This is a genomic window from Conexibacter arvalis, assembly GCF_014199525.1.
GTDB classification, from domain to species: domain Bacteria; phylum Actinomycetota; class Thermoleophilia; order Solirubrobacterales; family Solirubrobacteraceae; genus Conexibacter; species Conexibacter arvalis.
Window position 1 is genome coordinate 389,935 of the sequence record NZ_JACHNU010000001.1, and the last position, 57,004, is coordinate 446,938.

Here is a 57,004-nt window from a genome sequence, read left to right on the forward strand (position 1 = left end):
CCTGATCCTCGCCACGAACGCCTACGGCATCGGCGACGTCTACGACGAGCTGCGGCAGATCGCCCCGGTCGTCACGTTCGAGACCGGCGAGGGCGAGGACAGCTGGCAGCAGTCGACCGAGCGGATCGGCCGAGCGCTCGGCAGAGCGCAGGAGGCGGCCGACCTGATCGCCGAGACCGAGCGGCAGGTCGCCGACGCCCGCAGAGCGAATCCCGACTTCGAGGGCAAGGAGATCGCCTTCTTCAACGCCGTCGACAGAACGGCGTGGGCGATCAACCGGCACGAGGACTTCTCGATCAAGTTCCTCGCCGACCTCGGCTTCGTCCTCTCCCCGCAGATCGCGAGACTGAGAGGAACGGAGGGCCGCGCGCAGATCAGCGCCGAGCGCTACGAGCTGCTCGACGCCGACGTCGTGATCGGCACCTCGCCGTCGCCGGCCGAGCTGAGAGCGCTCGCCGCCAACCCGCTGTTCGAGCGGCTGCCGGCCGTCAGAGCGGGCCGCTACGTCGAGCTGCCGCTGTCGCCGGCGACGTCGATGGCCTTCCCGTCGGCGTTGAGCGTCCAGTACGGCCTGCGGGAGATCGTGCCGCTGCTCGAGCAAGCGGCGCGGTAGCGCCGGCGGCGCCCGCCCCGGCTCAGCCGCCGGGCCGGGCGCCCCGCCTCCTATCCTGAGGGGGTGTCCTCGCAGTCCCTCCCGGAGGCGCCGCTCGCCGACCTGCGCGCCCGCCTGCCCGAGCTGACGATCCGCGACGAGCACCGCATCAAGCGGCGCTTCGACCGCCTGCGCGGGATCCACGGCGACGAGGCGCGCGGCGAGGAGCTGCTGAAGATCGCCACCGAGATCGAGCGGGCGGAGGCGAAGGTCGCCGCGAGGCGGCTGCTCGTCCCCCAGGTCTCCTACCCGCCGCAGCTGCCGGTCAGCGCGCGCAAGGACGAGCTGGCGGAGGCGATCCGCGACAACCAGGTCGTCGTCGTCGCCGGCGAGACCGGTTCGGGCAAGACGACCCAGCTGCCGAAGATCTGCCTCGAGCTGGGGCGCGGGGTGCGCGGCGCGATCGCCCACACGCAGCCGCGCCGGCTGGCCGCGCGGACGGTCGCGGAGCGGATCGCCGAGGAGCTGAACGTGCCGCTCGGCGACGCCGTCGGCTACTCGGTCCGCTTCAACGACCGCTCCAGCGAGGAGACGCTCGTGCGGCTGGTCACCGACGGCCTGCTGCTGGCGCAGATCCAGCGCGACCCGCTGCTGCGCCGCTACGACACGATCATCGTCGACGAGGCGCACGAGCGCAGCCTCAACATCGACTTCCTGCTCGGCTGCATCAAGCGGATCCTGCCGAAGCGGCCGGAGCTGAAGCTGATCGTCACCTCCGCGACGATCGACCCGCAGCGCTTCTCGGCCCACTTCGACGACGCGCCGATCGTCGAGGTCTCCGGCCGCACCTACCCGGTCGAGGTCCGCTACCGGCCGCTGGCGGTCGAGCCGCCCGAGGGCGAGGACGGAGACGGCGACGCGCCCGAGCCCGACGACCGCGACCAGGTCGACGCGATCGGCGACGCCGTCCGCGAGCTGCAGCGCGAAGGCCGCGGCGACGTGCTCGTCTTCCTCTCCGGCGAGCGCGAGATCCGCGACACGGCCGACGCGCTCAGCTCCCGCTTCGGGCAGAGAATGGACATCCTGCCGCTCTACGCGCGGCTGGCGACCGCCGAGCAGCAGAAGGTCTTCAGAGCCCATTCGAGACCGCGCGTCGTGCTGGCGACCAACGTCGCCGAGACGTCGCTGACCGTCCCGGGGATCAGATACGTCGTCGACCCCGGCAGCGCCCGCATCTCCCGCTACAGCGCGCGGCTGAAGGTCCAGCGGCTGCCGATCGAGCCGGTCTCGCAGGCCTCCGCCGACCAGCGCAAGGGCCGCTGCGGCCGCACCTCCGACGGCATCTGCATCCGCCTCTACTCCGAGGAGCAGTTCGAGGCCCGCCCGCGCTTCACCGACCCGGAGATCCTGCGCACGAATCTCGCCTCGGTGATCCTGCAGATGGCGGCGCTCGGACTCGGCTCGATCGAGGAGTTCCCGTTCCTGGAGCCGCCCGACAGACGCCAGGTGCGCGACGGCGTGCTGCTGCTGCAGGAGCTGGGGGCGTTGGCGCCGCCGCGGCGCTCCGACGGCGACGGCCGCAGCCGCGAGCTGGGGGCGCTCGACGGCGGCACGCTGACCCCGCTCGGCCGCAAGCTCGCGCAGCTGCCGGTCGACCCGCGGCTGGGCCGGATGGTGCTGGAGGCCGACCGGCTCGGCTGCGCCAGCGAGGTGATCGTGATCGCGGCGGCGCTGTCGATCCAGGACCCGCGCGAGCGGCCGACCGAGCACCAGGCGCAGGCCGACCAGTCGCATGCGCGCTTCAAGGACGACCACTCCGACTTCGCCGCCTACCTCAACCTGTGGAGATACGTGCGCGAGCAGCAGCGCGCACTGTCGAACTCGCAGTTCCGCAAGCGGCTGAAGAGAGAGTTCCTCCACTACCTGCGCGTGCGCGAGTGGCAGGACCTCGCCGGGCAGCTGCGCGAGGCGGCCAGGAGCGTCGGCGTGAAGCTCAACCAGCAGCACGCCGAGCTGCCGGAGGTCCACAGAGCGATCCTCGCCGGCCTCCTCTCCCACCTCGGCGTGAAGGAGGCGAGCGCGAGAAGACGGGGCGAGTACCTTGGCGCGCGCGGGGCGAGATTCGCGATCTTCCCGGGCTCGGGCCAGGCGCGCAGACAGCCGCCATGGGTGATGGCGGCCGAGCTGGTCGAGACCTCGCGGCTGTGGGGCCGGGTCGTCGCGCGGATCGAGCCCGAGTGGGTCGAGCCGCTCGCCGAGCACCTCGTCAGACGGACCCACTCGGAGCCGCGCTGGGAGAAGAAGCGGGCCGAGGTCGTCGCGACCGAGCGGGTGACGCTGTACGGGCTGCCGATCGTCGCGGCGCGGACGGTCTCCTACGCCAGGATCGACCCGGCGCTCGCGCGCGAGCTGTTCATCCGCCGCGCGCTGGTCGAGGAGGAGTGGCAGACGCGCCACCGCTTCTTCCACGACAACCGCGAGCTGATCGAGCGGATCGAGGAACTCGAGCACAGAGCCCGCCGCCGCGACATCCTCGTCGGCGACGACGTCCTGTTCGACTTCTACGACGAGCGGATCCCGGCCGAGGTCGTCTCCGGCGCCCACTTCGACAGCTGGTGGAAGCGCGCCCGCCAGCGGGATCCGAGACTGCTGACCTTCACGAGAGAGCTGCTCGTCGACCGCGACAAGGCCGCCGGCGCGCTCGACGAGCGGGCGCGGCCCGACAGCTGGAGCCAGGGGACGCTGGAGCTGCCGCTCACCTACCACTTCGAGCCGGGCGCCGACCACGACGGCGTCACCGCGCACGTGCCGCTGTCGGCGCTCGCGGGCCTGAGAGAGCAGGGCTTCGAGTGGCTCGTGCCGGCCTTCCGGCTGGAGCTGGTGACGGCACTGATCCGCTCGCTGCCGAAGGAGCTGCGGCGGCCGCTCGTGCCGGTCCCCGACGTCGCGGCGCAGATCGTCGGCGCGCTGACGCCCGAGGACGTCGCCAGAGGCGCGCTGCTCGACACGATCGCGCGGTTGATCGGCAGAGTGCGCGGCGTGCGCGTCGCGCCCGGCGACTTCGACCGCTCGCGGCTGCCGGCGTGGCTGCGGATGCGCTTCTCGATCGAGGACGAGCGAGGGAGAGTGCTCGCCGAGGGCGACGACCTCGAGGCGCTGCGGGCGCGCGTGCGGCCGCGGCTGCAGGCGCAGCTGACGAGACGGGCCGGCTCGTCGCTGGAGAGAACCGGCCTGAGCGCGTGGACGATCGGGACGCTGCCCAGAACGGTCGAGCTGCCCGGCAGCGGCGGGATCGCGAAGGCCTACCCAGCGCTCGTCGACGAGGGCTCGACGGTCGGCGTGAAGGTGCTCGACACGCCGGCGCAGCAGTGGGCGGCGATGCACGCCGGCACGCGGCGCCTGCTGCTGCTCTCGGTCCCGCCGGCGACCGTCAGACAGGTGCAGAAGCAGCTCGGGATGGGCGACGCGCTGGCGCTCGCGGCGGCGCCCCACGGCGGCGCCGGCCCGGCGCTCGACGACGCGCTGCTGGCCGCCGTCGACGGTCTGATGGCCGAGGCCGGCGGTCCGGCGTGGGATGCCGCCGGCTTCCAGCGGCTGCGCGACCACGTCGCCGGCGAGCTGTTCGAGCGGACGCTCCAGCTCGCCCGCCAGGTCGCGCGGATCCTCGCGCTGCGCGGCGAGATCATGGAGCGGATCGCGCAGCTGTCGGCGGCCCAGTTCGAGCCGGTGCGGCTCGACGTCGCCCGCCAGCTCGGCCGGCTCGTCTACCCCGGCTTCGTCGCCGCGACCGGCGCCGCACGGCTGCCCGACGTCGAGCGCTACCTGCGCGGCGCGCTCCATCGCCTCGAGCGCGTCCCCGACCACCGCGCCGCCGACGCCGACCGCATGAAGGCCGTCCACGAGCTGGAGGAGGCCGTCCGCGAGCGGCGCGACAGCTGGCCGCCCGGCCGACCCATGCCGCCGGTGATGTTCGAGCTGCAGTGGCAGCTGGAGGAGTTGCGCATGAGCCACTTCGCGCAGGGGCTCGGCGTCAGAGGCCAGGTCTCCTCCAAGCGGATCCGCAGACTGCTCGCGGAGGCGTGGGCGGCGGGGTAGGCGGTCAGCTCGCCGTCAGCGCCAGAGCCCGCTCAACGGCACCGCCCACAGGCGCTCGCCGAGCGGCACCGTCGCGCGTCCCGTGCAGAGCACCACTCCACAGACGAAGCGGTCGCCGAGGCGGTCGCGCAGATATCGAAGCCCACGGGTGTCCGACGTGGCGACGGTGGCGGCGGCCTTGACCTCCACCGCTGCGATCCGACCGTCGGCCGCCTCTACGACGACGTCGACCTCCCGCCCGTCGCGGTCGCGGAAGAAGTAGAGGTCGCTGAGCAGCTCCTCGCACCATCCCGCCTGACGCACGAGCTCGTTGACCGCGAAGGTCTCGAGCGCCCGACCGCCCAGCGAGCCGTCCGCCACGAGCCGTTCGGCCGACGTCCCGAGCAGAGAGCAGAGCAGCCCGCTGTCCGTGACGAACAGCTTCGGCGTCTTCACCTCGCGTTGACTGAAGTTCCCCGACCACGGCCGCAGCAGGTGCACGAGGAACAGTTGCTGGAGCAGCGCGACGTGCGCACGCGCGGTGTTGGGACTGACGCGCATGTCCCGGCCGAGGCTGTCGAAGTTCGCCAACTCCCCGGAGCGCGTCGCCACCGTCCGCAGGAGCCGCGGCATCGAGCTCGGATCGGTCTGCGGCGCAACGTCCCGGAGATCCCGGCCGAGCAGCGTCTCGACGTACGCGCGGAAGTACCCCTGGCGGCGCAGGTCGTTGCGGCCGTAGGCGTCCGGGAAGCCCCCGCGCGCGATCGTCTCGGCGTGCGACGCGAGGCCGGGCGACTGCTCGTAGAGCTGCGGCGGACGCCCCGCGAACAACTGGTCGATCAGCGTTTGCTCGGTGCCATGCAGCTCGCTCTGAGCGAACGGCCAGAGGCGCAGGTACTCCGCTCGACCGGGCAGCGCGTCCGCGACGCCGCGCTGGGTGAGCAGATCGGCCGAGCCGGTGATCACGAACTGGCCTGGCGTCGGATCGGCGTCCACCACGATCTTCAGCGCCAGCATCAGGTTCGGCGCTCGCTGTATCTCGTCGATGATCGCCGGGCGAGTGACACCCGCCAGGAAACCGTCGGGGTCGCGCAGCGCCTGTTCACGGACGGTCTGGTCATCGAGTGTCACGTAGGCCCGAAAGCCCCGCCCGTCGAGCAGCGTTCTCGCGAGCGTGCTCTTGCCCGACTGACGCGGGCCAAGGATGGCGGCGACCCGCGTGTCGGCGAGGATCTCGTCGAGCCGAGGTGTCAGGGCACGCCGGATCAACGCCATGCCGGCAGCATAATACCTCGGCTGATCTTCAGGCGTCGACCTCGCTGATCTGCAGAACTAAGCCTCGCTGATCTTCAGGTGCGCGGGTCGCTGATCTGCAACTCGCGACCTCGCCGCTCCGCGAGCGCGAAGCGGAGCCGCGGATCGCGCGGTGGACCGGGTCAGCTCGTGTGCAGCGTCTCGACCTGCGTCGCGATCACGTTCGGCAGGACGGCGACGCCGGCGCCGCCGTTGCACTCGACGTAGAGCGTCGTCGGCTCTCTGCTCGTGAAGGCGTCGGCGACGGGGAGCGTGTACTGGCCACCGGCCGCGTAGCCGAACGAGATCCGCCCGGAGGCGCCGCCGCCGGAGGTGTGCCAGACGGTGCACTGGGGCGCGGTCGTTCTGCCGAAGTAGACGGTGCCGCCGACCGTGTAGCTGCCGGCCGGCAGCAGGGCGCCTCTGTCTCTGCCGAGCGCGGTGACCGTCCACGCGTCGCTGGGGCCGCGCGGGCCGGTCGCGCCGGCGGGGCCGGTGGCGCCGGCGGCGCCGGTCGCGCCGGTCGCGCCGACCGGTCCTGGCGCGCCGCGCGGGCCGGCAGGGCCGGTGCGGCCGCGCAGCGATCTGCGCGCGCTTCTGCTCAGGTCGGAGGCCGCGAGCGCGCCGGGTCTGACCTGTCTGGATGAGGTGATGAGGTATCTCGAGGCGGCGAGGCCGGTGCCCGTGGTGGCCATCACGAGCGCCACGGTCGCCACGACGAGAGCGGGCGATGGTTTGCGCATCGGTCCACTTCAGCGCCGGGGTTCCCCGATGTCCACCTTCCCGGTGCGCCGCCACCCGGATTCCTACGAACGAGGTCGCGCGGCAGCCGATGCAGCGGGCCACCGCCGCGCAGAGGGCGGCGCGCGCCGAGGCGACGGCACCCGCCGGGGAGCGGGACTCTCGTCCCGTCCCCGGCGGTGCGCTCGCCGCCACGCGTGAGCACGCGCGCCCCGCGTGAGCGCGGCGCGCGCTCAGGCGCTCAGCGCCCTCCCGCGATCGCCCGCGCGGACGCTCGGGCCTGCGCCTTCGCCTTGGCCTTCGCCTTGGCGGACGCATTCGCCGTCGCCTTGGCGGCCTGCGCGCCGCAGCCCCGCGTCGAGAGCCGCTGGAAGACGCGCGTCAGCCCGCGCGCCTGGGAGCGGAACCCGATCCGCGCCGCCGCGGTGCGCGACTGCTTCGCGCAGAGGTTCTGCGCGGTGCCCAGCAGCGCCCCTCTGCCGGCGCGGAACGTCATCCGGAACCGCGTGAGTGGGACGTCCGGGATCGTGTTGAATCTCGTCCCGAGCTGGAACGTCCCGGCGGCGACGCGGACGATGCCGGTGACGTCGATCGCCACCTGGCCGCGCAGCGCCACCATGATGTCGGGCAGTCTCCGCGCCGGGTTTCTGACGAGGTAGACGTTGCCCCGCAGCGGCTCTCTCAGCACCGGCGTGATCGCGCTGGCATCGCCGATCAGGCCGGTTCTCCCGCACCGCTCGGCGCGGTAGTCCTCGAGCTCGCACGGGTTGCGCAGCGCCTCGAGGCGGGCGTTGATCGATCTCGGCAGCAGGACGCTGATCGACTTGCTGTTGGTCTGCCCGACCGGCTGGGTCAGCAGCGCGGTCAGCGGCGTCGTCCGGTTCAGCTTGGTCTTGCCGCGTGCGCCGACGGTCAGCTTCAGTCTCGCCGTGTAGGGCAGTCTGTCGTAGCCCTTCGCCTGGTAGGGATGGCTCGGCGTCGCGGTGCCGCCGCCCGTGCCGGTCAGGTTCGTGCCGACGACCTGCCGCTGGCAGCTCGTCGCGTTGAACATGAACTGCGGGCGGTCGACCCGGACGTCGATCGCGCGCATGTGCAGCGGCACGCCGCCGACGATCGCCGGCAGCGGGTCGCTGGCGATCGTGATCTGCGCCGTCGCGCGGTCGACGTGGATCGCCCCGCGGACGACGACCGTGCCGAGGTCGAACGGCCCGGCGATCGCCGGCACGACGATCGAGATCCCGAAGGCCCCGCCGCCGTACGCGTCGGTGAGGTAGAGCCGGCCGGGCAACTGCAGCGGCGCGCCGCCGGTCCCGGTCGCGACCGTGAGCGAGCCGATCCGGCTCTCCTCGCCGCAGGTGCCGGCGTTCGCCGCCGCCTCGCCGCAGAGCGGGACGTTGCTGATCATGCCGACGACGCCGAGCGGGAAGGCGAACGTCAGCCGGTCGAGATCCTGCTCCCCGTCGGCGCGGCCGATTGAGATCGCGAACGGCGAGTAGGCGCCGGCCGCCGGGTCGAGCGTGCCGGCGGTGAAGCTCGGCGCGAACAGCCCGGTCGGGCAGCCCTGGTCGATCGCGAACGACGAGCTGACGTCGCGGACCGCGCCCGACCACGCGGTCAGCTTGGCGGTGGCGGTCTTCTCGCCGCAGCTGTGCGGGTTGACGAGCGGCGCCCGGTCGCCGCCCTTGAACGTCAGCGACAGGCGCGAGAACGGCAGCTGCGGGTTGTCGACGAAGGTCGTCGTCAGCTGACCGGTCGCCGGGTTCACCGAGATGTTGCCGCGCAGCTTGATCCGCACGCCGCTGCCGGCGGCGGTCAGGAAGAGGCGGTACATCTCGCCCGAGGCCGGATCGCTCGACTGCTGCGTGCCCTGGTAGATCCCGCCCGTGAGCGGCTCCTCGAGCAGCGGCGTGTCGAGCGTCACCGTGCCGATCTTCGAAGCGAACGGGCAGGCCTCTCTGTCACGCGAGTCGAGCCCGAGCTGCGCGTCGGTGCAGGTCTGCAGGCCGTCGGCGACGGGCGGCGAGATCGCCGTCCCCTCCGGCAGCACGACCGTCGCGTCCTTCAGATGCGCGGTCGACAGCGTGTCGGCGTCGTCGCTCTGCGGCACGACGATGTCGACCTCGTAGCCCGACGGCGCCCCGGCGACCGAAGACGCCGGTCTGACCTCGATCGACGGCTCGAACGGGACGGCGTCGCAGCCGGTGACGGCGGGGGTCTGGACCGTCTCTGAGTAGAGCTGCGAACGGACCCACGGCTGCACCATGAGATCGAACGACAGCGGATTCCCTGTGCATGACGACGGGTTCGACATGAACGCCTTCCGCGGCGCCCCCGCGAGCGGACCGCCGAAGTACATGTAGTCCTTCGCACCTCTCGAGCTCAGGATGCCGTCCCAGAGATCGCCGGGACCCTGGTGGTCGGCCGGCACGCCCCAGAAGGTCGCCTCGAAGCGATTGAGGTAGACCGACTCAGGCAGTCGCGGCGCGATCACGGTCAGCCCGTAGTCGCCGTCGGAGCGGCCCTCCGCGACCATCTTGACCGGATAGCCGAGCACGGTCGTGCCGAAGGCCGCCGGCTCGTCCGCCTGCGTCGGAAGGCGGTACAGCCGCCGTGTCCACTGTGGCAGGGCTACTCTCACCCCGGGATAGGCGACGTCGAGCTTGATCGACCCGACCGCCGCCTCCCGCGGGCACGGATCCGTGTCGGCTCGGCCGCTGATGATCCGGTTGATCGCATCGAACGAGCAGGTCGCGGCGATCGTCGGGTTGCCGACCAGTCCCGGCGGCAGCGCCGCCCCGGTCTGCTTCGTCCCCAGCAGGGCGACGTTTCTCGCGTCCCGGTTGAGGTCGAGCGTGACCACGACATCCGGGTGGGCGCCCGCTTGGGTGGTCGACAGCGAGGCCGACTGTCTGCCCGGCTGCAAGCCGTACTCCTCAGCCGCTGCCGGGGCAGCGGCGACAGCGCCGAGTGCGGCGACCGCTCCGACCGCAAGCGCCATGCGTCTCACGTTGCCACGCATTCGCATCCTCCTCATCGCGCGCGCTTGATCGTCGTCTTCACCGTCGCCGAGACGGCCTTGCCGGAGCGAGGCGCGAACCGCACCCGCACCCGAACCGCCACCTTGCCGTGGCGTGCCAGCAGCTTCCGCACCGGTCTGCGCAACCGCAGCTTGACGGTGTAGGACCGCCTCGTGGCGGCCGAACGCCGCATCGCGACCGTTCGTGACCCGCTGACGCGCACCGTCCCAGCCGCGCTCGTCGAGATCCGGATCGTCGCCCCGGTCCTGTCACGACGGACCCGCCGGACGGCCACCCGCGCCGGTGCCGGCTGGAGGTCACTGGGCCCTGAAACGACCTCAGCGGGCCGGTCGCTGCGCGGCGTGCTCGCCGGTCTCCGCGGCTCGACCGGCGGCTGACAGCCGTCTCCTGCACACGACGGCTCAGGCGTCGTCGCGTAGCCGCCGCCGACCCGAACGTCGTAGACGTCGTAGCTCTGGTTGCGGTCGGCCTGATCGAGCCCAGCGGCAGTCACGATGAAGACGTCGTCGCCCGATTCGCTCGCATCATGGAACCACGACGGCTTCGGCGTTCTGCCGTCGCTCAGCAGCACCACGCCACGGCCGGCCTCCCACATGTAGACGTCGCGCAGGCCGTTCTGATCCTCGGGGACGAGCGCCGTTCTCGTGTCGAAGAAGACGCGTCGCCCGTCGGCCGACATCGACCGCTGAGTGACCGTGTGGTTGATCACCGGCTTGGTCGATTCGCCGTCACCGTTCTCGGTCGTTCCTGCCGAGAACGAGGTCAGGTTCGCATGGGAGGTGTAGGTGACCGCGGCCAGGCACGAGAGGCATCTCGGCGTGCTCGGGATTCCGCCGTCGACCGTGAAGCGGTAGACCTGCCCGGTTCCGTTCGTGTCCGGGAAGGCCGGGTCGAGCGGAATCCGCGAGCCGAGCGTCCACACCGCCCCGTCGGCCGTCGTGCCGACCCACGGTATCTCCTGGGGCACCGTCGGGCGGCTGGGCGCCACCATATGGCTCGTTCCCTGCCCCGAACCGTCGAACGTGGAGAGCATCAATCTCCGCGCACTCGAACCGTCGACGTCCATCCACAGCACCTGCGCTCCGGCGTCGTCGATGGCGACGATCGGCCCTCTCAGCCCCGGCAGATAGGTCAACGTGCCGGTCGCGGCGTCCGCCCGGTAATAGTTCGTCTCGCCGGCCGGGGCAGCCGCAGCACCCGCCGCCAGCGCGTCGTTGCTGGCGAAGAAGACGCGGCTGCCGTCCGGCGTCGCGACCGCATAGCCATGCGCCAGCCGGCCGACACCAAGGTCCGGTTCATCAAACGGATCAACGATGCCACCTGCTGCCGGCGTCGTCGGCGCGCCGAGCGCATGCGACAGCAGCCGCGTCCGAGCGCCGTCCTCACGCACGTACAGCTGACGCACCCCGCCGACCGCAGCCGTGAAGAAGAGCCGGCGACCGTCGCGCGACACGGCGTTGCGCTGCGCCAGCTGGTTTCCGATATCCGATCTGGTCGAGTAGCCCGCCGGGAGTACGCCCGACGTGGGCACCGTCCCGTCGGGCAGCACGCCGGCCGGGCGGACGACGCCCTCGCGATACTGATAGAGCCCGTCGCCGCTCCGCGTCTGGTCCTGCTGGGTCAGACGCGCCGCAGAGAGGAAGTAGACCGTCGAGAAATCAGGCGTCCCTCCGAGCACCGCGCCCGGCGACGTGGTCGGGGTCATTCCCGGATCGGGCGCGCTGATCCATCGCTCGCTCCCGACCCCGGATGAGATGTACTGCGAGATCCCTCTCACAGGATTGGGCGGTCCCAACGTGACGCCGTTGGTCGAGAACCCGAGCGTCGACAGGTCCTGCGACGGCCTCGCGTTCGCCTGGGCGCTCGACAGCGCGTCTGTAACGGCATCGTCCGACGTCATCGACAGCGCCGGGCGGACCGCCCAGCCCTTCGCGGACCGCTCGCCGAAGTGGTACAGCATCGCGATCCCGCGCTCGTCCTTCGGGCCCATCTGCGCGCTGGCGACGAAGACCAGCTTCTCGCCGTCGGCGCGTGCGATCACCGGGGCCGGCCGCAGATTCGGATCGACCCCCGCAAACTGCCCACCCGGGTTCTGCCACGAGATCCACTCGTACGCCCGGCAGTCGGGCAGGTGGGTCGAGCCCTGGGCGGCGCGGATGGCGGCGTTGGGGCAGTCGTCGTCGGCGGCCGCGGCGGGTGCGGCGCTCGCGAGCAGCGCGAGGGCGGCCGTCCCGCAGAGGGCCGCGGCGCCGCGCAGGCGCAGCGCGCGACCGGCGGCGCGCGCGCTCACCGCGCCACGCGAATTCACGTCGAACGAACCCATCGCTCAGCGCCCCGCGTGAGACGGACGGACGGACGACGGGTGAAGCGGCAGGTCAGCGCCTGACCTGCGAAGGGCGCGGAAGCCGGCACGGCCGGACCCCGCAGCACCGGCCACGCGGGCACGGAGCGTTGGCATGCATCTCTCCTCAGAGAAGGGTTTGAGACGAACGAAGGACTGAGCGCTGACGCTCACCCCGTACTGCGACCTCTGCTCTACCTCCGGCCCTTCACCGGGAGCTGCCGCGACCCACACGCGGCACGACCCGTCAATTGTACGAAGCTGTTTCGTCGCACGCAACCGGCAACCCGGCGCAACGCCTGGCGCGCGCGCAGCGCCGCGAGCAGCGGCGTCGCCGCGGGCCGCAGCGCGTCGAGCGCCGGCGCGATCGCCGCCGCGACGCGCACGTCCCGCGCGGCGGGCACCGTTGAGTAGAAGGCGGCGATCCCGGCCGTGATCGCCGCGTGCGCGCCACCGCGCCGCAGCGCCGTCGTCGTCGCGACCGACCGCCGCGCCGCCCGCTCGACCCGTCTCGCCGGCACGGCGCCGCCGCAGCAGTCGACGAGATACGAGCGGCCTGTCACCTCGATGTCGGAGGCCGCGTCGACCACGCCGTCGAGCAGCGTGCTGAGCACGCAGACGTCCGGCCAGTAGGCGTCCGCGACCGCCGCCGCGTCGGCGGTGGTCGCAGCGGGATCGGCCGCGGTGCCCAGCAGCGCGAGGACCGCCAGGTCCGAGACGCCGCCGGCGAGGATCTCCCACCACTCGTAGTCGTCCGCGCCGGGCTGCTGGAGCGCCCATGCCCGCGCCGGGCCGTAGCCGCCGCTGCGCAGCGCGGCGTGGACATGGCTCTGCGCATGCGCGCACCGGTCGGCGGCGGCCAGGGCGGCCGGTGCGACGGCCGCGGCCGACGGCAGCGCCGCGAGCCGCTCGCGGCAGGCCGTCGCCAGCTCCCGCAGGTAGCCGCCGTCGCGGGCGGGGAGATCGGCGAGGCGCTCCCCGCCCCGGTCGGGGGCGCCGAGCGCGACTGCGAGCGCGCGGTGGAGGCGCAGGCCGTCGCGGCGCGGGTCGGTCGACGGCCGCTCGCCGAGCGTGTCGAGGTAGTCGTACAGCAGCTGCCAGGCGACGAGCAGCTCGATCGTCGTGCGCTGGTGGACCCGCGGCGCGAGCGTCGCGAACGCGGCCGCCGCCTCCGCGTTCGCCGCCTCGCCGGCGATCGTCGCGAGCGCGAGCGCGCGCAGCTCGCAGTCGGGGATCGCCGCCGCGCGCCGCGTCCAGCGGGCGATCTCCTCCGCCGCGACGGGGACGACCACCGCCTCGTAGCGCACGACCATCGCGAGCGCGGCCGGCAGCGGCGAGCGGAGGGAGCCGAGCCGCGGCACGAGCGCCCTCACCGCTTCCCGAGCGCCAGCCGCGGCGGCGGGTTCGAGCCGAGGTAGCCGGGGATCGCGGTCGTCGCGATCGCCACCAGCGCGATCGTCGCGCACGCGACGGCCGTCTGCCCCGGCGACCACGACCACGGCGCCGGGTACCCCGTCGTCTCCTGCAGCCAGCGGCCGAGCAGCAGGTGGCCGAGCGTGCCCGTCACCAGGCCGGCGGCGCAGCCGGCGAGCAGGATCAGCCCGGTCTCCAGCAGCAGCGCCCGCCAGATCGCGAACCGGCTCCACCCCGCGATCGCGACGGCGGCAAGCTGGGGCCGGCGCTCGCGGATCGCGGCCGCCATCGCGATCGCGATCGCGATCGCCGCGGCGAGCAGCAGCATCGCCGCGATCTGGCGCAGCCGGGCGAGCCCCGCGCCGGCGACGGCGTTGGCGTGGTCGAGCCGCTCGGCGGCCGTCTGGGCCTGCAGCCCGCTGACCGGGCCGAGCAGGCGCGCGACGCGGTCGCGGACGACGGCCGCCGGCACGCCCGGCTCGACGTCGACCTCGAGCGCGCTCGGCGCGGAGGTCGCCCACGCGCGGGCGTAGTCGTCGGCGTTCATCACGATCGCGCCCGGGCCCCAGCCAAGGTTGGTCGTCGTCGCCGCAACGCGATACCGGCGCGTCCCCGTCGGCGTCGGCAGCTCGATCACCGCGCCGAGGCCGGCGCCCTGCTGGCGCGCGATCGCCGCGGAGACGGTGACCCACCCGCCGAGCCGCAGCCGCGCGGTCGCGCTCGCCGCGTCGCCGTCGATCAGCTGCGACGGCGGGACCATCACCCGATCCCGCGCCGGCCGGCCGATCACCCACGCCCGCCGCTCGCCGACGTCGAGCAGCCCGCCGTAGTACTCGCGCACCTCCGCGACGCCCGGCAGGCCGGCGATCTCCTGCGCCCGCGAGCGGAACGGCTGCAGCGCGAGGTCGTCGCCGTCGTGCGCCACCCACACGTCGGCCGTCGAGACGTACTCGGCGTAGTCCTCGGAGAGCCCGTCGAGCAGGTTCGTGCGCGCGCCGCCGATCGCGAGCGTCCCGCAGACCGCGACCGCGCACGTCGCCGCCAGCGCGAGCGACCGGACGTTGGCGGCGCGGACCGCGCCGAGCGCGACCGCCAGCACGGTCGGCCGGTCGAGGCGCTCGACCTGCTCGGCGACCTTCAGCACGACCGCGAGCGCCGCCGGCACGGCGAGCACCGTCGCGACGACGAGCAGCCCGACCGCGATCATCGTCGCCGCCGACCACACCAGCGCGAGCCCCCACGCGAGCGCCGTGAGCGCGACCGCCGCGACGGCCATCCACCGCCGCGTCGCCGGCTCGATCCGCTGGCCGACCTGCGCGCCGGCGCGGTGGACCGCGTTGACCGGCCGGCCGCGCCGGAGGTCGAACAGCGGCTGGGCCGCGGCGAGGCAGGCGACGACCGTCCCGCCGGCGATCGCCGCGGCGAACGCCCACCACGCGAAGCGCATCGTCGTGCCGATCGGGAACGCGAACGCGAGGTAGGCGGGCGGCTCCAGCGACGCCGACCGCGTCAGCGCGTAGCCCGCCGCGACCCCCGCCAGGGAGGCGACGAGTCCGAGCGCGGCGGCCTGCGACAGCGCGACCAGCGCCGCCTGCCCGTCGCCGTAGCCGTGGATGCGCAGGTGCGCCAGCTCGCGGCGGCGGGACGGGACCGTCAGCAGCATCGCGGTCGCCGTCAGCAGCAGCCCGACGACCGCGGCCACCGCCGCGAACATCACCGTCGCCTGATCGTTGGGCGCGGTCGCGAGCGCCAGCGCGCGCAGCTCCTCGTCGACCGCGCCGACGGCGAGCCGGTCGCCGACCAGCCGCTCGATCGCCGCGCGGCTCTCCGGCGCCCGCCCCGGCAGGCTCTTGACGAGGATCTGCGTCACGCGGCCGTCGAGCCCGCTCAACGCCTGCACCCGCTCCAGCGAGCCGGCGGCGATCCGCCCGTTCGCGAGCGAGCCGATCTCTCTCTCGCCGAGCACGCCGTTGACGCGCGTCGCGCGCGCGTGGCCGCGGACCGCGACGGCGACGTCGCGCGCCGCGCCCTCGCCGGCCGGCAGCCCGAGCGCCTCCCCGGCCGCGTTCGCGAGGTAGACGCCCGGCAGCACGAGCAGCCCCCGCAGCGCGAGCGTCGACCCGATCCCGCCGACCTCGGCGAACGACTCGTCGATGCCGACGAGGTCGACCGCGGTCGTCCGCGTCCCGTTGCGCAGGACGGCGTGCTGGGCGAGCATCGGCGCCGCCGCGTCGACCGCGTCGATCGCGCGGATCCGCTCGACGAGCGCGGCCGAGAAGCCGCCGCTGTCGCGCGCGGAGATCTGCACGTCGGCCTTCCCCGCGATCCCGCGGACCATCTCCTTGGCGCTCGCGGTGATGCTCGCGTTCGCGACGAGCACCGCGAAGACGAGCGCGACGCCGGTCGCGATCCCCGCGGCGGCGAGCAGCTCCTGCAGCCAATGGCGCTGCAGCCGGGCGCGATAGAGGTTCGCGAGGACGCTCGCCCGCACCACGGCCGACCTCACCCCGCCTGTCGCGTCGCGTCGCGCGGCGCCGGGCGCACGACGCCGTCCTCGAGCGTCAGCGCGCGGTCGGCGAGCGCGATCATCCGCTGGTCGTGGGTCGCCACGAGCACGGCCCGCCGCCGCTCGTGCGCGACGCGCCGCAGCAGCTCGACGAGCGCGCGACCGGCCTGCGAGTCGAGGCTGCCGGTCGGCTCGTCGGCGAGCACGAGCTGCGGATCGGTGCTGAGCGCTCTGGCGAGCGCGGCGCGCTGACGCTGCCCGGTCGACAGCTGCTCCGGACGATGGGTGAGACGATCGCCGAGGCCGAGCTCGCGCAGCAGCCGCGTGCCGCGCCGCTGCGCCTCGCTCGGCGCGACGCCCGCCGCCTCCAGCCGCAGGCCGACGCTGCGGTGAATCGACATCCCCTCGACCAGCTGCGGCTCCTGCGCGACGATCCCGAGCGTGTCGCGGCGCCAGCGCGACGCCCCGGCGCCGGCGCGCGGGACCGGCTCGCCGTCCCAGGTGACGACGCCGTCGTCGGGCGCCTCGAACCCGGCCGCGACCGACAGCAGCGTCGACTTGCCGGACCCGCTCGGCCCCACCAGCGCGACGAGCTCGCCGCGCTCGACCGCGAGCGTGACGTCGGCGAGCGCCCGCACCGTCTCCCCGCCGGCCCGGAAGCTGCGGGCGACGCCCTCCATCCGCAGCGCCATCAGGCCGTTCCGGGCCCCGCCCGCCGGGCGTCGAGCGAGACGACCGGGGCCGGCGGCCGCGTCGGCTCGCCGCGCAGCGCGCCGCGCTGGAGCGTCAGCGCCCGCGCGCCGGCGAAGGCGTGGCCGTCGTGGTCGGTGGCGAGGACGGCGAGCCCCTCCTCGCGCACGAGCGCCCGCAGCAGCTCCCACAGCCGCTCGCGCTCCGGCTTGGGGCTGCCTGCCGCCGGCTCGTCGAGCAGCACGAGGCGGGGGCGGTTGACGAGCGCCCGGGCGAGCAGCACGCGGACCCGCTCGGCGTGCGACAGCTGCCACGGCTCGGCGTCGGCGAGCCCGTCGACGCCGCAGCGCATCAGCAGCTCGTCGGCGCGGTCGCGGGCGCGCCAGCGCGAGGTCAGCCGCAGCGCCGGCCAGGCGACCTGGTCGATCACGCGCTCGCCGGCCGCGGCGATGAACGCCTCGGGGCCGTCGACCGCCCACGCGATCCCGGCCTCGCGCCCGAGCGCGACCCGCGGCGGCCCGCCGTCGAAGCGCACGGCGCCCTCGTCGGGGTCGAGCAGCCCCGCGGCGACCTCCAGCAGCGTCGTGCGGCCGGATCTCGGCGGGCCCCAGACGGCGACGAAGCCGCCGGCGTCGAGCTGCAGCGACGCGTCGTCGAGCCCGATCGCCTTCGCCGAGTAGCGGTGCGTGACCCGCTCGATGCTCAGGAGCGCGCTCATCCGACCTGCTCCGCGATCCCGTCGCGGGCGTCCTGGCACCACTGGAGCTCGGCGACGATCCGCGTCCGCAGGGCGTCGCGCGCGAGCCGCTGCACGAGGTCCGCTCCCGGCTGCGGGCCGCGCAGGCCCTCGGCCGCGGCGCACAGCCGCTCCTCGCACAGGTCGACGATCCGCAGCATCGTCGCGTGGTCTCCCGCCCGGGTCGAGTGCAGCCGCGTGAGCGCGTCTCTGACGGGCAGGCGCTGCTCGATCGGGCTCACCAGCCACGCGCGCCACGCCGCGACGCCCGCGGCGGTCGCGCGATAGCGCGCCGGCTTGCCGGCGTCGGCCGGCATCACGAGCTCGGCGCGGCGCAGCGCCGCGACATGCTCGTAGGCATGCTGGCGCTGCCACGAGCTGAACACGACGGCGTAGCGCGTGGCGACGGACATCCCGATTGCGTTGCGTGTCATCGGCAACTCGCTCAGCACGATCTGCGCCAGCACGGCGTTGCGCACCAGCGACTCTCCATGTCCCATCCGCGTGCTCGCACCAGCGTTTTCGACTGTGCGATCGACCTGCACGGCGCGAGCCTAGTCAAACGCTCGTGTTCGCTTCAAGCGACGGTCAATAATCCGCAGTTTAGTGGAACAACGCCAGCGGACGGTTGAATCGCCGACATCTGCGGCCCCACGGGCGAAGTGGCCGATCGATCAACGACTGTCCAAGTTGGACGTTCACCGAGGACGGTCCAATTTGGACGTTCACCGTGGACGTTCCACGCTGGACTTCCACCGTGGACTGTGCACGCGCAGATCGAGGTGACAGCCTGAATGCCCGTGGGCATCGGACGATGCGTCGGACGTCACGCCCTTCGACCCGAGTGCAAACCCACTCGTTCGCGGCCCACCCCAAAGCACTCGGCCGGACGGTTTTCTTCCTCTCCCGTCCGGCCGAGTGCATCAATTGCGGCTACGCTTGGCCCTTCTCGACGGAGGAGGAGCCCCCTTGCCGGATCACTCTCGCCGGCGCCGGATCGTGCGGCCGGTGCTCAGTGCGCTGATCGCGTTCGCGGCCGCGGCCGCGTTCGCCGCCGCCCCCGCACAGGCGAAGACGATCAAGGTCGTCGAGCGCGCTCGGCTCGGCCTGGTGAGACAGCACGGCTCGACGATCGACCTGCGCGGCAAGGTGCGCGGAACGTTGAGCGGTCCCGTGCTCGCGCGCTTCAACGTGCGCCTGCTGTCGGTCACGGGATTGGTGACGATCTTCCCCAAGGGCGGCGGCTCGCTGTCGTTCTCGGTCGCCGGCCGCGCCCGCTCCGCCGCCGTCCGCGCCCGCTTCTCCGGCTCGGTGACCGTCACCGGCGGGACGGGGCGGTGGGCGGGTGCGCGAGGGCGCGGCAGCTTCGACGGCGTCGTCAACCGGCGGACGTGGGCCGCGACCGCGACCGTCCGCGCGCGCATCTCGACGTGAGGGGCCGCTCGCTGCGCGGACCGACGGTCGCGCTGGCGGCGGCGCTCGCCGTCGCGGCGGTCTTCGCGGCGGCGCCGGCCGACGCCGCGCGCCTCACGGCCGGCCTCGGCCCGTCAGCCCGGCTGGGGCAGCCGAGCCCGATCCGGCTCGGCCTCGAGATCGACGACCGCCCGGCCACGCTGAAGCGGATCGAGCTGAAGTTCCCGGACGGCTTCGGGATCTCGACCAGCGGCCTCGGCATCGCCGCCTGCCGTCCACCCGCGGCCGTGATCAGGGCGATCGTCCTGCCCAACACCGGGGGCCTTGGCGGCTGCTCGCCGAATGCCGTGATCGGCTTCGGCTCGGCGCTGGCCGACGTGCGCATCGACACGATGACGATCCCGGAGCTGGCGGACGTGACGGTCCTCACCGGCTCGGTCAGCGGGGCGCGGAAGCTGAGGCTGATCTACTACATCGACGGCCGCCACCCGTTCGGAGCGCGGCTGGTCTTCGCCGGCACGCTCGCGCAGGCGCGGCCGCCGTGGGGCGGATCGATCTCGCTCGTGGTGCCGAGCATCCCGACCCTGCCGTCTGGGGCGACGTTGGCGCTGCGCCGCATCCGCGTCTCGATCGGCGAGAACGTGACCTATCGCGAGCGCCGGGGCAGACGGCGCGTCGCGTACCGACCCAGAGCGGTCGCGGTCCCGGCCACGTGCCCGCGCCGGGGCTTCCGCTTCCAGGCGCGCCTCGTCTTCGCCGACGGCTACCGGACGTCGAGCGACGCGGTCGTCCCCTGCCCACGGCGGGCGATGGCGCCCCGGACCCGCGGGTAGCGTGGGGAGAGCCCGAGCGCAGCGGGCCTGACGGGCGCGGCGCGCCCGGCTGGTGATCGCTCCCGGCGGCGCGGGTAAGTCAGGGGAGACCCCCTCCCCGGCGAAGACGAGGGCTCCGTGACCGATCCCAGCAGCCTCAACCCTCAACAGCGCGACGCCGCCCTCGAACGGATGGCGCGCGAGACGTTCGAGATCCTCGTGATCGGCGGCGGCGTCGTCGGCGCGAGCGCCGCGCTCGACGCGGCGACGCGCGGGCTGTCGGTCGCGCTCGTCGAGGCGCGCGACTTCGCGTCGGGCACCTCGAGCCGCTCGAGCAAGCTGATCCACGGCGGGCTGCGCTACCTGGAGCAGTTCGAGTTCGGGCTCGTGCGCGAGGCGCTGAGGGAGCGCAGCCTGCTGCTCAACCGGATCGCACCGCATCTGGTCAAGCCGGTCCCGTTCCTCTATCCGCTGGGCGAGCATGTGTGGGAGCGGGCCTACGTCGGCGCCGGCATGGTGCTCTACGACGAGATGGCCGGCCACGACGGCGTCCCCAGACACCGCCATCTGACGAAGAGACAGGCGCTGCGGATCGCGCCGGGCCTCAAGCCCGACGCGCTGATCGGCGGCATCCAGTACTACGACGGCAGAGTCGACGACGCCCGCCACACGCTGACGGTCGTGCGCACCGCCGCCCACTACGGCGCGGCCGTCGCCAACAACGCGCCGGTCGTCGGCTTCCTGCGCGAGGGCGAGCGCGTCACCGGCGTGAGCGTGCGCGACGTCGCGAGCGACCGGGTGATCGAGGTCCGCGCCCAGCAGGTCGTCAACGCGACCGGCGTCTGGACCGACGACCTCCAGCACCTCGTCGGCGAGCGCGGCAAGTTCCGCGTGCGCGCCTCCAAGGGCGTCCACCTCGTCGTGCCGAGAGACCGGATCCAGCTCGACACCGGCCTGATCCTCAGAACGGAGAAGAGCGTCCTGTTCGTGATCCCGTGGGGCCGCCACTGGATCGTCGGCACGACCGACACCGACTGGGAGCTGCACAAGGCCCACCCGGCCGCCAGCCGCACCGACATCGACTACGTGCTCGAGCATGCCAACAAGGTGCTGTCGCAGCCGCTCACGCACGAGGACGTCGAGGGCGTCTACGCCGGCCTGCGGCCGCTGCTGGCGGGCGAGTCGGAGTCGACCAGCACGCTCAGCCGCGAGCACAGCGTCGCGGTCCCGGTGCCGGGCCTCGTCGCCGTCGCCGGCGGCAAGTACACGACCTCGCGCGTGATGGGCAAGGACGCGATCGACGCCGCCGCGCGCGGCATCGACCGCCAGGTGCCGCCGTCGGCGACCCACACGACCGAGCTGCTCGGCGCCGACGGCTACCACGCGCTGTGGAACGGCCGCCACCGGCTCGCGCAGGAGAGCGGCCTCCACGTCGCGCGGATCGAGCACCTGCTCAACCGCTACGGCTCGCGGATCGACGAGCTGCTCGACGTCGTGAGAGAGCGGCCGGAACTGGCCGAGCCGCTGCCCGGCGCCGACGACTACCTCCAGGTCGAGGTCGTCCACGCCGCCTCCCACGAGGGCGCCCGCCACCTCGACGACGTGCTCGCCCGCCGCACGCGGATCTCGATCGAGACCTTCCACCGCGGCGTCGAGACGGCGCAGCGGGCCGCCGAGCTGATGGGCGAGGCGCTCGGCTGGAGCAGAGCGCAGGTCAGAAGAGAGGTCGAGACCTACCGTGCCCGCGTCGACGCCGAGCGCCGCTCCCAGCAGGAGCCGGACGACGAGGCCGCCGACGAGGTCCGCACCGCCGCGCCCGACCTGCTGGCCGGCGTCACCGCCGACGTGTGAGGGGCGGGCGGTGAGCGTTCCCCGGCACCGAGGGGGAGTCCGGTGCCGGGGATTGCCCGTGCGGTGATGCGCGGATCACCTGTCGTGAGGTGCGGCGATCCGCGCGGCCGCCGGTCCGATCCCGGTTGCCCGCAAGGGGAGATCGGGCTCCGGGACCTGGTCGCGAGCGTGTGCGCTCCGGGCTCGCGGTCGCCGGCGATCACCTGTCCGCAGCCGCACGTCCACCCGTCGGGGGTTCGAGGCGGGCGCGCGATCTGCATGACGGAGCGCACCTTGCCGATCCCCTCGCCACCTCGCCATATCGAAAATCCAACGTTCGATTTTCGAGTACTTCGCGTGCTGGTAGTCGGTTGCGCGGCTCGGAGGCGGTGGGTAGGGTCGGCGCCTGACCGTAACGGGGTCGTGTTCGGGGGTCGGACCTCTCTGGGGAGTGGAATGGGTCAAGCGCAAGCGAAGCGTGATTGGAACCGGGGGGCGCCGTGGAGGGGTGCAGTGCTCGGAACGCTGGTGGAGCGACAGAGCTACCCGTACGAGATCGCCAACCGGCTGAAGCACCTGCTCGGTCCGGACGCGGGGCTGGAGCCGCCTGATCTCTACCCGATCGTCGCGCGGCTGGAGAGAGACGGACTGATCGAGGTCGTCGAGCGGGTGCGCGAGCCGGGACAGCGGCAGGCGCGCATCGTCTACCGGGCGACGCCGGCGGGCGCGCGCGCGTTCGACGACTGGATCCGCACGGGGTCGCGGCCTTCTCCGCGGCGGGGGGAGCTGCTGACGAAGCTCGCGGTCGCGCGGCCCGGCGACATCCCGGCGCTGTTGGAGCAGCTCGCGGAGGCCGAGGAGCATCTGCTCGCGCTGCTCGAGAGCGCCGACGACCTCGAGCTGGCCTTTCCGGACGGGTCGTGGCAGCAGCTGATAGTCGACGCCCAGCGCGATCACGCGCTGGCGCACTGGCAGGCGGAGCTGCGCGCGATCGGCAGCATCCGTCGACGGCTGGAGACGTTCGAGGGCCGGGAGCGCGCCCGGTCGCGATGAACGCGCTGCTGTCGCTGGAGGGCGTCACCGTCCGCTACGCGCCGGAGCTGCGCAATGCGCTCACCGTGCTGTCGTCGGTCGACCTTCAGATCGGCCCGCGCGAGACGGTCGGCGTGCTGGGACTCGAGCGCAGCGGCAAGTCGACGTTGCTGCGCGTTCTGGCAGGCGCGCTGCCACCCGACGCGGGCGTCGTCAGGTGCGAGGGTCGCGACCTCTACGCGGTTCCCGAGCGTGAGCGGGCCGAGCTGGTGCGGTCGACGATCGGCTTCGCGGATCCGGCTTCGCTCGCGGCGTCGGGGCGCTACGAGCGGGTCGTCGACCTGGTCGCGCTCGGTTTGCTCAGCGGCGGCCGGAGCATGCGCGAGGCCGAGATCGCCGCGCGGCGTGCGCTGTCGGCCGCCGGGGCGTCGAGCTGCGCGGAGCACCACCCGGTCGAGCTGACGCGTGCCGAGCGGGTCCGCGTCGCGGTCGCCCGGGCGTTGGCGCGCCAGCCGCGGGTGCTGCTCGTCGACGAGCCGGCCGCGCTGCCGCAGCCCGAGGAGGTCGATGCGATCACCCGTCTGCTGCGCAGACTGGCGAGAGAGCGGCAGATCGCGCTCGTCGTCGCCTCCCAGGATCCCGCCGTCGTGCGCGGCGCCGATCGGGTGGTGCACGTGACCGACGGCGCGTTGAGGACCACGACCCGCCCAGGCGTCGTCGTGCAGCTGCGGCCCGCCAGCGGCGCGTGACCGCCGCCGCGGCCCCGGTCGGCTCCGCGGGACTGGAGCTGCGAGACGTCGTCAAGCACTACCGCGCCGGAACCGAGCTGGTGCGTGCCGTCGACGGCGTCTCGCTCGCGCTCGCGCCCGGCGAGGTCGTCGCGCTCTACGGACCGAGCGGCGCCGGGAAGACGACGCTGCTGCAGCTCGCTGCCGGTCTGCTGGCTCCTGACGCCGGCGAGGTGCTGTTCGACGGTCGCCCGGTGCCGACGAGCGGCGAGCGGCACGATCGCCTCCGCCACGAGGTCAGCGTGATCCTGCAGGCCACGCACCTCGCGCCGCGCGAGAGCGCGCTGGACAACGCGTCCGTGCGGTTGCTCGCCACCGGGCGCAGCTTCCGGGAGGCGCGGCGGCTGGCGCGCCCGTGGCTGGAGCGCGTCGGGCTGGAGGAGCGTGCCGACCAGCCGGCAGGGCAGCTGTCGATGGGGGAGCGGCAGCGGGTCGCGATCGCGCGAGCGCTGGCGAGCGACCCGCGGCTGCTGCTCGCCGACGAGCCGACCGCGGCGCTCGACTCGGCGCGCAGCCGCGAGATCCTCCAGCTGCTGGTCGACGTCGGCCACCACCATCGCATCCCCGTGCTGCTGGTCACGCATGACCCCGCCGCGGTCGACGTCGTCGACCGCGCGCACACGCTGCGCGACGGTTCGCTGCTCGACGGCGTCGACGCGACGCTCCTGGGGCTCGCATGAGATCTCCGACGATCCTCGGCGTCCGGCCGACCGTGCTGCTCGGCCTCTATCGGTGGCGGGTGCGCGCGCATCCCGGCAAGGAGCTGCTCGCCGCGGCCGGGGTCGCGGTCGGCGTGGCGCTGATCTTCGGGGTGCTCGTCGCCAACACGAGCATGACCCGCTCGGCCGGCGATCTCGTGCGCAGCATCGTCGGCTCCGCGCAGCTGCAGCTCGCCGCCCGCTCGACCGACGGCATGCCCGCTGGCGTCGCCGACCAGGTCGCCGCGGTGCCGGGGGTGCGCAACGCCGTGCCGGTGCTGCGCGTGCAGGCGACGCTCGTCGGGCCCGGCGGCCGCCGGCCCGTGCAAGTGATGGGCGTGACGCCCGCGCTCGCCGAGCTCGACGGCACGCGCACCCAGGGGTGGGGCAGAGGCGGCCTGCCGCTCGCGCAGGGCTTGACGTTGCCGGCGACCGTCGGCCGTGCCGTCGGTGCCGAACCGGGCGAGCACGTCCGGCTGCTGATCGGCGGCGAGGAGCGCGCGGTCGTGGTCGGGACGCTGTTGGGCTCCGACACGATCGGCACGCTCGACGGGATGCCGATCGCGGTCGCTCCGCTCGCGCTGTTGCAGGTGCTGGCCGGCATGTCGGATCGGATCTCGCAGGTGCTCGTCCAGACCGACCCCGACCGGCTCGCCGAGGCCCGCCGCGGGCTCGAGCGGGTCGCCGGCGACCGGCTCGACGTGACCGCTGCCGATCACGAGCTGCGGCTGCTCGAGACGACCGCGCGACCGAACGACCTCTCGACCGGATTGTTCGCCGCGATCAGCGCGATGGTCGGCTTCCTGCTGGCGTTCAACGCGATCCTGCTGACCGTGCCCGAGCGGCGCCGGTGGATCGCCGAGCTGCGCATGCAGGGGTGGGCCGCGCGTCAGATCGTGCTCACGCTGCTGTTCGACGCGCTCGTGCTCGGCCTGCTCGCCTCCGGCCTCGGCGTCCTGCTCGGCATCGTGCTCTCCCGCACCCTGTTCGATGCGGTGCCGGCCTACCTCGCGTTCGCGTTCCCGCTCGGCACCCAGCAGATGCTGACCGCAGGGGCGGTGCTGGTCGCGATCGCCGGTGGCGTGCTCGCGACGGTGATCGCGTCGCTGCTCCCCACGCTCGACCTCCGCTCCCCGCGGCCCGACCTCGTGCTCGCCCAGCCCGGCGAGGCGGGTGAGGCGCTCCGGCCCGCCGTCACGAAGACGCTCGCGCTCGCCGGCTTGGCGACGATCGCGCTCGCCACGCTCCTCGCGATGCTCGCCCCGCCGCTGACCGTCGCCTCCGGCGTGCTGCTCGCGGCGGCGACGCTGCTGCTGATCCCAGCCGCCTTCGACATCTCGACCCGACTGCTGGCCCGCGCGCTCGCTGGAGTGCGCCGCTCGGTCCTGCCGCTCGCCGTCGTCGAGCTGCGGGCCGCGGCGACGCGATCGATCGCCGTCGCGTGCGTCGCAGCGCTCGCCGTCTACGGCTGCGTCGCGATCCAAGGCGCCCGCTCGGATCTGATCCGCGGACTCGATCGCAACTTCGGCGACTACCTCGAGACCGCCGATCTGTGGGTCACGACCGGCGGCGACGACCTCACGACCAACAGCTTCCGGCTGCCCGCCGGAGCCCTCGCGACGATCGAGCGGCTGCCGCAGGTGAGATCGGTGCGGCGCTACCAGGGCGGGCTGCTCGACGTCGAGGACCGGCGCCTGTGGGTGATCGCCCGGCCGGCCGAGGACCGCGCGATGGTCCCCGCCTCGCAGCTGCTCGCGGGCGACCTCACCGCCGCCACCGACCAGCTGCGTGCCGGCGGCGCGGTCGCGATCTCGCAGGCGATCGCCGACGACCGCCAGCTCGCGCTCGGCGACACCCTCGAGCTGCCCACCCCGGCCGGCATCGCCCACCTGCGGGTCGCGGCGGTCACGACCAACCTGGGCTGGCCACCCGGCGCCGTGATCCTCAACGCGACCGACTACCGGCATTGGTGGCGCAGCCACGCCCCGACGGCGCTGCAGATCGACCTCCAGCCCCGTGCCGACCGAGCGCTCGCGGCCCGTGCGGTCCACGCAGCGCTCGGCGACACCCCGGCGCTGCGGGTCCAGACCGCCGCCGAGCGCACCGCGCAGTACGCGTCGCTGTCGCGCCAGGGGCTGCGGAGCCTCCAGCAGATCGCGACGCTGCTGCTGATCGCCGCCGGGCTCGCGGTCGCGCTCGCGCTGGCCGCCGCCTTGAGCCAACGCCGACCGCGGCTCGCCTGGCTCAAGGTCGACGGCTTCAGCAGCGGCCAGCTGTGGCGGTCCGTGCTCGCCGAGAGCACGCTCGTGCTGCTGCTCGGCGGGGTCGCCGGCGGGCTCACCGGCCTCTACGGCCATCTGCTCGCGAGCCGTTGGCTCCAGATCGCGACCGGCTTCCCGGCGCCCTTCAGCCTCGGCGGGCTCGAAGTAGCCGCCACCGTCGGTCTGCTCGCCGCCATCGCGCTGACGACGATCGCGATTCCCGGCTGGCTCGCGGCGCGCGTCCCGCCCCGCGCCACCTTCCAGGGCTAGCGTGCACGGGCGCCATGCTGCGCCCATGCACACAGAAACGCAGCCCATCGCCGCCGCGGCGGCCTTCGCGCTCGCCGCTGCCCGCTATTGGAGCGCCGTCTGGCCGCTCGCTGCCTGCGAGATCCGCCGCTGCCACCAGCTCGCCGCCGCCATCCCCGACCCGCGGCTGCGCGCCGCCGCCCAGGAGAACCTCCGCGACGAGCGCGGCAACCTCGAGGGCGCGGCCGCGTACGCCGTGCTCGCGGGCCGCGGTCACCGCCGGCCGCTGCTCGAGGCGCTCGTCGGCTTCCAGGCGATCTACGACTACGTCGATACGCTCGTCGAGCACCCCGATCACGCCGAGCCCACGAGAGCCCGCCGCCTCCACCAGGCGCTCGCCGACGCGGTCAGCCCCGCCACGCCGCCGACGCGCGACTACTACGGCACCGTCCACGCCCCCGACGGCGGGTACCTGACCGCGCTCGTCAGCCGCTGCCGCAGCGCCGTCGCCCTGCTTCCCGGACACCGGGCCGCCGAGCCGGTCGCCGGCGAGCGCGTCGCGCGCATGATCGCCTACCAGGTCCACAACCACACCGAGCAGACCGACCGGACGGCGCTCGCCGCCTGGGGCGCCGCGATCGCACCGCCCGGCAGCGACCTGCGCTGGTGGGAGAGCGCCGCGGCCGCCGCCAGCAGCCTGGCGGTCTTCGCACTGCTCGCCCACGCCGCCCGCAAGGACCTGACCGGGGCGGCCGCCTCGGAGATCGCCGAGGCGTACGTCCCCGCCGGGGCGCTGCACGTCCTGCTCGACAGCCTCGCTGACCGCACCGCGGATGAGCGCACCGGCGATCACAGCCTCGTCAGCCACTACCGCGATCAAGCCGAGACGACCGCCCGCCTCACCGAGCTTGCGACGACTGCGCGCGAGCGCGCGCTCCAGCTCCCCGCCGGCGCCACGCACGCGACGATCATCGCCGCGATGGGCTGCTACTACCTCGCCGCCGTCGACGACGCGCCGCGGGCCGCTCCAGCGATCGCGGCCGCGCTCGGCCCTACGGCAAGGCCGTCGCTGCTGATCCTCCGCGTCCGACGCGCACTCGCCCACCGCTCCGCGCCCGCCCGCTGACCGCGGGCGTGCGCCGGCTCATGGACCCGCGCCTACCGCCGGCGCGCGGTGCTCGAGGTCGCCATCGCCCGCGCGAGCTGCTCGGCGTCGAGCGGGGGGACGGGCAGCGGGGTGACCTCGTCGCGGCGGGCGCGCAGGCCGTCGAGCACGATCGCGAGGAAGCGGCGCCACAGCTCGGGCTCGACCTCGCGCGCGAAATCGAGGACCGTGCCGAGCATCAGCTGGAGCACCGGCGCGTCGACGCCGCGGACGTCGTGGCGCAGCTGGCCGCTGGCGCGCGCCCGGTCGAACAGCGCGATCACGACCGGCGCCATGCGGTCGCGCGCGTGGTCGACGCGGCAGGGGTCGGGCGAGGCGGCGAACAGCAGCTCCTTGAGGCCCCTGTCGCTCGCCTGCTCGACCAGCGCCTGCTCGAGGAACCAGACGAGCCCCTCCCACGGGTCGTCGTGCGCGAGCCCCTGCTCGGCGATCGCCGCCAGCGCCTCCATCCGGTCGACGAAGAGGGCGTCGATCAGCTCCGCCTTGTCGGAGAAGCGGCGATAGACGGTGCCGACGCCGACGCCGGCGTGCTGGGCGATGTCGTCCATCGTCACGCCGAGGCCGCGCTCGGCGAAGACCGCGGCGGCCGCGTCGAGGATGCGGCGGCGGTTGCGCTCGGCGTCGCGCCGCAGCGGGCGCTCCGCCTCGGCCGCCCCGCCGGGGGCGGGGGTGCTCGGTTCGGCCCCGGTGCTCACCCGATCAAACCTACCAAAGCGGAGACATGGCCTCCGCTTCGTGCTACATTGCTGCGCCGAAGTCGAGACGGTCGCCCATTTCGATGACCGTCCACTTCTCCTCTCTCCTCTCCACCGGCACGCGGAAAGGCCCATGCCCTCCCCCTCCTCTCCTGTCTCAACCAATCCCCACCACGCGCGCCGCTGGTGGATCCTCGCGCTGATCGGCGTCGCGCAGCTGATGGTCGTGCTCGACGCGACGATCGTGAACATCGCGCTTCCGTCGGCCCAGAGAGCGCTCGAGTTCTCCGACGCGAACCGGCAGTGGATCGTCACCGCCTACGCGCTCGCGTTCGGCTCGCTGCTGTTGATCGGCGGCCGCATCGGCGACCTCTTCGGCCGCAAGCAGGTGTTCGTCGTCGGCCTGATCGGCTTCGCCGTCGCCTCGGCGATCGGCGGCGCGGCGGGCAGCTTCGGCCTGCTCGTCTTCGCCCGCGCGCTGCAGGGCGTCTTCGGCGCGCTGCTCGCGCCGGCCGCGCTGTCGCTGCTGACGACCACCTTCACCGACCCCGCCGAGCGCGGCAGAGCGTTCGGCATATTCGGCGCGATCGCCGGCTCCGGCGCCGCGATCGGCCTGCTGCTCGGCGGCATCCTGACCGAGTGGCTGTCGTGGCGCTGGTGCCTCTACGTCAACCTCCTCTTCGCGCTCCCGGCCGCCGCCGCGGCGCTGTCGCTGCTGCACGCCCAGCGCCACCCCGACAAGCCGCGCGTCGACGTGATCGGCACGCTCGTCTCCGCCGTCGGCCTGTTCGCGCTCGTCTACGGCTTCGCCGAGGCCGAGCAGGACGGCTGGGGCGCCGGCACGACGATCGCGTTCATCGCCGCCGGCGTCGTGCTGCTGATCGTCTTCGCCTTCCTGCAGACGTGCAGCCGCAGCCCGCTGCTGCCGCCGCGCGTCGTGCTCGACCGCGACCGCGGCGGGGCGTACCTGCTGCTCGGCGTGATGGGCGTCGGCATGTTCGGCGTCTTCCTCTTCCTCACGTACTACCTGCAGGCGACGCTCGGCTTCTCGCCGATCGAGAGCGGCCTCGCCTTCCTCCCCGTCAGCGCCGCGATCTCGATCGCGGCCGGCCTCGCGACCGCGAAGCTGATGGGCCGCTTCGGCCACAAGCCGCTGATGGTCATCGGCATGGTGCTGTCGGCGGTCGGGCTCGCGATGCTGGCGCAGGTCAGCGTCGACTCCAGCTACGCGACCGGCGTGCTGCCCGGCCTGCTCGTGCAGGGCGTCGGCTTCGGCCTCGTGATCGCGCCGGCGATGGCGATCGCCGTCATCGGCGTCGTCCCGCACGAGGCCGGCGTCGCCTCGGCGATGGCCAACACCGCCCAGCAGGTCGGCGGCTCGATCGGCATCGCGCTGCTGAGCACGCTCGCCGCCAGCGCGACGACCGGCTACGTCGAGGACAACGGCCCGCAGGCGATCGCCGAGGCCGCCGTCCACGGCTACACGACCGCGTTCTGGTGGTCGGCGGGGATCTTCGCCGTCGGCGCGGTGCTCGCCGCCCTGATGCTGAAGCCCGGCGTCAAGGAGGCCGACCCCGACGCCGCGCCCGCGATGGCGCACTGAGCGCGAGCCCGGCCGCCCGGCGACCTCTGTCGTCTGGCCGTCGCTCAGCGACGGCTGGATGACAGAGGTCCGCGCGCGGCCGGGGGCCGGCTGGGCTACGGCTCCTCGGCGAGGCGCTTGATCGCGGCGAGGCGGCGGTCCCATGCCGCGGCGACCTCGGACATCCGCCGCGCCGTCGCGTCGAGCCGCTCGGGCCGGACCCGGTAGCGGACCTCGCGGCCCCGCCGCTCGCGCGCGACGAGGCCGGCCCGGTCGAGCACCACGAGGTGCTTGACGACCGCCGGGCGGCTGACCGGCAGCCGCGCGGCGAGCGTCGTCGCCGTCCCCTCGCCCTGCTCGGCGAGCGTCCCGAGCAGCCGCCAGCGGGTCGGGTCGGCGAGCGCGGCGAAGACCGCCGGCGCGGGATCGCCCCCGCCCGCGTCCGGCGCGAGCGGCGCCGCGGGCGCGCTCATCGCGCCGCCGGCTGCCGCGCGTAGGCGACCAGCTCGTCGAGCTCCATGCGCCAGCCTTCGACGTTGCCGGCGTGGTGGCGGACGCGCTCCTCCTCGGGGATCGCGAGCGTCGCGAAGCCGCGCTCGACGACCTTCAGCAGCGTCTCGTCGCCGTCGGCGCGGAGCGAGAACTCGACGAGCGTCGAGTTGCCCTCCGTCGGCGCCCCTTCGCCGCCGGCCAGCATCCAGCGGTAGGAGAAGCGATGGGGCGGCTCGACCCGCTCGACGACGCACCGGGTCGTGCCGTGCTCGGCCCACGTCAGCGTCATCGCGCCGCCGGGGTGCAGGTCGATCTCGGCCCCGGCGTCGCCGAACCACCTGCCGACGTGCTCGGGCTCGGTGACGAGCGCCCACACGCGCTCGACCGGCGCGGCGATCCGCACCTCGCGTTCGATCTGATCGGCAGCCATCGGAGAACCTCCGTTCGGAGCGTGAAGTGAAACCACAGGGTTACAGATCGGCCGGACGTCGTGCAACCCTCCGGTTACTCCTCAGACTCCGGCGCCCGCGCCGCGGCGCGCGGGATCTCCCCGATGCGAGCCCGTCCGGCCCCTCCTAGCGTGCGGGGGATGCACCGTCTCAGGCTCGCCGTCGCCGCGCTCGCGGCGACCTCCCTCACGCTCCCCGCCGGCGCGCACGCCGCGACGACGATCGGCACCGACCCCGACGCCGTGCTCGCCTCGCAGCTGTTCGGCTGCGCACCCGACCCGAGCTGCACGCTCGCGCAGGAGCGGCTCTCCAACGCCGCCCAGCGCGTGCCCGCCGTCGCCGGCAGCGCGCGCGGCGTCGTCGTCGCCTGGCAGCTGCGCGGCCAGGGCGGCGAGGCGCGGCTGCGCCGCGTCGGCGGCGCAGCGACCGCGCCGGTCCAGCTGCCCGCCGCGGCGGGCACGGTGCAGGTGCCGGCCCAGCTGCCGGTCCAGGAGGGCGACCTGCTCGCGCTCGACCTGCTCGGCGGCGCGGTCGTCGCCGGCGAGCCGGCCCCCACCGACGGCGACCTCGTCGCGCGCTGGACGCCTGCGCTCGGCGACGGCGAGGCGCGCGCCGCGACCGCGACCAGCCAGGCGTGGCTGCTGTTCCAGGCCGTGATCGAGCCCGACCGCGACGGCGACGGTCTCGGCGACGAGTCGCAGGACGCATGCGTCCTCTGCGACGGCGGCGGCGGCGGTGGCGGCGGCGGTGGCGGCGGTGGCGGCGGCGGTGGGACCGGCGGTGGCGGTGGCGGTGGCGGCGGCACCAGTGGCGGCGGAACGGGCGAGGACCCGCCGGCCGACCGCTACGCGAGCGTCCGCAAGAGCGGCCCGCGCGTCGCGATCGCCGCGAAGGCGACCGCCACGCGCAAGGGCGTCGCCTCGATCACGCTCACCAACCCCTACGACTTCAAGCTGACCGGCAGGCTCGCCGCCAAGCACGGCCGGCGCGCCGCCGGCAGCGCCCGCGTCTCGCTCGCCGCGGGCGCGAAGCGGACCGTCGCGGTGCGGCTGTCGAAGGCCGCCGCGCGGACGCTGACGCGCAAGCGCGCGCTGAAGCTCGGGGTCGCGGTCACCGTCAGAGCGCCGGTCGGCAGAGCCCGCACGACCAGACGGACGGTCGCGGTCAAGCTCGCCGCCGCGAGGAGAGCGCCGAGAAGGACGCCCTCGAGAGGCGGCGGGAAGGGCGGCTCGTTCGACGGCACCTACCGCGGCTCCAACGGCTACACGCTCGTCGTCAGCGGCGGCCTCGTGACCAGCTTCAACGGCGACATCACGCTCTGGTGCACGAAGTCCAAGCGCCAGAAGAGAGTCGCCTTCTCGATGCTCGGCGACGACCCCGACCCGAAGGTCGAGGGCAACGGCAGCTTCGCCTGGGAGGCGACGAGAGGGTACGGGATGGTGAAGCTCAGATTCGACGGCCGCATCAGCGGCAGCACGGCGAAGGGCAGACTGATGGTCGAGGACACCTCGCCGCTGCTCGGCACCGGCCGCTTCGAGTTCGACTACTGCTTCGCCGGCGACGACTGGGAGCTGAAGCGCTAGCCGCGACCGGCCGTTCGCGCGGGCGCGCCGCCGTCGCGGCGCGCCCGCGCCGCCGCGGCCCGCGGCTGTTCACCGCGGTGAACGATTCGCGCGGGAAACCCTCACGACGCCGCTAGCCGGGCGCCGCCGACGCGGTCAAGATGCGACGCGTCAGATGCGGTGGCGGCGTCCGCGACTTCGCCGGCACCGCACTCGCTTCGGCCGACCCGATCACGGTCGCACCCCCGACCGCGACGCGGCGATCTCCCCCAATCGCCGCGTCCTGCTGATCTCGGCGAAACCGAAGCGGCAAGGCGCACGCTGCCGGTCCCGGCGAACCCCCAGAACGCCGGGACCGGCAGCTCGCCGTCTCCCTCCGCCGCGCCGCACCCGGTTGCGTCACCGTGAAATTCTCCGATACGGTGAACGCGGTCGTATACAAGGTCGCCGACTTACAGACATTGGGGGACGGGCTTGCGGGCTCAGCATGCGCGCGGAGGAAGACAAGGACTGTCGTCGCCGCCGCCGGTTCAACTGGCGGTGCTCGCGCTGCTGATCGAGCGGCCGACGTACGTCTACGAACTGAGCCAACGCTTCGACGACCGCTTCGGCGAGCTGCTGCCGGTCGCGACCGGCACCGTCTACAAGGCGGTCGACGGCCTGCTCAAGCGCGGACTGGTCGAGCGGATGGCGGTCGAGGGCGAGGAGGACCGCCGTCAGCCCAAGCCGCACTACCGCGCGACCGCCGACGGCGCGCGGACGCTGCGGCAGTCGCTCGCCGACGACATGCGCGGCGATCCCTTCCAGGCCGAGATGCTGCAGCGGCTGATGTCGGTCAGCGTCCAGGACGCGCGCGCGATGCTCGACCTCGTCGACCGCTACGAGCGCGTCTGCCTGGAGCAGCTCGGGATGCTGCCGCCCGTGCCGGTCGCCGTCGGCGAGACGCGCACGTCGTTCGCCGCGCTGCGCGGCGAGCTGGTCGCCGAGGAGCGTCGGCTGACGCTGGAGGCGCAGATGAAGTGGGTCGCCTACGCCCGCCGGCGCATCGGGGCGGTGAACGGCGGAACCGGGGAGATGTGATGACGCTGCTGGAGCTGCGCGACGTCACCAAGCGCTACGCGCTCGGCCGGCTCGAACGGGTCGCGCTGCGCGCGGTCTCACTCGACGTCCACCCCGGCGAGCTGGTCGCCGTCTGGGGGCTGCGCCGCTCCGGCCGCTCGACGCTCCTGCGGGTCGCCGCCGGGATCGAGCAGCCCGACGAGGGCGTCGTCCGCTTCGACGGCCGCGACCTCGGCGGGCGCGGCCCCGGTCCGCTCGGCAGCGCGCTCGGCTTCTGCTCGACGCGCTTCGACCAGGCGCACGGCACGACCGTGCTCGACCACGTCGCGATCGGCCGGATCGCGCGCGGCGCCGGCCGCAACGCCGCCCGCTCGGCGGCGAGCGGCGTGCTGGAGCGGGTCGGCGCCGGCCACTGCATGGGCTTCGACCCGCGCGAGCTGGAGCCGGCCGAGGCGATCCGCGCCGGGATCGCGCGGGCGCTCGTGACCGAGCCGCGCCTGCTCGTGCTCGACGAGCCGACCAGCGGCGTCGACCTGCTCGAGCGCGACGCGCTGCTCGAGCTGCTGCGCTCGCTCGCCGACGACGGGATCGCAGTGCTGGCGGCCGTCGGCGAGGCGGTCGGCGGCGCCGACCGGATGCTGGCGATCGGCGACGGGCAGCTGCGCGGGGAGACGGTGCCCGAGCATGCTCCCGTCGTGCCGCTGCGCCCGCGTCGCGCGGAGCCCTCGGCGTGACCGCCGCCCGCCTCGAGCTGCGCGACGCGGTCAAGCACTACCGGAGCGGAGACGAGGTCGTCCGCGCCGTCGACGGCGTCTCGATGACGGCCGACCCCGGCGAGATGGTCGCGCTGTACGGGCCGAGCGGATCGGGCAAGAGCACGCTGCTGCTGCTCGCGGCCGGGCTGCTGAGACCGGACGCCGGCACGATCCGCTTCGGCACGCGTGACGTGACGGCGATGAGCGACGCCGAGGCGGCCGACTACCAGCGGCGCGAGGTCGGCTTCGTGTCGCAGTCGTTCCACCTGCTGCCGGGCGTCCCCGCGGTCGAGAACGCGGCCGTCAAGCTGATCGCCGACCGCGTGCCGCTGCGCGCCGCCCGCAGAGCGGCGACCGAGTGGCTCGAGCGCGTCGGGCTCGGCGGGCGGCTCCACCACACGCCCGAGCAGCTCTCCGGCGGCGAGCGCCAGCGGGTCGCGATCGCGCGGGCGCTCGCGAACGGGCCGAGCCTGCTGCTGACCGACGAGCCGACCGGCAGCCTCGACTCCGCGCGCGGCGCCGAGGTGCTGGCGCTGCTGGCGCAGCTCGGGCACGAGCAGGGCGCCGCCGTGCTGATGGTCACCCACGACCCGCGCGCCGCCGACGTCGCCGACCGCGTGCTGACGCTGCGCGACGGCCGCGTCGTCACGGAGACGACCGCCCCGACGACCGCCGGCCCGCCCGCGCCGGCGCGCCGCTGAGCGACGATGCGGCTCGAGGCGCTGCTCTACTTCTACGGCCGGCGGCTGCGGACGCAGCCGGTCCAGGAGCTGCTGGCCGGTCTGGGGATCGCGATCGGCGTCGCGCTGACCTTCGCGGTGCTGGTCGCGAACTCGAGCGTCGCCGGCTCGGCCGAGCAGGTCGCGCGCAGCGTCGTCGGCACCGCCGACCTGCAGGTCGCGGCGCGCGGCGCGCGCGGCCTCGACGAGCAGCTGCTCGCCGGCGTGCGCGCGACGCCCGGCGTCGTCCACGCGGCGCCGCTGCTGGAGCAGCGCGCGGTGCTGCGGGGCCCGGGCGGCCGCAGCACGCCAGTCAACCTGGTCGGGATAGACCGCGAGATGGCGGCCTTCTCCGGCCGGCTCGCCGGCACCTTCGTCGCCGGCGGCCTGCTCGGGGTCGACGGGATCGTGCTGCCGCTCGCCAGCGCGCAGGTGCTCGGGATCGGCCGCGACCACGACGCGATCGTGCGCGACCCGGCCCGGGTCGACGTCGAGGTCGCCGGGCGCAGCGTGCCGACGACCGTCGCGGCGACGCTCGGCCGCGAGGCCGCCGGCCCGCTCGCGGAGGCGCTCGTCGCGATCGTGCCGCTCGAGCGGGCGCAGCGGATGACCGGCCTGGAGGGACGGGTCTCGCGCGTGATAGTCGAGACCGCGCCGGGGCGGGAGGAGGCGGTCCGCGAGCACCTCGAGTCGCTCGCCGACGACCGCTTCGACGTGACCGCCGCCGACGCCGAGAGCGCGCTGCTGCGCCAGGCACTCGGCCCCGGCGACCAGGCGACCTCGTTCTTCGCCGCGATCAGCGCGCTGCTCGGCTTCCTGCTCGCCTTCAACGCGATGCTGCTGACCTCGCCGGAGCGCCGGCGGCTGATCGCCGAGCTGCGGATGCAGGGCTTCCGCGCGCGCCAGCTGGTCGTGCTCGTGCTGTTCCAGGCCGGCGTGCTCGGACTCGTCTCCTCGGCGGTCGGCGTGCTCGGCGGCAGCGTGCTCGCGCGCGGCGTCTTCGACGACTCGCCCGACTACCTCTCCCCGCCGTTCACGCTCGGGACGGGCACGCTCGTCGGCCCGCTGCCGGTGATCGGCGCACTCGTGGCGGGGATGCTCGCCTGCGCGCTCGCCTCGGCGCCGCCGCTGCTCGACCTGCGGCGCGGCAGAGCGGTCGACGCCGCGCTGCGCAGCCCCGGCGTCCCCGGCAACGCGCTCACGAGCCGCACACGCCGCCGGATGCTGTGGACGGCGCTGGGCCTGACCGCGGTCGCGGGAGCGCTGCTGGCGTTCGCGCCGGAGATCGCGCTGCTCGCCAGCGGCCTGCTCGCGATCGCCACCGTGCTGCTGATCCCGTCGACCTTCGCCGCGGTGCTGACCGCCGCCGAGTGGGTCGTCGAGCGGGCGCCGGGGCTCGGGCTCGTGACGGTCGCGCTGTTCGCGCTGCGGGCGACGACGCTGCGCTCCCTGGCGCTGGCGGCGACCGGCGGCGTCGCCGTCTTCGGCTCGGTCACGATCGGCGGCGCGCGCGACGACCTGCTGCGCGGGATCGCGAACTACGCCGACGACTACGTCACGACCGCCGACCTCTGGATCGTCAACCCGGCCGACAACCAGGGCACGAGCGAGATCCGCCGGCCCGGGATCGTCGAGCGCGTCGCGGCGGTCGACGGCGTGCGCGAGGCCCGCCCGTTCCAGGGCAGCTTCCTCGACGCCCACGGACGGCGCCTGTGGGTGATCGCGCGACCGTCGGAGGACCCGTCGCTCGTGCCTCGCTCGCAGCTGGTCGACGGCGACCTGGAGCAGACCGAGCGGCGCCTGCGCGACGGCGGCTGGGTCGTGCTCTCCGACCAGCTCGCCGAGCAGACCGGGACCGGCCCCGGCGGCCGCTTCGCGCTGCCGACGCCCTCGGGCGGGGTCTCGCTGCGGGTCGCCGCGACGACGACCAACCTCGGCTGGGCCCCCGGCACCGTGATCGTCGGCCGCGACGACTTCGCGCGCCTGTGGGGCAGCGACGCGCCGACCTCGGTCGAGGTCTCGCTCGAGCCCGGCGCCGACCTGCTGGACACGCGCGCGGCGGTCGAGCGGGCGATCGGCGCCGACAGCGGCCTGCAGGTGCTGACCGCCGCGGAGCGGATCGAGATCATCAACGCCTCGGCGCGGCAGGGGCTCGACCGCCTCGACCAGATCGCGACGCTGCTGCTCGTCGCCGCCGTGCTGGCGATGGCGGCAGCGATGAGCGCCGCGATCTGGCAGCGCCGGGTCGCGATCGCGGCGCTGCGGATCCAGAGCTTCACGCCGCGCCAGCTGTGGGCGCTGCTGCTGATCGAATCCGGCGTCGTGCTCGCCGCCGGCTGCCTCACCGGCGCCGTGCTCGGCCTGCTCGGGCAGGTCGGCGCCGACCGCTATCTGCGCGTCGCGACCGGCTTCCCCGTGTCGGCCGTGCCGGCCAGCTGGCAGACGGTCGAGGCGTTCACGATCGTCGTCGCGGCGGCGCTCGCGGTCGTCGCGATCCCGGGTTGGTTCGCCTCGCGCGCCGACCCCAGCCTCGGCCTCCAGGAGTGATCGCGGACGGCATCGCGATGCCGTCCTGACCCTGCTGAAACCTTCCAAGACTTGCCGGTATATGACCAAACCGGCATGTCCCCCCACGCTGCGCTCGCGCGCGTTCGTCGCGCTCCTCGGCGCGAATGCCCGTTACTGGACGACCGTCGCGCCGCTGGCGTGGCGCGAGCTGCGCCGCTGGAAGGAGCGCGCGCAGCTGATCGACGACGCGACCCTGCGCCGTCACGCGCTCGTCAAGCTGCGCGAGGACGACGGCAACGTCAAGACGACGGTGACGCTGGCGACGCTCGCACCCCGCCGCCAGCGCGCCTGCGTCGTGCGCGCGATCGTCGCACTGCAGGTGATGTACGACTACCTCGACGCGGTCAGCGAGGAGCGGTTCGCCGACGGCGCGCGGTGCGGCCGCGACCTCTTCCGCGCCTTCGACGCCGCCTTCCGCGCCGAGGCCGCGACCGACTACTACCGCGGTCACCCCCGCCGCGACCGCAGCGGCTACCTCGACGCGCTCGCGACCGCCTGCCGCGAGGCGCTGCAGCTGCTGCCGCGGCTGGCAGCGGTCGCCTCGCTGGCGGCCGCGACCGCAGCCCACTCCGGCCGCGCGCAGGAGCTGAGCCACGCCGCCGCCGACGGCGAGGTCGAGCCGCTGGCGGAGTGGGCCGGCGCCGGGGCCGACGACGCACCGCTGACGTGGTGGGAGCGGGCCGCCGGCAGCGCCGCCTCGATACTGGCCGTCCACGCGCTGATCGCGGCCGCCGGCGATCCGCGCACGACGCGCGCCGACGCCGAGCGGGTCGCGCGCGCCTACCGGCTGGCGGCGACGCTGACGACGCTGCTCGACAGCCTCGTCGACCACGAGCGCGACCTCGCCCGCGGCGATCACAGCTACGTCTCCTACTACCCCAGCGCGGCGGTGGCGGCCGAACGGATCGCGGCGATCGCGCGGCTGACCGCCGACGCGGCCGCCGGCCTGCGGCGCGCGCCCCACCACCTGATGACGGTCGCGGGGATCGCCGCCTTCTACCTGTCGGCGCCCGGCTCGCGCAGCGCCTTCGCGCTGCCGGCGACCGTCCGCGTGACCGCGGAGCTGCGGCCGCTGATCGTGCCGATCCTGTGGCTCTTCCGCACCTGGCGGCGGCTGCGCGACGCGTGAGCGCGGCGAGCGCACGACGACCGACCGGCGCGAGGCGGCGCCGGTCGGTCAGCTCCCCCTACATGCGGAAGACGCCGTAGCCGACGTCGGCCAGCGGGGCGTTGGCGCAGGCGGCCAGGGCGGTGGCGAGGACGTGGCGGGTCTGGCGCGGGTCGATCACGCCGTCGTCCCAGAGGCGGGCGGTCGCGTAGACCGGTCTGCCCTGGCGCTCGTACTGGTCGCGCAGCTGGGCGCCGACCTCCGGCTGGCCGACCTCGGTCATCACCGCGCCGGCCTGCTCGCCGCCCATCACCGAGATGCGGGCGTTGGGCCACATCCACAGGAAGCGGGGCGAGTAGGCGCGGCCGCACATGCCGTAGTTGCCGGCGCCGTAGGAGCCGCCGACGATCACGGTCAGCTTGGGCACGCGCGCGCAGGAGACGGCGGTGACGAGCTTGGCGCCGTCCTTCGCGATCCCGCCGGCCTCGTAGTCGCGGCCGACCATGAAGCCGGCGACGTTCTGGACGAACAGCAGCGGGATCCCGCGGCGGTCGCACAGCTCGACGAAATGGGCGCCCTTCAGCGACGACTCGCTGAACAGCACGCCGTTGTTGGCGACGATCCCGACCGGATGGCCGTCGACGTGCGCGAAGGCGCAGACGAGCGTCGTGCCGTAGAGCGCCTTGAACTCCTGCAGCTCGCCGCCGTCGACGATCCGCTCCAGCAGCGCGCGGACGTCGTAGGGGGTGCGGCTGTCGAGCGGGACGAGGTCGAGCAGGCCGTCGGGGTCGTCGGCGTGCGCCGGCGGCCGCGACGCGATCCGCTCCCACGGCTCCGCGCCCGGCGCGCCCGAGCGCGGCAGCGTCCGCACGATGTCGCGGATCCGCTGCAGCGCGTCGGCGTCGTCCTCGGCGAGGTGGTCGGCGACGCCGGACGTGCGGGCGTGGACGTCGCCGCCGCCGAGCTCCTCGGCGGTCACCTCCTCGCCGGTCGCCGCCTTCACCAGCGGCGGGCCGCCGAGGAAGATCGTCCCCTGCTCGCGCACGATCACCGTCTCGTCGCTCATCGCCGGGACGTAGGCGCCGCCGGCGGTGCAGGAGCCCATCACCGCGCTGATCTGCGGGATGCCGCGCTTCGACATGTTCGCCTGGTTGAAGAAGATCCGCCCGAAGTGCTCGCGGTCGGGGAAGACCTCGTCCTGCATCGGCAGGAAGGCGCCGCCGGAGTCGACGAGGTAGACGCACGGCAGCCGGTTCTCGGCCGCGATCTCCTGCGCGCGCAGGTGCTTCTTGACCGTCATCGGGAAGTAGGTCCCGCCCTTCACCGTCGCGTCGTTGGCGACGACCATGCAGTGGCGGCCGTGGATCAGGCCGATCCCCGCGACGACGCCGGCGCCGGGCGCCGCGCCGTCGTACATCTCCTCGGCGGCGAGCGGCGCGACCTCCAGGAACGGGGCGCCCGGGTCGCAGAGCCGCTCGACGCGCTCGCGCGCCGGCAGCTTGCCGCGCGCGACGTGGCGCTCCATCGCCTTCTCGCCGCCGCCGGCGCGGACGCGCGCGAGCCGCGCCTCCAGGTCGGCGATCAGCTCCAGGTGCCCCTCGCGGTACCCGCTCATCGTGCCTCCTCCCACGCTCGGAGAACGAGCCTCCAGGCGAGTTCTCCGGACCGAATCCGAGGCCGCTGGCCGAGCGATTCGGCGCTCATCGCACCTCCTCCGTGCCGTCCGCGTGCACTTCCAGCAACACCGCTCTGAGCGCGACCTTGTCACCTGGGCTGACCGTCAGCCCGGCGACGACGCCGTCGTGCGGCGCGGTCACCGACAGCTCCATCTTCATCGACTCCATCACGACCAGCACCTCGCCGGCTCTCACCGCGTCGCCGTCGCTGACGTTGACGAGCAGGATCGTGCCCGGCATCGGCGCGGCGAGCGAGTCGCCGGCGGCGCTGAGGTCGCCGCCGCCGGCGCGCGCCGGCTCCAGCTCCAGCTGCCAGCCGCCGCGGCCGATCCAGAGGCGGCCGTCGGCCGCGTCGGCCGCGATCGCGTAGCGGCGCGCGACGCCGTCGACGACGACCTCCAGCGCGCCGTCGTCGGAGCCGGCTCGCCGTGCGCTCCCGCGCCAGCGGCGGTCGCCGATCAGCACCTCGTCGCCGCGGACGGCCAGCTCGCCGCTGTCGCCGCCGATCCGCACCCGCCGCCGCCACGTCCCGGTCGAGCCGTCGGAGCGCCAGCCGAGCGGGACGCTCGTGCGCGCGGCGAGCGCCTCGGCGTCGAGCAGCGCAAGCGCGAGCGCCGCCGCCGGCAGCAGATCCTCCGGCGGCGCGAGCAGCGGGTCGGGCGCGGCCGGCCGGTCGCCCGCGGCGCCGTCGCCGGCGGCCGCAGCGCCCCCGTCGGCCGCACCGGCGCCCGCCTTCTCCTCGCCGGCCAGCACCCGCTCCAGCAGCCCGGTGTCGAGCGCGCCGGCGCGGACGTCGGCGCGCTCGATCAGCGCGCGCGTGAAGGCGGCGTTGGTCGTGACGCCGAGCAGCTCCAGCTCGGCGAGCGCGCGCTCCAACCGGCCGAGCGCGGCGGCGCGGTCGGGGCCGTGCGCGATCACCTTCGCGACCATCGGGTCGTAGTGGGTCGTCACCGCGACGCCGTCGCCGAGCGCGTCGTCGACGCGGACGCCCTCGCCGCGCGGGGCGCGCCAGCGGCGCACGACGCCGGTCGAGGGCAGGAAGCCGGCGGCCGGGTCCTCGGCGTAGAGGCGGGCCTCGACGGCGTGACCGCTCGGCGTCAGCGCCTCCTGGCGCAGCGCGAGCGGCTCGCCGGCGGCGACGCGCAGCTGCTGCTCGACGAGGTCGACGCCGTAGACCAGCTCGGTCACCGGGTGCTCGACCTGCAGGCGCGTGTTCATCTCGAGGAAGAAGAAGTCGCCGGAGAGCATCCCGGCCCGCTCGCCCGGGACGATCAGCTCGACGGTGCCGGCGCCGACGTAGCCGCACGCCTCCGCCAGCCGCACCGCCGCCGCGCCCATCTCCGCCCGCCACTCGGGGTCGACGACCGGCGAGGGCGCCTCCTCGACGACCTTCTGGTGGCGGCGCTGCAGCGAGCACTCGCGCTCGCCGAGGTGGACGGTCGCGCCGTGGCGGTCGGCGAGCACCTGGATCTCGATGTGGCGCGGCCGCTCGAGGTAGCGCTCGACCAGCACGCGCTCGTCGCCGAAGGCGGCGGCCGCCTCGCGGCGCGCGGCCGCGACGGCCTGCTCCAGCTCGTTGGGGCCGCGCACGACGCGCATCCCCTTCCCGCCGCCGCCGGCGACCGCCTTCACGACGACCGGGAAGTCGTGCTCGGCGCAGAAGGCGGCGATCTGCTCCAGCGTCAGGTCGGCGCCCTCGATGCCCGGGACGACCGGGACGCCGGCCTCGCGCGCGAGGCGCTTGGCGCGCGCCTTGTCGCCCATCAGCTCGATCGCCTCCGGCGGCGGGCCGATCCAGGTCAGGCCGGCGTCGGCGACCGCGCGAGCGAAGTCGGCGCTCTCGGCGAGGAAGCCGTAGCCGGGGTGGACCGAGCGGGCGCCGCTCGTGCGCGCCGCGGCGATCAGCGCGTCGATCGAGAGGTAGGAGTCGCGCGCCGCGGGCGGGCCGATCCGCACGGCCGCGTCGGCGGCGGCGACATGCGGCGCGGCCGCGTCGGCGTCGCTGAAGACGGCGACCGAGCGCAGCCCGAGCCGCCGCACCGTGCGGCAGACGCGGACGGCGATCTCGCCGCGGTTGGCGACGAGGACCGGGGAGAGCGCGTCGAGCTCAGCCACGGGAGGGCTCCTGCGCGGCGGCGGTCTCCCCCGGCGCGCTCGGCGCCGCGCAGGCCGCGCCGTCACCGCCGGCCCACGCGATCGGACCGGCCGTCAGCAGATGCGAGCCGAGCGGGCGGCCGAGGACGGCCTGCACGGCACGGGAGGCGTCGAGCAGCGCGTCGAGGTCGACGCCGGTCTCGACGCCCATCTCGTGCAGCATCGAGACGAGGTCCTCGGAGGCGATGTTGCCGGTGGCGCCCGCCGGCACCGGGCAGCCGCCCAGCTCGCCGAAGCTCGACTCGAACGAGCGGCAGCCGGCCCGCAGCGCGCCGAGCACGTTCGCGAGCCCCTGGCCGCGCGTGTTGTGGAAGTGGGCGGTCAGCTCGACCTGCTCGCCCAGCTCGCCGACGGCGCGCTCGAAGAACGCCTGCACCTGGACGGGGTTGGCCATCCCGGTCGTGTCGCCGAAGCCGACCTCCTCGCAGCCGGCGGCGTGCAGCGCGGCCGCGATCTCCAGCACGCGCTCGACCGCGACGCGGCCCTCGTACGGGCAGCCGAAGGCGGTCGAGATCGTCCCCTGGCAGCGCAGCCCGGCGGCGCGGGCGCGGTCGAGCACGCGCGCGATCCCGTCGAGCGACTCGGCGACCGAGCGGTTGACGTTGCGGCGGTTGTGGGTCTCGGAGGCCGACAGGAAGACGTTGACCTCGTCGAAGCGGTCGCGCACCGCGAGCGCCGCGTCGAGGCCGCGCTCGTTGGGGACGAGGACCGAGACGGAGACGTGGTCGGGCACGTCGATCGCGCCGAGCACCTCGACGGCGTCGGCGAGCTGCGGGATCACGTCGGCGCGCACGAAGCTCGTCACCTCCAGCCGCGTGAGGCCGGTGCGCGCGAGCCGGTCGATCAGCGCGACCTTGTCGGCGGTCGCGATCACCTCCGGCTCGTTCTGGAAGCCGTCGCGCGGGCCGACCTCGCGCAGATGGACGCGGTCGGGAAGGCCGTCGGTCCCCGTCATCGCGTCACGCCCCCAGCGCGCGGGCGATCACCATCTGCTGGACCTCGTCGGTCCCCTCGCCGATCGTGAGGATCTTCGCGTCGCGGTAGAAGCGGCAGACGGGGTACTCCTCGATGTAGCCGTAGCCGCCGTGGATCTGGACCGCCTCCTCGGTGGCGCGGACGGCGAGCCGGCCGGTCTTCAGCTTCGCCTGCGCGGCGACGAGCGAGAAGTCGCGTCTCTGGTCCTTGAGGAAGGCGGCGTGGTAGGTCAGCAGCCGCGCGGCGGCGATCTCGGTCGCGACGTCGGCGAGCTTCGCCTGGATCGCCTGGAACTTCGAGATCTGCTGGCCGAACGCCTTGCGCTCCTTCGCGTACTTCAGCGCCTCGTCGAGCGCGCCCTGCGCGAGGCCGACGCCCATCGCCGCGACGCCGATGCGGCCGATGTCGAGCACGCGCAGGAACTGCTTGAAGCCGTCGCCGCGCGGGCCGACGAGGTTCTCCTCCGGCACGCGGCAGTCGGTGAAGGTGAGCGGGCGCGTGTCGGAGGCGTTCCAGCCCATCTTGCGGTACGGCGTGCCCTGCTCGTAGCCGGGCGTCCCGTTCGGGACGAGGATGTTCGAGATCTCCTTGCGACCGCGCTCGTCGGTGCCGGTCTGGGCGGTGATGACGACGCAGCCGGAGATCTCGGTGCCGGCGTTGGTGATGAACTGCTTGGCGCCGTCGACGACCCACTCGCCGCCGTCGAGCGTCGCGCGCGTCTGCACGTTGCCGGCGTCGGAGCCGGCCTCCGGCTCGGTCAGGCCGAAGGCGCCGAGCAGCTCGCCGGCGGTCAGCTTCGGCAGCCACTCGGCTCTCTGCTCGGGCGAGCCGAACAGGTAGATCGGCTGGGTGCCGAGCGAGGTGTGGGCGCAGAGCGTGATCGCGACGGAGGAGTCGATCCGGGCCAGCTCCTCGACGGCGATCGCGTACGCGAGCGTGTCGGCGCCGGCGCCGCCGACCTCCTCGGGGAAGGGGATGCCCATCAGGTTCAGCTCGCCGAGCCGTCTGACCAGCTCGTACGGGAACGCCTTCGTGCGGTCCAGCTCCTCCGCCACGGGGGCGATCTCCTGCTCGGCGAAGTCGCGGACCGTGCTGCGCAGCAGCCGGTGGTCGTCGGAGAGGTCGAAGTCCATGTCCGACACGATACCGAATGGCGGCTCGGTTTTCGAGCGGTCCCTCGGTGTCGCCGGTTTTCGTCGACTGTCTGTTAGGGTGCCCTAATGCTCCTGCGCAAGCCTTCCTTCCAGCGCCTCGCCGCGCTGTTCGCCGTGATCGCGGCCACCCTCCTCGCCGCCGGCTGCGGCGGCGCCGACGACGGCGCGACCGCCACGACGTCGGCCGGCGACGGCGCGAACGCCGGCGGCTTCCCGGCGACCGTCCACCACAAGTTCGGCACGACGACCGTCCCGGCCGCGCCCGAGCGGATCGTCTCGGTGGGGCTCACCGAGCACGACACGCTGCTGGCGCTCGGCCATCGGCCGATCGCGATCACCGAGTGGTACGGCGACCAGCCGGACGGGATCTGGCCGTGGACCCGCGCCGAGCTGGGCGACGCGAGACCGACCGTCCTGCAGAACAGCGACGGCTTCGAGTTCGAGCGGATCGCGGAGCTGCGCCCCGACCTGATCGTCGGCACCAACTCGGGCATGAGAGCGAGCGACTACGAGAAGCTGTCGAAGCTGGCGCCGACGATCGCCGCCGCTCCCGGCAGCACGCCGTACTTCTCGCCGTGGGACGAGCAGGTCGAGCTGATCGCGCAGGCACTCGGGAAGCCGAAGGAGGGAAGACGGCTCGTCGCCGACGTCGAGCGCCGCTTCGCCGACGCCGCCGCCGCGCATCCCGAGCTGAGGGGGAAGACCGTCAGCTTCAACCAGAACGCCTTCTCCGACGGTCTTCTCTACTCCTACCCCGATGGCCTCAACACCGAGTTCCTGACGCTCCTGGGACTGAGCATCGAGCCGCGCGTGACGGCACTCGCCGACAGAGCGGGCGAGCAGGTCGGCATCTCCCCCGAGCGGCTCGACGTGATCGACAGCGACATCGTCCTCTTCGCCACCGAGAAGAGCGACGACATCGCCGCGCTGGAGCGCATCCCGACCTTCGGCAGGCTCCGCTCCGTCGCCGAGCACCGGGTCGTCTTCACCGACGGGACGCTGGCCGGCGCGATCTACTTCATGACCCCGCTCAGCCTCCGCCACGTCGTCGACCGCCTGCCGCAGGAGCTCGCCCGCGCCGCCGCCGGCAAGGCGCCGCGCGAGATGGTCGGCGGCTGAGGCCGGCGTGCGGCGCACGCGCCGGGCGTCCGCGCGCCGGCCCGCCTAGACTGCGGCGGCGATGGCCGCGCGCGATCACCAGCACGACGAGCCGGTCGGCGCCGCCGGCGCCTACGACGCGATGGCCGAGGCGTACGCGCTCGACGGCGAGGAGAACGCCTACAACGCGCTGTACGAGCGTCCCGCGACGCTCGCGCTGCTGCCGCCGGTGCAGGGCCGCGACGTGCTCGACGTCGGCTGCGGCGCGGGGCCGCTGTCGGCGCGGCTCGCCGAGGCCGGCGCGCGCGTCACCGGCTTCGACGCGAGCGAGCGGATGGTGGCGCTGGCGCGCGCCCGCGCGCTGCAGGAGGCGCGCTTCCTCGTCGCCGACCTCGCCGCGCCGCTGCCGTTCGACGACGACGCCTTCGACGTCGCGGTCGCGAGCCTGGTGCTCCACTACCTGCGCGACTGGGTCGCGCCGCTGCGGGAGCTGCGCCGCGTCGTGCGGCCGGGCGGCGCGCTCGTCTGCTCGACCCACCACCCCGCCGACGACGTCGCGCTGTCGTCGAGCGGCGACTACTTCGCCACCGAGCTGCTGCACGACCGCTGGGAGAAGGGCGGCAGGGAGTACGACGTGCGCTTCTGGCGCCGGCCGCTGCATGCGATGTTCGCCTCCTTCGACGCCGCCGGCTGGCGCGTCGAGCGACTCGAGGAGCCGCAGCCGCTGCCGGCCTGCCGCGAGCGCGACCCCGAGGCGTGGCGGAGACTGACGCGCGAGCCGGCCTTCCTCTTCTTCCGGCTCGTCCCCGTGCCCTGAGGGCGGGGGGCAGGCAGGCGGCGCGGACGTGCACCCCGCCGACTCCTACCCGAGCGGCTCGCGCACGAAGACGATCTGGGCGGGGTTGACGGCGACGCGCTGACCGCCGCGCTCGAGCGTCACCTCGACGAGGCCGCCGGCCGTCGCGACCGGCGAGCGGAGGCGCTCCATCACCTCGTCGTAGGACTCGGTCACCATCAGCTTCACGCCGTCGCCGGCGTTGAGGGCGGTCGTCTGGATCACTGCCGGCATCGTGCGCTCCTCGTCGTGCGGCGGCGCGTCCAGCGCGGGCGCGGCGCTCGCGCCGCACCGCACCCGGGACCGAGCCGCCGTTCGGTTTTTCGTCGGCCGCACGCTATCGTGGCCGGCTCCGATGGCCATCCCACCGACACGTCCGGCGCTGCGCCAACGCTACGACGCCAAGCGCGACGGCGTCGTGCAGGCGGCCGCCGCGCTGTTCGCCGAGCGCGGCTACCACGCGACGACGATGCAGGACCTGACCGAGGCAACCGGGCTGACCGCCGGCGGGCTCTACCACTACATCGGCTCCAAGGAGCAGCTGCTGCTCGCGATCTGCGACACGCTGATGGAGCCGCTGCTGGCCGAGGCGGAGGCGCTCGACCTCGACGCGCTCGCGCCCGAGGCGGCGCTGCGCGCTCTGGTCCGCGCCTGGGTCGAGCAGGTCGCCACCCACCGCGACCACATGGTCGTCTTCCTGCAGGAGCGCCACGTGATCGAACGCGACCCGCAGTGGAGACACGTCGCCGCCAGCCGCAAGCGGTTCGAGCGCCTGCTCGACCGCACGCTCGCGCGCGTCGAGCAGGAGGACGGCGCCTCCGGCGCCAGACGGTTCGCCGACCGCCGCCTGACGACCTTCGCGCTGCTCGGCATGGTCAACCACCTGCCGCAGTGGTACCGCCCGCGCGGCCGCCTGTCGGTCGAGCAGATCGCCGACGGCTTCTGCGACATGGTGCTCGGCGGCTGACGCCCGCCTACCTGCAAGGTAGGTGCCGCGTGCCGGTCGCGGCGCTACCGTCATCGCCATGGCGACGATCGAGACGACGACCGCAGGGCAGCGGACGGCCGGGGCCGGGCCGCTGCTGCGCGACTGGCGCCGCCGGCGCCGACTGAGCCAGCTCGACCTGGCGTTGGAGAGCGGCGTCTCGGCGCGGCACCTCAGCTTCATCGAGACCGGGCGCTCGAAGCCGAGCGCCGAGATGGTGCTGCGGCTCGCCGAGCAGCTCGACGTGCCGCTGCGCGAGCGCAACCGGCTGCTGCTGGCGGCCGGGTACGCGCCGGCGTTCGAGGAGCGTGGGCTCGACGCACCGGAGATGGCGCCGGTCCACGACGCGATCCAGCGCGTGCTCGACGGGCACGAGCCCTACCCGGCGATCGTCGTCGACCGCGGCTGGAACCTCGTCGCCGGCAACCACGCGATCTCGCTGCTGACCGAGGGCGTCGACCCGGCGCTGCTGCGCCCGCCGGCCAACGCGATGCGACTCGCGCTCCACCCCGGCGGCCTCGCCCCGCGGATCGTCAACTTCGGCGAATGGCGCGCCCATCTGATCGACCGGCTCGCGCGCCAGATCGCCGTCACCGCCGACCCGGAGCTGGTCGCGCTGATGGAGGAGTGCTCCGCCTACCCGCTGCCCGACGGGGCTGAGGAGCCGTCCCCGCCCTCCCCGGGCCACGAGCTGGCGGGCCAGATCGCCGTGCCGCTGCGGCTCCGGATCGGCGACGAGGAGCTGGTCTTCATCAGCATCGTCGCGACCTTCGGGACGCCGGTCGACATCACCGTCGCCGAGCTGTCGATCGAGTCGTTCTTCCCCGGCGACGCGGCGACCGCCGACGCGGTGCGCGCGTTCGCCGGCGGGTGAAGGGCCAGCACCGTCTGCGCAAGCCGACGCTCGCTCCGCGGAGCTCTGCAGACGAAACCGCCCCGGCCGCGTGATTTCCGGAGAAACCATAGGCGGTACCGGGGCGTGGACGCCTAGCGTATCGGGGGCATGGACGAACGCCAAGTCTCCGCCTGGGTCTCGGACGATCGGTTCGCCTCGTTCCTGGCTGTCGCAGATGGTGATTTCGCCCGTGCCCTCTCGACATACCGCTGGCACGTCGATCTGTGCATGGCCGTGTTCGGCCTCGTGCACGAGTTCGAGGTGCTGATCCGCAATGCGATCGACCGCGAGCTCGGCGACGGGCAACCGCAGTCGCCGATCGGGATGACGTGGCTGATGGACTTCGAGACGCTGCACCCGTGGGCTGTGAAGCAGGTGGCGGCGGCGGTCGAGCGGCTGCCACGAGACGTGCCACTCACGCGAGGGCGCGTGGTCGCTGGCCTGTCGTTCGGCTTCTGGGCGTCATTGTTCGGCCGCCGTTACGAGCAGTTGTGGCGCACGCGTCTGCACCATGCGTTTCCGCATGCGAGCGAAGGCCGCGACGGAGTCGGCCGACGAATGCGCGCGCTGCAGGCGGTCCGCAACCGCGTGGCGCACCACGACTCGCTGCTCGAGGTGGACGTCACCGCGGCAGCACGCATGATGAGCACGCTGGCGGGTTGGATCGACCCCGCCGCCGCCGTCTGGCTGCGGCGGGTGGCGCGCGTGGAGGAGTTGGTGGCGCGGCGGCCGTGAGTCGCGCGGCGACCGCGTTCACCGTCCCTTCATCTTGCGCGCCTACGATCGCGCGCCATGAAGGTGATGGTCGTCGACGACGAGCCGGCGATGCGCGACGCGCTGGAGCTGGCGCTGCGGCTCGACGGCTTCGAGGTGGAGCTGGCGCCCGACGGCCGCGAGGCGATCCGCCGGCTGCCGCTGATCCGCCCCGACGTCGTCCTGCTCGACGTGCTGATGCCCGAGCTCGACGGGGTCGAGGTCTGCCGCCGCATGCGCACCGCCGGCGACCGCACGCCGGTGCTGATGCTGACCGCGCGCGACGAGGTCGACGACCGCGTCGCCGGGCTGGAGGCCGGCGCCGACGACTACCTCGCCAAGCCGTTCGCGCTGCCCGAGCTGCTCGCCCGACTGCGCGCGCTGCTGCGCCGCACCGGCTGGGCGGCCGACGACGAGCTGCTGCGCTTCGACGAGCTCGAGCTCGACCCCGCCGCGCACGAGGTCCGCCGCGGCGGACGCGAGCTGGAGCTGACGCGCACCGAGTTCGCGCTGCTGGAGCTGTTCATGCGCAATCCCCGCCAGGTGCTGACGCGGGCGCTGATCGTCGAGCGCGTCTGGGGCTACGACTTCGGCCCGACCTCCAACTCGATCGACGTCTACGTCGGCTACCTGCGCCGCAAGACGGAGGCCGGCGGGAGGCCGCGGCTGCTGCACACGATCCGCGGCGTCGGCTACGTGCTGCGCCAGGCGCGCCCATGAGCTTCCGCCGACGCGTCGTCGTGCTGGTCGCGGCCGCCGTCGCCACGGCGATCGTCGGCGCCTCGGCGCTCGTCTACGTCGTGATGCGCAGCGAGCTGTACGGGCAGCTCGACGACCGCCTGCGGACGCAGGCGCCGAGAGCGCTGTTCGTGTCGGCCCGAGCGGCACTGCCCCCGTTCGGGAAGACGGCCGCCTGGCGCGCCGATCCGCGGCTGAGCGTGCTCGGCGCCGGCGCCCTGCCGACGCTCGGGGCGATCGGCGGCGAACGCGCGACCGCACGCGACGGCACGCTGCCCGCGAGGAGGCTGAAGATCGTCGTCCCGGGCGAGCTCGGCGCCTCCGACGTCGTCGCCCAGCTGGTGACGCGGTCGGGCGACGTGCTCGGCCCGTCGGAGGCGGCGGCGAGACTGCCGATCGACGAGCGCACCGCCGCGGTCGCCGCCGGCAGAGCCGACGCCTTCTTCTCCGACGCGACCGTCGACGGCGTCGAGGTGCGGATGCTCACGACGCGGGCGCCGAACGGCGGGGCCCTGGCGGTCGCCGCCTCGCGCTCCGAGGTCGACGACGCGCTGCGGCGGCTGCTGGCGATCCTCGCCGGCGTCAGCGGCGCGGGCATCGCGGCCGCGGCCGGGCTCGGGGTGCTCGTCTCGCGCCGCGCGCTGCGGCCGGTCGTCCATCTGACGGCGGCGACCGAGCACGTCGCCGCGACGCAGGACCTGAGCCGCCGGATCGAGGTCGCCGGCGACGACGAGCTGGCGCGGATGGCGCGCAGCTTCAACACGATGCTGGCGGCGCTCGACGGCGCCCGCGCCGCGCAGCGCCAGCTGGTCGCCGACGCCTCGCACGAGCTGCGCACGCCGCTGACCGCGGTGCGGACCTCGATCGAGGCGCTCGCCGGCGCGCCCGACCTGCCCTCGGCCGAGCGCGCCCGCGTGCTGGAGGCGACGCGCGTCCAGCTGGAGGACCTCAGCCTGCTGATCGGCGACCTGATCGACCTCGCGCGCCCGGCGGCGCCGGTCGCGGAGGTCGAGGAGGTGCGGCTCGACCTGCTCGTCGCCGAGGCGATCGAGCGGGCGCGGCGCCACGCGCCGGCGGCGAGCTTCCGGCTCGACGCGCGCGCGAGCGTCGTGCGCGCCGTCCCCGGCCGGCTCCACCGCGCCGTCGGGAACCTGCTCGACAACGCCGTCAAGCACGGCGGCGCCGACGGCGTCGTCGACGTGCGCGTCCGCGACGGCGCCGTCAGCGTCCGCGACCACGGCGCCGGGATCGCGCCGGAGGACCTCCCGCACGTCTTCGACCGCTTCTGGCGCGCCCCGAAGGCACGCGGCCTGCCCGGCGCCGGGCTCGGGCTGGCGATCGTGCGGCAGGTGGCGGAGGCCCACGGCGGCACCGTCCGCGCCGAGGCGGCGGCCGGCGGCGGCGCGCGGCTGGTCCTCTCACTGCCCTCCTAGACGGCTCTCACCGCTCCTTCACGGACGGCTGGCTCGATGGAGACCAGACCGTTCTCGAGCAGGAGGAGCAACCATCGTGACCAGACCGTTCCGTTCGCTGCCGGGGGCCCTCGCCCTCGCCGCCGCGCTCGCGCTCGCCGCCTGCGGCGGCGACTCGTCGTCCTCGTCGACCGCCGCCGGCGGCAGCGAGGAGGAGCAGCGCCTGGCGTTCCAGGACTGCCTGCGCGGCAAGGGCATCGACATCTCGTTCGCCGCCGACGGCAGAGGGCTGGCGATCGGCGCCAGACGAGGGCCGGGCAGCGGGGACACGCCCGACACGGCGACCGCGATGGAGGAGTGCCGCGAGTCGAGCGGCTGGTCGCCGCCGCAGCCGAGCGCCGAGCAGAGAGAGGAGTTCCGCGAGAGAGCGCTCCAGTTCGCCCGCTGCATGCGCGAGCACGGGGCCGACGTCGACGACCCCGCGCCCGACGGCAGAATGCTGATGAGAGTCAGAGGCGACAGCCCGACCTTCCGAGCGGCCCAGGAGGCGTGCGGCGGCAGATTCGGCATGCGCGCCCCGGCCGCGCCCGCCGCGCCGGCGCCGTGAGACGGCGGACCGCCCTCTCGGTCGCGCTGCCGGTCGCGGCCGTCGGCGCGCTCGCCGCGGTGGTCGCGGCGAGCGGCGGCGGCAGCGCCGGCGACGATCCGCCGCGCTCGGCCGCGCTGCGCGGGACCGAGGTCGTCGAGCGGCGGACGCTCGTCGAGCGCGAGCGGATCGACGGCACGCTCGGCTACGACGACCCGCGCCCGGCGCTCGACCGCCTCGGCGGGACGCTCACCTGGCTCCCGCGCCCCGGCGCCGTGATCCGCCCCGGCGAGCGCCTCTTCGCCGTCGACGACCTGCCCGTCGTGCTGATGGACGGAACGGTGCCGGCGTGGCGGACGATCGAGGCCGGGATCGACGACGGCAGCGACGTGCTCCAGCTGGAGCGCAACCTCGCCGCGCTCGGCCACGACCCGGGGACGGTCGACGACGCCTTCACGAGCGCGACCGCCGCCGCCGTCGAGCGCTGGCAGGAGGCCAACGGCCTGCCCGCGACCGGCCGCGTCGAGCTCGGCCGCGTCGTCTTCCTCCCCGGCCCCCGCCGCGTCGCCGCCGTGACCGGCTCGCTCAGCGGGAGCGGGAGCGGGGGCGGAGGCGGCAACGCCCTCGCATCGTGGGACGGCGGCACGGCGGCCGGCGGCAGCGGCGCCCAGACCGTGCCCGCGAGCTGGGACGGCGGCGCGGCGGCCGGCGGCAGCGGCGCCCAGACCATCCCCGCGAGCTGGGACGGCGGCGCGGCGGCCGGCGGCAGCGGCGCCCAGACCGTGCCCGCAAGCTGGGACGGCGGCGAGCCGACGACGACCGCCCCGCCGAGCACGACCGGGCAGGAGCCGCCGGCGGGCGGCGCGCCGGATGGCGGGAGCGGCGGGGCCGGAGATGGCGCGAGCTCGGACGGGAGCGAGCCGTCCGGCGGCGGAGCGCCATCCGGCAGAAGACCCGCCGGCGACAGAGCGCCGACGGGGAGAGCGCCGGGGCGCGGCGACGGCAGCGCCGGCGAGCCGAGCCGCGGCGATGACCCGGCCGGCGACGATGCGCCGGCGGGCGGCGGCGACCGGCACGGCCGTTCCGGCGGGCCGACGCGCGGCCGCTCGCCCGCGGGCGGCGGCTCGGCCGGCGGCGGCTCGCCCGCGGGCGGCGGCGCGCCGTCGGCCGGCGGCGGCTCCCCAGCCGGCGGCGGCTCCCCAGCCAGCGGCGGCCCCCCAGCCAGCGGCGGCCCCCCGACCGGCGCCGGCGGCGGCGGGGGCGGGAGCGGCGGCACGGAGGTGCTGGAGACGACCGCGACGACGCGCGTCGTGACGGCCGAGCTCGAGGCGGCCGACCAGGGCCTGGCCCGGGTCGGCGGCGAGGCGACCGTCGAGCTGCCGAGCGGCCGCGCCGTCGCCGGCCGGATCGTCGCGGTCGGCACCGTGACGAACGACAGCGGCGGCGAGGAAGGCGGGTCGGCCGGCGGCGGCTCCGGCGGATCGGCGACGCTGCCGGTCACGATCCGCCTGCGCTCGACGCGAGCGGCCGGCCGCCTCGACCAGGCGCCGGTCGTCGTCGAGCTGACCCGCACGACGCGCAGAGACGTGCTCGCCGTCCCGGTCGCGGCGCTGATCGCGCGCGACGGCGGCGGCTACGCGGTCGCCGTCCGCCGTCCGGGCGCGGCGCGAGCGACCGAGGCCCCGGTCGAGCCGGGGATGTTCGCCGACGGCTGGGTCGAGCTGCGCTCCGGCGCGGTGAAGGCGGGCGACCGCGTCGAGGTGCCGCGATGAGCCGGCCCGCGCCCGTGCTCGAGCTCGACGCGGTGACGAAGCGCTACCCCGGCGTCACCGCGCTCGACCGTGCCTCGCTGCGGATCGACGCCGGCGAGCTGGTCGCGATCGTCGGCCCGTCGGGGTCGGGCAAGTCGACGCTGCTGCAGATCATGGGCACGCTCGACCGCCCGACGAGCGGCCGCGTCCTGATCGAGGGGCGCGACGCGGCCGCCTGCGACGACCGCGCGCTGGCGGCGATCCGCGCCCGCCGCATCGGCTTCGTCTTCCAGCAGTTCTTCCTGCTCGACGGCGCCAGCGCGCTCGACAACGTCGCCGACGGCCTGCTCTACACCGGCACGCCGCGGCGGGAACGGCGCGAGCGGGCGCGCGAGGCGCTGGAGCGGGTCGGCCTGGCCCGCCGCGCCGACCACGTGCCGGCAGCGCTGTCGGGCGGCGAGCGCCAGCGGGTCGGCATCGCCCGCGCGATCGTCGGCCGCCCCGCGATCGTCCTCGCCGACGAGCCGACCGGCGCGCTCGACAGCGCGCGCGGCGCCGAGATCGTCGCGCTGCTGCGGGAGCTGAACGACGCCGGCACGACGCTCGCGGTCATCACCCACGACCGCGAGATCGCGGCGTCGCTGCCGCGGCAGGTGTCGGTCCGCGACGGCCGGCTGTCGGAGACGGAGGCGGCATGAGCGCACCGACGCTCCGGCGCCCGCTCCTGCGCCGGCGCCGCCGCCGCGCCGCCGAGCGCCCGCTCCCCTCGCTTCCCTCCAGCAGGCTGCCGCTCGCCGACGCGCTGCGGCTCGGCGCCCACGGACTGCGCACCCGCCGCGCCCGCACCGCGCTGTCGGCGATCGGGATCGCGATCGGCGTCGCCGCGATGGTCGCCGTGCTCGGCGTCGCCGAGTCGAGCCGCACGCGCGTGCTCGACCAGCTCGCCCAGCTCGGCACCAACCTCCTCACCGTCAGCCCCGGCGACAGCTTCTTCGGCGAGGAGGTGACGCTGCCGGAGACGGCGGCGCCGGCGGTCCGCGGGATGCCCGGCGTCGAGCGGGCGGCCGCGACGACGTCGATCGCCGCGGGCGTGCGTCGCACCGACCGGATCCCCGAGCAGGAGACCGGCGGGATCGAGCTGCTGGCCGCCGAGCCGAGCCTGCTCGCGACGGTGGGCGGGAGACTGGCCGCGGGCCGCTTCCTCGACGCCGCGCTCGACCGCTATCCCGCCGTCGTGCTCGGCAGCCTCGCGGCGAAGCGGCTCGGGATCGCGCGGCCGGGGCCGCGGATCCATGCCGGCGGCCGCTGGCTGACGGTCGTCGGGATCATGCGGCCGGTGCCGCTCGTCTCCGCGCTCGACCGCGCGGCGCTGATCGGCTACCCGGTCGCCGAGCGGCTGTACGGCACGAGCCGCAGCCCGACCTCGCTCCACGTCCGCACCGACGAGGAGGCGGTCGTCGCGACGCGCGAGCTGATCCCCGCGACCGCCTACCCGCAGCGGCCCGAGGAGGTCGCGATCACGCGCCCCTCCGACGCACTCGCGGCGAAGGCGGCGACCGAGGACGCGCTGACCGCGCTGCTGCTCGGGCTCGGCGCGGTGGCGCTGCTCGTCGGCGGGATCGGGATCGCGAACGTGATGGTGATCGCCGTGCTGGAGCGCCGCCGCGAGATCGGCCTGCGGCGGGCGCTCGGCGCGACCCGCCGCCACGTCGCCGTCCAGTTCCTCTGCGAGGCGCTGCTGCTGTCGTCGCTCGGCGGCGCGCTCGGCGTGCTGCTCGGCGCCGCCGGCACCGTCGCATACGCGGCGAGCCAGGACGTCCGCGCCGTCGTGCCGGCGATCGCGATCGGCGGCGGGCTGCTCGCCTCGCTCGCGATGGGCGCGGTCGCCGGCCTCTACCCGGCGCTGCGGGCGACGCGGCTGTCGCCGACCGAGGCGCTGCGCTCGACCTGACCGGACGGGCCGCGCCTACGCCCGCCGCGCGCGCACGAGCAGGTACTCCAGCTCCCAGCGCGGCGGGCGGCCCGGCTCCGCCGCGTTCGTCTCGCGCGCGAACGTCAGCAGCGCCCGCTCCAGCGCGGCGGCGCGCTCCGGGTCGCCGGCAAGGCCCTCGAAGGCGGCGATGACCGGCCCGAAGTTCGCGCGGTAGAACGAGACGAGCGCCTCGGCGTCGGCGAAGTGGTCGAGCACGACGACGCGCCGCTCGACCGCGATCTCGTCGCTGCCCGGTCCGAGCAGCTCGCGCAGGTGCGGCTCGCTGCCCCACAGCACGGGCGGCTCGTAGCCGGGCGGGGGCGGCGGCGCGAACGGCGCGACCGTCGCGAAGAAGCGCCCGCTCCACCCCTCCGGCGTCCAGTTGAGCATGCCGATCGTGCCGCCGGGTCGGCAGACGCGCAGCAGCTCGCGCGCGGTGACGGCGTGGTCGGGCGCGAAGATCGCGCCGAAGGAGGAGGTGACCGCGTCGAAGGCGCCGTCGCCGAACGGCAGCGACTGCGCGTCGGCGACGACCCACTGAAGCTCCAGCCCCTCCGCCTCGGCGGCGGCGCGGCCGGCGTCGAGCAGCTCGGGCGTGATGTCGCTGGCGACGACCTCCGCGCCGGCCCGAGCGGCCGCGATCGCGACGTTCCCGGCGCCGGCGGCGACGTCGAGCACCCGCTGCCCGGGGCCGATCCCACACGCCTCGACGAGCAGCGGGCCGGTCGCGCCGATCGTCTCCCGCGCGACGCGGGGGAAGTCGCCCAGCGCCCAGATGCGGCTCGCCTCGGCCATGCGCCCAATCTTCCGACGCGGACCGGAGGACCGCAACCTTTCCGGCGCTGCAACGTCTTTTGCAGCATGAAGGAACCAGGCTGGTAGGTTCCGACGCCGTTACATACGAGCCGAGTCGCAGGCCCTCCGCGGGCCTGTGAGCGGGGGACCCACTTGGTCCTCGGACCGGGGGCGAATCGTCGCTTGTTCGCGTCGTAGCGCGGCCGCCACGGCGGCCCTGCGAGCCCGTCAGCTCACCTCGCAGGCTCATTGAGACAGGAGCACCGAAGCTGTGAACCAGGAGCAGCGCGATCTCGCGCTCGATGACCTCTGGGCGGACTCGCTCGAGCGTTCGCTCGCCCGCCGCGGCGCGCGCGCACGGACGTCGGTCGAGTTGGCGCGTCTCCGCCCCCGCGACCTCGCCGACTCCGAGCACGTCCTCGACTCGCTCGCCGTCGCCAAGCGCCGCCGGGAGGCGGCCGCGTCGCAGACGAAGCTTCCCGCCCCGGCCGCGCGCGGCCTCTCGCTGACCGCGCTGCTGGCGGTCACCGCGGGTCCCGCGGTCGGCGCGAGCGCCGCCTTCAC

At 74.6% G+C, this 57,004-nt stretch carries 47 protein-coding genes and 1 riboswitch (2 of these 48 running past the window's edge); of the genes, 29 read left to right on the forward strand and 18 right to left on the reverse strand.

The window, feature by feature from the left end; genetic code table 11:
* Positions 1-613, forward strand: partial view of an iron-siderophore ABC transporter substrate-binding protein gene (locus BDZ31_RS01785; protein ID WP_183338396.1) — the 3' portion only. Its footprint begins 395 nt before the window's first position; the window shows 613 of its 1,008 coding nt (coding positions 396-1,008); the start codon falls outside the window, past its left edge; it ends in the stop codon at positions 611-613.
* Between the two features lie 63 nt (positions 614-676).
* Positions 677-4,687: an ATP-dependent RNA helicase HrpA gene (hrpA, locus tag BDZ31_RS01790; protein ID WP_183338398.1), complete on the forward strand. Its 4,011-nt coding sequence runs from the start codon at positions 677-679 to the stop codon at positions 4,685-4,687.
* Between the two features lie 15 nt (positions 4,688-4,702).
* Here hrpA and BDZ31_RS01795 read toward each other — a convergent pair whose 3' ends face one another.
* The 9 genes from BDZ31_RS01795 to BDZ31_RS01835 all read right to left on the reverse strand — a co-directional run bounded on the left by BDZ31_RS01795 (position 4,703) and on the right by BDZ31_RS01835 (position 17,924).
* The gene (locus BDZ31_RS01795; RefSeq protein ID WP_183338400.1) at positions 4,703-5,941 is read right to left on the reverse strand and encodes an ATP-binding protein; all 1,239 of its coding nucleotides are present in this window, start codon (positions 5,939-5,941) and stop codon (positions 4,703-4,705) included.
* 161 nt (positions 5,942-6,102) lie between these two features.
* Entirely contained in the window at positions 6,103-6,702 is a 600-nt protein-coding gene (locus BDZ31_RS01800; RefSeq protein WP_183338402.1) for a hypothetical protein, read from the reverse strand.
* Positions 6,703-6,941: 239 nt separating this feature from the next.
* Positions 6,942-9,623, reverse strand: coding sequence for a hypothetical protein (locus BDZ31_RS01805; RefSeq protein ID WP_221242784.1), 2,682 nt, complete (start codon positions 9,621-9,623; stop codon positions 6,942-6,944).
* 107 nt (positions 9,624-9,730) lie between these two features.
* Positions 9,731-12,061, reverse strand: a complete 2,331-nt coding sequence (locus BDZ31_RS01810) for a TolB-like translocation protein (RefSeq protein ID WP_183338406.1) — start codon at positions 12,059-12,061, stop codon at positions 9,731-9,733.
* Positions 12,062-12,273: 212 nt separating this feature from the next.
* A complete protein-coding gene (locus BDZ31_RS01815; RefSeq protein WP_183338408.1) occupies positions 12,274-13,452 on the reverse strand; it encodes a DUF2600 family protein in 1,179 nt (392 codons plus the stop codon).
* Complete coding sequence (locus tag BDZ31_RS01820; protein ID WP_183338410.1) at positions 13,449-15,983, reverse strand: FtsX-like permease family protein; 2,535 nt, start codon at positions 15,981-15,983, stop codon at positions 13,449-13,451. Before BDZ31_RS01820 ends, BDZ31_RS01815 begins: the two co-directional genes overlap by 4 nt.
* An 11-nt stretch (positions 15,984-15,994) precedes the next feature.
* Positions 15,995-16,690, reverse strand: a complete 696-nt coding sequence (locus BDZ31_RS01825; RefSeq protein WP_246344376.1) for an ABC transporter ATP-binding protein — start codon at positions 16,688-16,690, stop codon at positions 15,995-15,997.
* Positions 16,690-17,406 carry an ATP-binding cassette domain-containing protein gene (locus BDZ31_RS01830; RefSeq protein ID WP_183338412.1) on the reverse strand — a complete coding sequence of 239 codons (717 nt, stop codon included), beginning with the start codon at positions 17,404-17,406 and terminating at the stop codon, positions 16,690-16,692. Before BDZ31_RS01830 ends, BDZ31_RS01825 begins: the two co-directional genes overlap by 1 nt.
* Entirely contained in the window at positions 17,403-17,924 is a 522-nt protein-coding gene (locus BDZ31_RS01835) for a hypothetical protein (RefSeq protein WP_183338414.1), read from the reverse strand. Before BDZ31_RS01835 ends, BDZ31_RS01830 begins: the two co-directional genes overlap by 4 nt.
* Before the next feature lie 469 nt (positions 17,925-18,393).
* On the opposite strand from BDZ31_RS01835, the gene BDZ31_RS01840 reads away from it, so the two are divergent.
* The 8 genes from BDZ31_RS01840 (at position 18,394) to BDZ31_RS01875 (ending at position 27,633) form a co-directional block, all read left to right on the forward strand.
* A complete protein-coding gene (locus tag BDZ31_RS01840) occupies positions 18,394-18,858 on the forward strand; it encodes an autotransporter (protein WP_246344377.1) in 465 nt (154 codons plus the stop codon).
* Complete coding sequence (locus BDZ31_RS01845) at positions 18,855-19,670, forward strand: hypothetical protein (protein WP_183338416.1); 816 nt, start codon at positions 18,855-18,857, stop codon at positions 19,668-19,670. The genes BDZ31_RS01840 and BDZ31_RS01845 overlap by 4 nt, the downstream gene beginning before the upstream one ends.
* 171 nt (positions 19,671-19,841) lie before the next feature.
* On the forward strand, positions 19,842-21,500 hold the full coding sequence (locus tag BDZ31_RS01850; RefSeq protein ID WP_183340925.1) for a glycerol-3-phosphate dehydrogenase/oxidase: 1,659 nt from the start codon (positions 19,842-19,844) through the stop codon (positions 21,498-21,500).
* A gap of 435 nt (positions 21,501-21,935) precedes the next feature.
* Positions 21,936-22,532, forward strand: a complete 597-nt coding sequence (locus BDZ31_RS01855) for a PadR family transcriptional regulator (RefSeq protein ID WP_246344379.1) — start codon at positions 21,936-21,938, stop codon at positions 22,530-22,532.
* The gene (locus BDZ31_RS01860; RefSeq protein ID WP_183338427.1) at positions 22,529-23,260 is read left to right on the forward strand and encodes an ATP-binding cassette domain-containing protein; all 732 of its coding nucleotides are present in this window, start codon (positions 22,529-22,531) and stop codon (positions 23,258-23,260) included. The genes BDZ31_RS01855 and BDZ31_RS01860 overlap by 4 nt, the downstream gene beginning before the upstream one ends.
* Entirely contained in the window at positions 23,257-23,979 is a 723-nt protein-coding gene (locus BDZ31_RS01865) for an ABC transporter ATP-binding protein (RefSeq protein WP_343075501.1), read from the forward strand. Before BDZ31_RS01860 ends, BDZ31_RS01865 begins: the two co-directional genes overlap by 4 nt.
* The gene (locus BDZ31_RS01870; protein ID WP_183338429.1) at positions 23,976-26,528 is read left to right on the forward strand and encodes an ABC transporter permease; all 2,553 of its coding nucleotides are present in this window, start codon (positions 23,976-23,978) and stop codon (positions 26,526-26,528) included. The genes BDZ31_RS01865 and BDZ31_RS01870 overlap by 4 nt, the downstream gene beginning before the upstream one ends.
* 25 nt (positions 26,529-26,553) lie before the next feature.
* A complete protein-coding gene (locus BDZ31_RS01875; protein ID WP_183338430.1) occupies positions 26,554-27,633 on the forward strand; it encodes a DUF2600 family protein in 1,080 nt (359 codons plus the stop codon).
* 32 nt (positions 27,634-27,665) lie between these two features.
* On the opposite strand, the gene BDZ31_RS01880 is transcribed toward BDZ31_RS01875, so the two are convergent.
* Positions 27,666-28,367 (reverse strand): TetR/AcrR family transcriptional regulator, encoded by a 702-nt coding sequence (locus BDZ31_RS01880; protein ID WP_343075502.1) that lies wholly within the window; start codon positions 28,365-28,367, stop codon positions 27,666-27,668.
* Between the two features lie 133 nt (positions 28,368-28,500).
* Between BDZ31_RS01880 and BDZ31_RS01885 the strand changes: the two genes are divergently transcribed.
* Positions 28,501-29,970, forward strand: a complete 1,470-nt coding sequence (locus tag BDZ31_RS01885; RefSeq protein ID WP_183338432.1) for an MFS transporter — start codon at positions 28,501-28,503, stop codon at positions 29,968-29,970.
* Between the two features lie 95 nt (positions 29,971-30,065).
* On the opposite strand, the gene BDZ31_RS01890 is transcribed toward BDZ31_RS01885, so the two are convergent.
* Both BDZ31_RS01890 and BDZ31_RS01895 read right to left on the reverse strand, forming a co-directional pair.
* Complete coding sequence (locus tag BDZ31_RS01890; RefSeq protein ID WP_183338433.1) at positions 30,066-30,422, reverse strand: ArsR/SmtB family transcription factor; 357 nt, start codon at positions 30,420-30,422, stop codon at positions 30,066-30,068.
* The gene (locus BDZ31_RS01895; RefSeq protein WP_183338434.1) at positions 30,419-30,871 is read right to left on the reverse strand and encodes an SRPBCC family protein; all 453 of its coding nucleotides are present in this window, start codon (positions 30,869-30,871) and stop codon (positions 30,419-30,421) included. The genes BDZ31_RS01890 and BDZ31_RS01895 overlap by 4 nt, the downstream gene beginning before the upstream one ends.
* A 159-nt stretch (positions 30,872-31,030) precedes the next feature.
* On the opposite strand from BDZ31_RS01895, the gene BDZ31_RS01900 reads away from it, so the two are divergent.
* The 6 genes from BDZ31_RS01900 to BDZ31_RS01925 all read left to right on the forward strand — a co-directional run bounded on the left by BDZ31_RS01900 (position 31,031) and on the right by BDZ31_RS01925 (position 38,682).
* Positions 31,031-32,473 (forward strand): hypothetical protein, encoded by a 1,443-nt coding sequence (locus BDZ31_RS01900; RefSeq protein WP_183338435.1) that lies wholly within the window; start codon positions 31,031-31,033, stop codon positions 32,471-32,473.
* A gap of 519 nt (positions 32,474-32,992) precedes the next feature.
* The gene (locus BDZ31_RS01905; protein ID WP_183338437.1) at positions 32,993-33,532 is read left to right on the forward strand and encodes a helix-turn-helix transcriptional regulator; all 540 of its coding nucleotides are present in this window, start codon (positions 32,993-32,995) and stop codon (positions 33,530-33,532) included.
* Positions 33,532-34,245, forward strand: a complete 714-nt coding sequence (locus BDZ31_RS01910; protein WP_183338439.1) for an ATP-binding cassette domain-containing protein — start codon at positions 33,532-33,534, stop codon at positions 34,243-34,245. The genes BDZ31_RS01905 and BDZ31_RS01910 overlap by 1 nt, the downstream gene beginning before the upstream one ends.
* Positions 34,242-34,967, forward strand: a complete 726-nt coding sequence (locus BDZ31_RS01915; protein ID WP_343075503.1) for an ABC transporter ATP-binding protein — start codon at positions 34,242-34,244, stop codon at positions 34,965-34,967. The genes BDZ31_RS01910 and BDZ31_RS01915 overlap by 4 nt, the downstream gene beginning before the upstream one ends.
* A 6-nt stretch (positions 34,968-34,973) precedes the next feature.
* Positions 34,974-37,532 carry an FtsX-like permease family protein gene (locus tag BDZ31_RS01920; RefSeq protein ID WP_183338441.1) on the forward strand — a complete coding sequence of 853 codons (2,559 nt, stop codon included), beginning with the start codon at positions 34,974-34,976 and terminating at the stop codon, positions 37,530-37,532.
* 61 nt (positions 37,533-37,593) lie between these two features.
* Positions 37,594-38,682 (forward strand): DUF2600 family protein, encoded by a 1,089-nt coding sequence (locus tag BDZ31_RS01925; protein ID WP_183338443.1) that lies wholly within the window; start codon positions 37,594-37,596, stop codon positions 38,680-38,682.
* Between the two features lie 58 nt (positions 38,683-38,740).
* Here BDZ31_RS01925 and BDZ31_RS01930 read toward each other — a convergent pair whose 3' ends face one another.
* The 4 genes from BDZ31_RS01930 to BDZ31_RS01945 all read right to left on the reverse strand — a co-directional run bounded on the left by BDZ31_RS01930 (position 38,741) and on the right by BDZ31_RS01945 (position 44,599).
* On the reverse strand, positions 38,741-40,276 hold the full coding sequence (locus tag BDZ31_RS01930; protein ID WP_183338444.1) for a carboxyl transferase domain-containing protein: 1,536 nt from the start codon (positions 40,274-40,276) through the stop codon (positions 38,741-38,743).
* Positions 40,277-40,361: 85 nt separating this feature from the next.
* Positions 40,362-42,452: an ATP-binding protein gene (locus BDZ31_RS01935; RefSeq protein ID WP_183338447.1), complete on the reverse strand. Its 2,091-nt coding sequence runs from the start codon at positions 42,450-42,452 to the stop codon at positions 40,362-40,364.
* A complete protein-coding gene (locus tag BDZ31_RS01940) occupies positions 42,445-43,446 on the reverse strand; it encodes a hydroxymethylglutaryl-CoA lyase (protein WP_183338449.1) in 1,002 nt (333 codons plus the stop codon). Before BDZ31_RS01940 ends, BDZ31_RS01935 begins: the two co-directional genes overlap by 8 nt.
* A gap of 4 nt (positions 43,447-43,450) precedes the next feature.
* On the reverse strand, positions 43,451-44,599 hold the full coding sequence (locus BDZ31_RS01945; RefSeq protein ID WP_183338451.1) for an acyl-CoA dehydrogenase family protein: 1,149 nt from the start codon (positions 44,597-44,599) through the stop codon (positions 43,451-43,453).
* An 87-nt stretch (positions 44,600-44,686) separates the two neighbouring features.
* Here BDZ31_RS01945 and BDZ31_RS01950 point away from each other — a divergent pair, with 87 nt between their 5' ends.
* The gene (locus BDZ31_RS01950; protein ID WP_183338453.1) at positions 44,687-45,739 is read left to right on the forward strand and encodes an ABC transporter substrate-binding protein; all 1,053 of its coding nucleotides are present in this window, start codon (positions 44,687-44,689) and stop codon (positions 45,737-45,739) included.
* Between the two features lie 61 nt (positions 45,740-45,800).
* The gene (locus BDZ31_RS01955; protein WP_183338455.1) at positions 45,801-46,535 is read left to right on the forward strand and encodes a class I SAM-dependent methyltransferase; all 735 of its coding nucleotides are present in this window, start codon (positions 45,801-45,803) and stop codon (positions 46,533-46,535) included.
* 45 nt (positions 46,536-46,580) lie between these two features.
* Here BDZ31_RS01955 and BDZ31_RS01960 read toward each other — a convergent pair whose 3' ends face one another.
* Positions 46,581-46,787, reverse strand: a complete 207-nt coding sequence (locus tag BDZ31_RS01960; protein ID WP_183338457.1) for a hypothetical protein — start codon at positions 46,785-46,787, stop codon at positions 46,581-46,583.
* Positions 46,788-46,908: 121 nt separating this feature from the next.
* On the opposite strand from BDZ31_RS01960, the gene BDZ31_RS01965 reads away from it, so the two are divergent.
* The 9 genes from BDZ31_RS01965 to BDZ31_RS02005 all read left to right on the forward strand — a co-directional run bounded on the left by BDZ31_RS01965 (position 46,909) and on the right by BDZ31_RS02005 (position 55,624).
* A complete protein-coding gene (locus BDZ31_RS01965; protein ID WP_183338459.1) occupies positions 46,909-47,520 on the forward strand; it encodes a TetR/AcrR family transcriptional regulator in 612 nt (203 codons plus the stop codon).
* A 58-nt stretch (positions 47,521-47,578) separates the two neighbouring features.
* Positions 47,579-48,412, forward strand: a complete 834-nt coding sequence (locus BDZ31_RS01970; RefSeq protein WP_183338461.1) for a helix-turn-helix domain-containing protein — start codon at positions 47,579-47,581, stop codon at positions 48,410-48,412.
* Between the two features lie 129 nt (positions 48,413-48,541).
* Complete coding sequence (locus BDZ31_RS01975) at positions 48,542-49,168, forward strand: hypothetical protein (RefSeq protein WP_183338463.1); 627 nt, start codon at positions 48,542-48,544, stop codon at positions 49,166-49,168.
* 57 nt (positions 49,169-49,225) lie between these two features.
* Positions 49,226-49,906 carry a response regulator transcription factor gene (locus BDZ31_RS01980; protein ID WP_183338465.1) on the forward strand — a complete coding sequence of 227 codons (681 nt, stop codon included), beginning with the start codon at positions 49,226-49,228 and terminating at the stop codon, positions 49,904-49,906.
* On the forward strand, positions 49,903-51,357 hold the full coding sequence (locus tag BDZ31_RS01985; protein ID WP_183338467.1) for a sensor histidine kinase: 1,455 nt from the start codon (positions 49,903-49,905) through the stop codon (positions 51,355-51,357). The genes BDZ31_RS01980 and BDZ31_RS01985 overlap by 4 nt, the downstream gene beginning before the upstream one ends.
* Positions 51,358-51,433: 76 nt before the next feature.
* Positions 51,434-51,943: a hypothetical protein gene (locus tag BDZ31_RS01990; protein WP_246344381.1), complete on the forward strand. Its 510-nt coding sequence runs from the start codon at positions 51,434-51,436 to the stop codon at positions 51,941-51,943.
* Positions 51,940-53,694, forward strand: coding sequence for a peptidoglycan-binding protein (locus BDZ31_RS25335; RefSeq protein ID WP_183338469.1), 1,755 nt, complete (start codon positions 51,940-51,942; stop codon positions 53,692-53,694). Before BDZ31_RS01990 ends, BDZ31_RS25335 begins: the two co-directional genes overlap by 4 nt.
* The gene (locus tag BDZ31_RS02000; RefSeq protein ID WP_183338471.1) at positions 53,691-54,371 is read left to right on the forward strand and encodes an ABC transporter ATP-binding protein; all 681 of its coding nucleotides are present in this window, start codon (positions 53,691-53,693) and stop codon (positions 54,369-54,371) included. Before BDZ31_RS25335 ends, BDZ31_RS02000 begins: the two co-directional genes overlap by 4 nt.
* Positions 54,368-55,624, forward strand: coding sequence for an ABC transporter permease (locus BDZ31_RS02005; protein WP_183338473.1), 1,257 nt, complete (start codon positions 54,368-54,370; stop codon positions 55,622-55,624). Before BDZ31_RS02000 ends, BDZ31_RS02005 begins: the two co-directional genes overlap by 4 nt.
* 15 nt (positions 55,625-55,639) lie before the next feature.
* On the opposite strand, the gene BDZ31_RS02010 is transcribed toward BDZ31_RS02005, so the two are convergent.
* Positions 55,640-56,440 carry a class I SAM-dependent methyltransferase gene (locus BDZ31_RS02010; RefSeq protein ID WP_183338475.1) on the reverse strand — a complete coding sequence of 267 codons (801 nt, stop codon included), beginning with the start codon at positions 56,438-56,440 and terminating at the stop codon, positions 55,640-55,642.
* 98 nt (positions 56,441-56,538) lie between these two features.
* Positions 56,539-56,703: riboswitch (cyclic di-AMP (ydaO/yuaA leader) on the forward strand.
* 8 nt (positions 56,704-56,711) lie between these two features.
* Here BDZ31_RS02010 and BDZ31_RS25340 point away from each other — a divergent pair.
* Positions 56,712-57,004, forward strand: the start of a protein-coding gene (locus BDZ31_RS25340; protein ID WP_183338476.1) for a peptidoglycan-binding protein. 1,057 nt of this gene lie beyond the right edge of the window; 293 of the gene's 1,350 nt are visible here — the first part of the coding sequence; it begins with the start codon at positions 56,712-56,714; the stop codon falls past the right edge of the window.

What these genes read in the sequence shown, in the direction of transcription:
- BDZ31_RS01795 (WP_183338400.1), bottom strand. Translation starts at nt 5,941, where the DNA reads ATGGCGTTGATCCGGCGTGCCCTGACACCTCGGCTCGACGAGATCCTC.
- BDZ31_RS01800 (WP_183338402.1), bottom strand. Translation starts at nt 6,702, where the DNA reads ATGCGCAAACCATCGCCCGCTCTCGTCGTGGCGACCGTGGCGCTCGTG.
- BDZ31_RS01810 (WP_183338406.1), bottom strand. Translation starts at nt 12,061, where the DNA reads ATGGGTTCGTTCGACGTGAATTCGCGTGGCGCGGTGAGCGCGCGCGCC.
- BDZ31_RS01825 (WP_246344376.1), bottom strand. Translation starts at nt 16,690, where the DNA reads ATGGCGCTGCGGATGGAGGGCGTCGCCCGCAGCTTCCGGGCCGGCGGG.
- BDZ31_RS01830 (WP_183338412.1), bottom strand. Translation starts at nt 17,406, where the DNA reads ATGAGCGCGCTCCTGAGCATCGAGCGGGTCACGCACCGCTACTCGGCG.
- BDZ31_RS01835 (WP_183338414.1), bottom strand. Translation starts at nt 17,924, where the DNA reads ATGGGACATGGAGAGTCGCTGGTGCGCAACGCCGTGCTGGCGCAGATC.
- BDZ31_RS01850 (WP_183340925.1), top strand. Translation starts at nt 19,842, where the DNA reads ATGGCGCGCGAGACGTTCGAGATCCTCGTGATCGGCGGCGGCGTCGTC.
- BDZ31_RS01855 (WP_246344379.1), top strand. Translation starts at nt 21,936, where the DNA reads ATGGGTCAAGCGCAAGCGAAGCGTGATTGGAACCGGGGGGCGCCGTGG.
- BDZ31_RS01860 (WP_183338427.1), top strand. Translation starts at nt 22,529, where the DNA reads ATGAACGCGCTGCTGTCGCTGGAGGGCGTCACCGTCCGCTACGCGCCG.
- BDZ31_RS01870 (WP_183338429.1), top strand. Translation starts at nt 23,976, where the DNA reads ATGAGATCTCCGACGATCCTCGGCGTCCGGCCGACCGTGCTGCTCGGC.
- BDZ31_RS01875 (WP_183338430.1), top strand. Translation starts at nt 26,554, where the DNA reads ATGCACACAGAAACGCAGCCCATCGCCGCCGCGGCGGCCTTCGCGCTC.
- BDZ31_RS01885 (WP_183338432.1), top strand. Translation starts at nt 28,501, where the DNA reads ATGCCCTCCCCCTCCTCTCCTGTCTCAACCAATCCCCACCACGCGCGC.
- BDZ31_RS01890 (WP_183338433.1), bottom strand. Translation starts at nt 30,422, where the DNA reads ATGAGCGCGCCCGCGGCGCCGCTCGCGCCGGACGCGGGCGGGGGCGAT.
- BDZ31_RS01895 (WP_183338434.1), bottom strand. Translation starts at nt 30,871, where the DNA reads ATGGCTGCCGATCAGATCGAACGCGAGGTGCGGATCGCCGCGCCGGTC.
- BDZ31_RS01900 (WP_183338435.1), top strand. Translation starts at nt 31,031, where the DNA reads ATGCACCGTCTCAGGCTCGCCGTCGCCGCGCTCGCGGCGACCTCCCTC.
- BDZ31_RS01910 (WP_183338439.1), top strand. Translation starts at nt 33,532, where the DNA reads ATGACGCTGCTGGAGCTGCGCGACGTCACCAAGCGCTACGCGCTCGGC.
- BDZ31_RS01920 (WP_183338441.1), top strand. Translation starts at nt 34,974, where the DNA reads ATGCGGCTCGAGGCGCTGCTCTACTTCTACGGCCGGCGGCTGCGGACG.
- BDZ31_RS01925 (WP_183338443.1), top strand. Translation starts at nt 37,594, where the DNA reads ATGACCAAACCGGCATGTCCCCCCACGCTGCGCTCGCGCGCGTTCGTC.
- BDZ31_RS01930 (WP_183338444.1), bottom strand. Translation starts at nt 40,276, where the DNA reads ATGAGCGGGTACCGCGAGGGGCACCTGGAGCTGATCGCCGACCTGGAG.
- BDZ31_RS01940 (WP_183338449.1), bottom strand. Translation starts at nt 43,446, where the DNA reads ATGACGGGGACCGACGGCCTTCCCGACCGCGTCCATCTGCGCGAGGTC.
- BDZ31_RS01945 (WP_183338451.1), bottom strand. Translation starts at nt 44,599, where the DNA reads ATGGACTTCGACCTCTCCGACGACCACCGGCTGCTGCGCAGCACGGTC.
- BDZ31_RS01950 (WP_183338453.1), top strand. Translation starts at nt 44,687, where the DNA reads ATGCTCCTGCGCAAGCCTTCCTTCCAGCGCCTCGCCGCGCTGTTCGCC.
- BDZ31_RS01955 (WP_183338455.1), top strand. Translation starts at nt 45,801, where the DNA reads ATGGCCGCGCGCGATCACCAGCACGACGAGCCGGTCGGCGCCGCCGGC.
- BDZ31_RS01960 (WP_183338457.1), bottom strand. Translation starts at nt 46,787, where the DNA reads ATGCCGGCAGTGATCCAGACGACCGCCCTCAACGCCGGCGACGGCGTG.
- BDZ31_RS01965 (WP_183338459.1), top strand. Translation starts at nt 46,909, where the DNA reads ATGGCCATCCCACCGACACGTCCGGCGCTGCGCCAACGCTACGACGCC.
- BDZ31_RS01970 (WP_183338461.1), top strand. Translation starts at nt 47,579, where the DNA reads ATGGCGACGATCGAGACGACGACCGCAGGGCAGCGGACGGCCGGGGCC.
- BDZ31_RS01975 (WP_183338463.1), top strand. Translation starts at nt 48,542, where the DNA reads ATGGACGAACGCCAAGTCTCCGCCTGGGTCTCGGACGATCGGTTCGCC.
- BDZ31_RS01980 (WP_183338465.1), top strand. Translation starts at nt 49,226, where the DNA reads ATGAAGGTGATGGTCGTCGACGACGAGCCGGCGATGCGCGACGCGCTG.
- BDZ31_RS01985 (WP_183338467.1), top strand. Translation starts at nt 49,903, where the DNA reads ATGAGCTTCCGCCGACGCGTCGTCGTGCTGGTCGCGGCCGCCGTCGCC.
- BDZ31_RS02000 (WP_183338471.1), top strand. Translation starts at nt 53,691, where the DNA reads ATGAGCCGGCCCGCGCCCGTGCTCGAGCTCGACGCGGTGACGAAGCGC.
- BDZ31_RS02005 (WP_183338473.1), top strand. Translation starts at nt 54,368, where the DNA reads ATGAGCGCACCGACGCTCCGGCGCCCGCTCCTGCGCCGGCGCCGCCGC.
- BDZ31_RS02010 (WP_183338475.1), bottom strand. Translation starts at nt 56,440, where the DNA reads ATGGCCGAGGCGAGCCGCATCTGGGCGCTGGGCGACTTCCCCCGCGTC.